General features: G+C 68.3%; 56 protein-coding genes and 1 pseudogene (1 of these 57 cut by a window edge). 31 read left to right on the plus strand and 26 right to left on the minus strand.

All coding sequences use genetic code 11. The features are described 5' to 3' along the window. Positions 1–235 precede the first annotated feature (235 nt). The 5 genes from LX13_RS01610 (at position 236) to LX13_RS01630 (ending at position 4,993) form a co-directional block, all read left to right on the plus strand. A complete protein-coding gene (locus LX13_RS01610) occupies positions 236–907 on the plus strand; it encodes a 50S ribosomal protein L25/general stress protein Ctc (protein ID WP_253659567.1) in 672 nt (223 codons plus the stop codon). Next, the gene (gene pth / locus LX13_RS01615; protein WP_253659568.1) at positions 908–1,474 is read left to right on the plus strand and encodes an aminoacyl-tRNA hydrolase; all 567 of its coding nucleotides are present in this window, start codon (positions 908–910) and stop codon (positions 1,472–1,474) included. An 18-nt stretch (positions 1,475–1,492) separates the two neighbouring features. Then, positions 1,493–2,551 (plus strand): beta-ketoacyl-ACP synthase 3, encoded by a 1,059-nt coding sequence (locus LX13_RS01620; RefSeq protein ID WP_253659569.1) that lies wholly within the window; start codon positions 1,493–1,495, stop codon positions 2,549–2,551. A gap of 110 nt (positions 2,552–2,661) precedes the next feature. Continuing rightward, positions 2,662–4,251: a peptide chain release factor 3 gene (locus LX13_RS01625; RefSeq protein ID WP_253659570.1), complete on the plus strand. Its 1,590-nt coding sequence runs from the start codon at positions 2,662–2,664 to the stop codon at positions 4,249–4,251. 37 nt (positions 4,252–4,288) lie between these two features. After that, positions 4,289–4,993 carry a hypothetical protein gene (locus LX13_RS01630; RefSeq protein ID WP_253659571.1) on the plus strand — a complete coding sequence of 235 codons (705 nt, stop codon included), beginning with the start codon at positions 4,289–4,291 and terminating at the stop codon, positions 4,991–4,993. Between the two features lie 7 nt (positions 4,994–5,000). Here LX13_RS01630 and LX13_RS01635 read toward each other — a convergent pair whose 3' ends face one another. From LX13_RS01635 to LX13_RS01665, 7 genes are all read right to left on the minus strand, one after another. Then, a complete protein-coding gene (locus LX13_RS01635; RefSeq protein WP_253659572.1) occupies positions 5,001–6,020 on the minus strand; it encodes an enoyl-CoA hydratase/isomerase family protein in 1,020 nt (339 codons plus the stop codon). A gap of 12 nt (positions 6,021–6,032) precedes the next feature. Beyond that, positions 6,033–7,841 carry an ABC-F family ATP-binding cassette domain-containing protein gene (locus tag LX13_RS01640; RefSeq protein ID WP_253659573.1) on the minus strand — a complete coding sequence of 603 codons (1,809 nt, stop codon included), beginning with the start codon at positions 7,839–7,841 and terminating at the stop codon, positions 6,033–6,035. A gap of 34 nt (positions 7,842–7,875) precedes the next feature. Next, complete coding sequence (locus LX13_RS01645; protein WP_253659574.1) at positions 7,876–8,799, minus strand: 4-(cytidine 5'-diphospho)-2-C-methyl-D-erythritol kinase; 924 nt, start codon at positions 8,797–8,799, stop codon at positions 7,876–7,878. A 28-nt stretch (positions 8,800–8,827) separates the two neighbouring features. Continuing rightward, positions 8,828–9,688: a 16S rRNA (adenine(1518)-N(6)/adenine(1519)-N(6))-dimethyltransferase RsmA gene (rsmA, locus tag LX13_RS01650; protein WP_253660523.1), complete on the minus strand. Its 861-nt coding sequence runs from the start codon at positions 9,686–9,688 to the stop codon at positions 8,828–8,830. A 25-nt stretch (positions 9,689–9,713) separates the two neighbouring features. Beyond that, a complete protein-coding gene (locus LX13_RS01655; protein ID WP_253659575.1) occupies positions 9,714–10,835 on the minus strand; it encodes a resuscitation-promoting factor in 1,122 nt (373 codons plus the stop codon). A gap of 71 nt (positions 10,836–10,906) precedes the next feature. Further along, positions 10,907–11,752: a TatD family hydrolase gene (locus tag LX13_RS01660; protein ID WP_253659576.1), complete on the minus strand. Its 846-nt coding sequence runs from the start codon at positions 11,750–11,752 to the stop codon at positions 10,907–10,909. Beyond that, the gene (locus LX13_RS01665) at positions 11,749–12,591 is read right to left on the minus strand and encodes a PhzF family phenazine biosynthesis protein (protein WP_253659577.1); all 843 of its coding nucleotides are present in this window, start codon (positions 12,589–12,591) and stop codon (positions 11,749–11,751) included. The genes LX13_RS01660 and LX13_RS01665 overlap by 4 nt, the downstream gene beginning before the upstream one ends. A 153-nt stretch (positions 12,592–12,744) precedes the next feature. Here LX13_RS01665 and LX13_RS01670 point away from each other — a divergent pair, with 153 nt between their 5' ends. The 4 genes and pseudogenes from LX13_RS01670 (at position 12,745) to LX13_RS01685 (ending at position 15,502) form a co-directional block, all read left to right on the plus strand. Beyond that, positions 12,745–13,185, plus strand: coding sequence for a GNAT family N-acetyltransferase (locus tag LX13_RS01670; protein WP_253659578.1), 441 nt, complete (start codon positions 12,745–12,747; stop codon positions 13,183–13,185). Positions 13,186–13,251: 66 nt separating this feature from the next. Beyond that, a pseudogene (locus LX13_RS01675) lies at positions 13,252–13,629 on the plus strand (glycerophosphodiester phosphodiesterase family protein); the annotation flags it as partial. A 134-nt stretch (positions 13,630–13,763) separates the two neighbouring features. Next, complete coding sequence (locus LX13_RS01680; RefSeq protein WP_343947348.1) at positions 13,764–14,390, plus strand: glycerophosphodiester phosphodiesterase family protein; 627 nt, start codon at positions 13,764–13,766, stop codon at positions 14,388–14,390. Positions 14,391–14,569: 179 nt separating this feature from the next. Beyond that, positions 14,570–15,502 (plus strand): alpha/beta fold hydrolase, encoded by a 933-nt coding sequence (locus LX13_RS01685; protein ID WP_253659580.1) that lies wholly within the window; start codon positions 14,570–14,572, stop codon positions 15,500–15,502. On the opposite strand, the gene LX13_RS01690 is transcribed toward LX13_RS01685, so the two are convergent. After that, on the minus strand, positions 15,456–15,881 hold the full coding sequence (locus tag LX13_RS01690; protein WP_253659581.1) for a TIGR03668 family PPOX class F420-dependent oxidoreductase: 426 nt from the start codon (positions 15,879–15,881) through the stop codon (positions 15,456–15,458). The two genes, LX13_RS01685 and LX13_RS01690, sit on opposite strands and share 47 nt — an antisense overlap. Positions 15,882–15,940: 59 nt before the next feature. Between LX13_RS01690 and metG the strand changes: the two genes are divergently transcribed. Both metG and LX13_RS01700 read left to right on the plus strand, forming a co-directional pair. After that, on the plus strand, positions 15,941–17,491 hold the full coding sequence (metG, locus tag LX13_RS01695; protein ID WP_253659582.1) for a methionine--tRNA ligase: 1,551 nt from the start codon (positions 15,941–15,943) through the stop codon (positions 17,489–17,491). Position 17,492: 1 nt separating this feature from the next. Next, entirely contained in the window at positions 17,493–18,692 is a 1,200-nt protein-coding gene (locus LX13_RS01700) for an aminodeoxychorismate synthase component I (protein ID WP_253659583.1), read from the plus strand. A gap of 4 nt (positions 18,693–18,696) precedes the next feature. Here LX13_RS01700 and rsmI read toward each other — a convergent pair whose 3' ends face one another. Further along, entirely contained in the window at positions 18,697–19,563 is an 867-nt protein-coding gene (gene rsmI, locus LX13_RS01705; RefSeq protein WP_253659584.1) for a 16S rRNA (cytidine(1402)-2'-O)-methyltransferase, read from the minus strand. 136 nt (positions 19,564–19,699) lie between these two features. On the opposite strand from rsmI, the gene LX13_RS01710 reads away from it, so the two are divergent. Then, the gene (locus LX13_RS01710) at positions 19,700–21,259 is read left to right on the plus strand and encodes a dolichyl-phosphate-mannose--protein mannosyltransferase (protein WP_301300598.1); all 1,560 of its coding nucleotides are present in this window, start codon (positions 19,700–19,702) and stop codon (positions 21,257–21,259) included. Positions 21,260–21,326: 67 nt separating this feature from the next. Here LX13_RS01710 and LX13_RS01715 read toward each other — a convergent pair whose 3' ends face one another. The 10 genes from LX13_RS01715 to LX13_RS01760 all read right to left on the minus strand — a co-directional run bounded on the left by LX13_RS01715 (position 21,327) and on the right by LX13_RS01760 (position 30,995). Further along, positions 21,327–21,896 (minus strand): hypothetical protein, encoded by a 570-nt coding sequence (locus tag LX13_RS01715; protein WP_253659585.1) that lies wholly within the window; start codon positions 21,894–21,896, stop codon positions 21,327–21,329. A 100-nt stretch (positions 21,897–21,996) separates the two neighbouring features. After that, positions 21,997–22,905, minus strand: a complete 909-nt coding sequence (locus tag LX13_RS01720; RefSeq protein WP_253659586.1) for an ABC transporter substrate-binding protein — start codon at positions 22,903–22,905, stop codon at positions 21,997–21,999. Between the two features lie 67 nt (positions 22,906–22,972). Then, complete coding sequence (locus tag LX13_RS01725; RefSeq protein ID WP_372499849.1) at positions 22,973–23,695, minus strand: ABC transporter permease; 723 nt, start codon at positions 23,693–23,695, stop codon at positions 22,973–22,975. Between the two features lie 2 nt (positions 23,696–23,697). Continuing rightward, a complete protein-coding gene (locus tag LX13_RS01730) occupies positions 23,698–24,354 on the minus strand; it encodes an ABC transporter permease (protein ID WP_253659588.1) in 657 nt (218 codons plus the stop codon). After that, on the minus strand, positions 24,351–25,448 hold the full coding sequence (locus tag LX13_RS01735) for an ATP-binding cassette domain-containing protein (RefSeq protein WP_253659589.1): 1,098 nt from the start codon (positions 25,446–25,448) through the stop codon (positions 24,351–24,353). The genes LX13_RS01730 and LX13_RS01735 overlap by 4 nt, the downstream gene beginning before the upstream one ends. A 98-nt stretch (positions 25,449–25,546) precedes the next feature. Beyond that, the gene (locus LX13_RS01740) at positions 25,547–26,092 is read right to left on the minus strand and encodes a hypothetical protein (RefSeq protein WP_253659590.1); all 546 of its coding nucleotides are present in this window, start codon (positions 26,090–26,092) and stop codon (positions 25,547–25,549) included. Between the two features lie 140 nt (positions 26,093–26,232). Then, on the minus strand, positions 26,233–27,975 hold the full coding sequence (locus LX13_RS01745) for a BCCT family transporter (RefSeq protein ID WP_372499778.1): 1,743 nt from the start codon (positions 27,973–27,975) through the stop codon (positions 26,233–26,235). 103 nt (positions 27,976–28,078) lie between these two features. Further along, on the minus strand, positions 28,079–28,438 hold the full coding sequence (locus tag LX13_RS01750; RefSeq protein WP_253659591.1) for a GntR family transcriptional regulator: 360 nt from the start codon (positions 28,436–28,438) through the stop codon (positions 28,079–28,081). A gap of 10 nt (positions 28,439–28,448) precedes the next feature. Next, complete coding sequence (gene arcA / locus LX13_RS01755; RefSeq protein WP_253659592.1) at positions 28,449–29,696, minus strand: arginine deiminase; 1,248 nt, start codon at positions 29,694–29,696, stop codon at positions 28,449–28,451. Between the two features lie 36 nt (positions 29,697–29,732). Then, the gene (locus tag LX13_RS01760) at positions 29,733–30,995 is read right to left on the minus strand and encodes an MFS transporter (protein WP_253659593.1); all 1,263 of its coding nucleotides are present in this window, start codon (positions 30,993–30,995) and stop codon (positions 29,733–29,735) included. A 95-nt stretch (positions 30,996–31,090) separates the two neighbouring features. Here LX13_RS01760 and LX13_RS01765 point away from each other — a divergent pair, with 95 nt between their 5' ends. The 3 genes from LX13_RS01765 to LX13_RS01775 are packed head-to-tail and all read left to right on the plus strand — an operon-like array spanning position 31,091 to position 33,578. Beyond that, entirely contained in the window at positions 31,091–31,969 is an 879-nt protein-coding gene (locus tag LX13_RS01765; RefSeq protein WP_253659594.1) for an ABC transporter substrate-binding protein, read from the plus strand. Continuing rightward, on the plus strand, positions 31,966–32,814 hold the full coding sequence (locus tag LX13_RS01770; RefSeq protein ID WP_253659595.1) for an amino acid ABC transporter permease: 849 nt from the start codon (positions 31,966–31,968) through the stop codon (positions 32,812–32,814). The genes LX13_RS01765 and LX13_RS01770 overlap by 4 nt, the downstream gene beginning before the upstream one ends. After that, positions 32,814–33,578 (plus strand): amino acid ABC transporter ATP-binding protein, encoded by a 765-nt coding sequence (locus LX13_RS01775; RefSeq protein WP_253659596.1) that lies wholly within the window; start codon positions 32,814–32,816, stop codon positions 33,576–33,578. Before LX13_RS01770 ends, LX13_RS01775 begins: the two co-directional genes overlap by 1 nt. 19 nt (positions 33,579–33,597) lie before the next feature. On the opposite strand, the gene LX13_RS01780 is transcribed toward LX13_RS01775, so the two are convergent. Together LX13_RS01780 and LX13_RS01785 are read right to left on the minus strand one after the other, a co-directional pair. Then, on the minus strand, positions 33,598–34,167 hold the full coding sequence (locus LX13_RS01780) for a GNAT family N-acetyltransferase (RefSeq protein WP_253659597.1): 570 nt from the start codon (positions 34,165–34,167) through the stop codon (positions 33,598–33,600). After that, complete coding sequence (locus tag LX13_RS01785) at positions 34,161–35,174, minus strand: patatin-like phospholipase family protein (RefSeq protein WP_253659598.1); 1,014 nt, start codon at positions 35,172–35,174, stop codon at positions 34,161–34,163. Before LX13_RS01785 ends, LX13_RS01780 begins: the two co-directional genes overlap by 7 nt. A 113-nt stretch (positions 35,175–35,287) precedes the next feature. Here LX13_RS01785 and LX13_RS01790 point away from each other — a divergent pair, with 113 nt between their 5' ends. From LX13_RS01790 to LX13_RS01825, 8 genes are all read left to right on the plus strand, one after another. Beyond that, a complete protein-coding gene (locus LX13_RS01790) occupies positions 35,288–36,736 on the plus strand; it encodes a glycosyltransferase 87 family protein (RefSeq protein ID WP_253659599.1) in 1,449 nt (482 codons plus the stop codon). A 127-nt stretch (positions 36,737–36,863) separates the two neighbouring features. Continuing rightward, positions 36,864–37,571, plus strand: a complete 708-nt coding sequence (locus LX13_RS01795; RefSeq protein ID WP_253659600.1) for an SDR family NAD(P)-dependent oxidoreductase — start codon at positions 36,864–36,866, stop codon at positions 37,569–37,571. A 48-nt stretch (positions 37,572–37,619) separates the two neighbouring features. Beyond that, a complete protein-coding gene (locus LX13_RS01800) occupies positions 37,620–38,240 on the plus strand; it encodes a LysE family translocator (RefSeq protein ID WP_253659601.1) in 621 nt (206 codons plus the stop codon). Positions 38,241–38,330: 90 nt separating this feature from the next. Next, the gene (locus LX13_RS01805; RefSeq protein ID WP_253659602.1) at positions 38,331–39,176 is read left to right on the plus strand and encodes a nitrilase-related carbon-nitrogen hydrolase; all 846 of its coding nucleotides are present in this window, start codon (positions 38,331–38,333) and stop codon (positions 39,174–39,176) included. A 32-nt stretch (positions 39,177–39,208) separates the two neighbouring features. Further along, positions 39,209–40,630: a dihydropyrimidinase gene (gene hydA, locus LX13_RS01810; protein ID WP_253659603.1), complete on the plus strand. Its 1,422-nt coding sequence runs from the start codon at positions 39,209–39,211 to the stop codon at positions 40,628–40,630. A gap of 52 nt (positions 40,631–40,682) precedes the next feature. Then, complete coding sequence (locus tag LX13_RS01815; protein ID WP_253659604.1) at positions 40,683–41,723, plus strand: TIGR03842 family LLM class F420-dependent oxidoreductase; 1,041 nt, start codon at positions 40,683–40,685, stop codon at positions 41,721–41,723. 30 nt (positions 41,724–41,753) lie between these two features. Next, entirely contained in the window at positions 41,754–43,115 is a 1,362-nt protein-coding gene (locus LX13_RS01820; RefSeq protein WP_253659605.1) for an aspartate aminotransferase family protein, read from the plus strand. A 70-nt stretch (positions 43,116–43,185) separates the two neighbouring features. Continuing rightward, positions 43,186–43,644 (plus strand): VOC family protein, encoded by a 459-nt coding sequence (locus tag LX13_RS01825; protein ID WP_253659606.1) that lies wholly within the window; start codon positions 43,186–43,188, stop codon positions 43,642–43,644. A 7-nt stretch (positions 43,645–43,651) separates the two neighbouring features. Here the strand turns inward: LX13_RS01825 and soxR are convergent, their stop codons facing one another. Further along, positions 43,652–44,107 (minus strand): redox-sensitive transcriptional activator SoxR, encoded by a 456-nt coding sequence (soxR, locus tag LX13_RS01830; protein ID WP_253659607.1) that lies wholly within the window; start codon positions 44,105–44,107, stop codon positions 43,652–43,654. Positions 44,108–44,150: 43 nt separating this feature from the next. Continuing rightward, a complete protein-coding gene (locus LX13_RS01835) occupies positions 44,151–44,486 on the minus strand; it encodes a hypothetical protein (protein WP_253659608.1) in 336 nt (111 codons plus the stop codon). Between the two features lie 405 nt (positions 44,487–44,891). On the opposite strand from LX13_RS01835, the gene LX13_RS01840 reads away from it, so the two are divergent. The 5 genes from LX13_RS01840 to LX13_RS01860 all read left to right on the plus strand — a co-directional run bounded on the left by LX13_RS01840 (position 44,892) and on the right by LX13_RS01860 (position 51,159). Then, complete coding sequence (locus LX13_RS01840) at positions 44,892–45,305, plus strand: hypothetical protein (protein WP_253659609.1); 414 nt, start codon at positions 44,892–44,894, stop codon at positions 45,303–45,305. 137 nt (positions 45,306–45,442) lie between these two features. After that, entirely contained in the window at positions 45,443–46,993 is a 1,551-nt protein-coding gene (locus LX13_RS01845; protein WP_301300456.1) for an HNH endonuclease signature motif containing protein, read from the plus strand. Positions 46,994–47,084: 91 nt separating this feature from the next. Continuing rightward, positions 47,085–48,422: an MFS transporter gene (locus LX13_RS01850; RefSeq protein ID WP_253659610.1), complete on the plus strand. Its 1,338-nt coding sequence runs from the start codon at positions 47,085–47,087 to the stop codon at positions 48,420–48,422. A 45-nt stretch (positions 48,423–48,467) separates the two neighbouring features. Next, positions 48,468–48,782, plus strand: coding sequence for a hypothetical protein (locus LX13_RS01855; protein WP_253659611.1), 315 nt, complete (start codon positions 48,468–48,470; stop codon positions 48,780–48,782). A 106-nt stretch (positions 48,783–48,888) separates the two neighbouring features. After that, positions 48,889–51,159: a DUF2254 domain-containing protein gene (locus LX13_RS01860; RefSeq protein WP_253659612.1), complete on the plus strand. Its 2,271-nt coding sequence runs from the start codon at positions 48,889–48,891 to the stop codon at positions 51,157–51,159. Here LX13_RS01860 and LX13_RS01865 read toward each other — a convergent pair. Continuing rightward, positions 51,093–52,487 carry an aminotransferase-like domain-containing protein gene (locus tag LX13_RS01865; protein WP_253659613.1) on the minus strand — a complete coding sequence of 465 codons (1,395 nt, stop codon included), beginning with the start codon at positions 52,485–52,487 and terminating at the stop codon, positions 51,093–51,095. The two genes, LX13_RS01860 and LX13_RS01865, sit on opposite strands and share 67 nt — an antisense overlap. On the opposite strand from LX13_RS01865, the gene LX13_RS01870 reads away from it, so the two are divergent. Beyond that, a complete protein-coding gene (locus LX13_RS01870; protein WP_253659614.1) occupies positions 52,486–53,484 on the plus strand; it encodes a DMT family transporter in 999 nt (332 codons plus the stop codon). The genes LX13_RS01865 and LX13_RS01870 overlap by 2 nt on opposite strands. Here the strand turns inward: LX13_RS01870 and LX13_RS01875 are convergent. After that, positions 53,429–53,662, minus strand: a complete 234-nt coding sequence (locus LX13_RS01875) for a hypothetical protein (RefSeq protein ID WP_253659615.1) — start codon at positions 53,660–53,662, stop codon at positions 53,429–53,431. The two genes, LX13_RS01870 and LX13_RS01875, sit on opposite strands and share 56 nt — an antisense overlap. A gap of 169 nt (positions 53,663–53,831) precedes the next feature. After that, positions 53,832–55,127 (minus strand): S8 family peptidase, encoded by a 1,296-nt coding sequence (locus LX13_RS01880; protein WP_253659616.1) that lies wholly within the window; start codon positions 55,125–55,127, stop codon positions 53,832–53,834. 161 nt (positions 55,128–55,288) lie between these two features. Here LX13_RS01880 and LX13_RS01885 point away from each other — a divergent pair, with 161 nt between their 5' ends. Together LX13_RS01885 and LX13_RS01890 are read left to right on the plus strand one after the other, a co-directional pair. Beyond that, positions 55,289–55,573 (plus strand): DUF1490 family protein, encoded by a 285-nt coding sequence (locus LX13_RS01885; protein ID WP_253660527.1) that lies wholly within the window; start codon positions 55,289–55,291, stop codon positions 55,571–55,573. Beyond that, positions 55,570–57,671: the 5' portion of a heavy metal translocating P-type ATPase gene (locus LX13_RS01890; protein ID WP_301300458.1), read on the plus strand. 37 nt of this gene lie beyond the right edge of the window; only the first 2,102 of its 2,139 coding nucleotides appear in the window; it begins with the start codon at positions 55,570–55,572; the stop codon falls past the right edge of the window. The genes LX13_RS01885 and LX13_RS01890 overlap by 4 nt, the downstream gene beginning before the upstream one ends.

Consider the following 57,671-nt stretch of genomic DNA (forward strand, 5'->3'; position numbering starts at 1 on the left):
CCGGTCCGCGACACGGCCACGAACTCGACATGACGCGTGGGCGAACAGTGGATGTGACACGCCTGAGAATCGTCGGTTAGGCTGTCCGACGTTGTCCCGGCGAGGGCGGATCCATCGTGGTCCCCGTTATCGGCGTGGCGGAGTTCTCCGTGTGGACCCAGGTCTGCTGTGGAGGTCGCGGCCCGTTGTCCTCTCGCCTCGACCGACATGACCACCACACGTTCAGGAGAACATCATGGCCACCACGGCAAACCCGCTCACCGTCACCACGCGCACCGAGCGCGGCAAGGGCGCCGCCCGTCGCGCGCGCCGTGCCGGCAACGTCCCGGCCGTCCTCTACGGCCACGGCACCGATCCCCAGCACCTCAGCCTCCCGGCGCTCGAGCTGGCCGCGATCCTGCGTAACAACGGCACCAACGCCGTCATCGACCTCGACATCGAGGGCACCAGCCAGCTCGCGCTGACCAAGCAGGTCGACGTCCACCCGGTGCGCAACTACATCGAGCACGTCGATCTCCTGGTGATCCGTCGCGGCGAGAAGGTCACCGTCGAGGTCACGATCATCGTCGAGGGCGATCCCGCCCCCGGCACCCTGGTCACCCAGGACGCCAACACCGTCGAGATCGAGGCCGACGTCATGTCGATCCCCGAGCAGATCGTCGTGTCGGTCGAGGACGCGCAGGTCGGCGTCACGATCAGCGCCTCGGATCTCGAGCTGCCCGAGGGCGTCACCCTCATCACCGATCCCGAGACCCTGATCGTCGCCGTCAACCAGGCGCCGACCCAGGAAGACCTCGAGGCCGAGCTGGATCAGGATCTGCTGCCCGACGAGACCGAGGGCGACGAGGACGCCGAGGGCGAGGGCGACGCGGACTCCGAGTCCAAGGACGACTCGACCGACGAGTAGGTGCGTCTGGTCGTCGGCCCGGGGAATCCCGGGCCGCGCTACGCGGCCACTCGACACAACATCGGTATGACCGTGGCCGATGCGCTGGTCGAGCGGGCCTCGGAGCGGTACAAGGTGCACAAACGCTCCGGCGCCGACATCGCGACGGTGTCGGTGGCCGGGACGTCTGTGCTCGTCGCCCGACCACGGGTGTTCATGAACGAGGCCGGTCGCCAGATCGGTCCGCTGGCCTCGTTCTTCTCCATCGCGCCGAACGACGTCATCGTCGTGCACGACGAACTCGACATCGACTTCGGTCTGGTCCGTCTCAAGCGCGGTGGCGGCGAGGGTGGTCACAACGGGCTGCGGTCGATCTCGGCGGCGCTCGGCTCACGCGACTACCTTCGTGTGCGTCTGGGTATCGGACGTCCGCCCGGACGCCAGGACCCGGCCGATTACGTGCTCAAACCGTTCGCCTCCGCACAGCGCACCGAGGTGGACCTGTTGGTGGAGAACGGCATCGACGCCGTCGATCTGCTGCTCACGACAACGTTGGAAGAAGCTCAGAACCGCGTACACGCGTGGTGAGACGAACGAGGGGGATGCATGGTCGCCATCAAGGTCAACGAAGGTAATCCGAACGTCGCGATGCTGGGGATCGGCGCGTACCGCCCGAGCCGGATCGTGAGCAACGCCGAGGTGTGCGAAACGCTGGACTCCTCCGACGAGTGGATCTACGAACGCAGTGGGATCCGCAACCGTCGCTACATCAGTGGCGACGAGACGGCCAAGTCGATGGCCATCGCCGCGGCCGAGCGTGCGATCGAGAACTCCGGCGTGCCCAAGGAGAAGATCGGTGCGATCCTCCTGGCCACGTTGAGCTGGAAGACGAAGATCCCGCACGGCGCACCGCAGATCGCCTTCGAGCTGGGCATCAACGGCATCCCCGCGTTCGACATCGCCTCGGGCTGTGGCGGGTTCGGTTACGGGCTGGGTATCGCGACCGACATGGTCCGCGCCGGTTCGGCCGAGTACGTCGTCGTGATCGGTGTGGAGACGCTGTCGGTCGTGCTCGACCCCACCGACCGCAACACCGCCTTCATCTTCGGAGACGGCGCGGGCGCGGTCGTCGTCGGACCGAGCGAGGTCAACGGCATCTCCCCCACCGTGTGGGGCAGCGACGGTGAGAACGCCGAGGCGATCGGTCAGAGCTACGACATCATCGAGTACATGGATCGCGCCGAGGAGTTCCAGTCGCGTGATCCGGAGACCGATCCGGTCGAGCGCATGGTGGTCACCATGCAGGGATCGCGCGTGTTCCGCTGGGCGGCGATCACCCTGCCGAAGGCGTTGGCGTCGACGCTGGAGCTGTCCGGGGTCACCGCCGAGGACATCGAGGTGTTCGTCCCGCACCAGGCCAACGCGCGTATCAACGAGCTGATGCGCAAGAACCTGGGTCTGCCCGACGATCTGCCGATGGCCAACGACATCGAGAACACCGGCAACACCTCGGCGGCCTCGATCCCCCTCGCGATGGAGGAGATGCTGGCCAGCGGCAAGGCCAAGGGTGGCCAGACCGCGTTGCTGCTCGGCTTCGGTGCCGGTCTCAGCTACGCCGGCCAGGTCGTCACGCTCCCCCCGGCCCCGAAGATCACCAGCTTCTGACGTTTCCGCTCGATCCGTAGCAGTTCGTGACGCTCTTCGACACGAACTGCTACGGGTTCGTACCGCCTGCGAAATTTGGGTCTGACCTGGGGGTTGAGTAGCCTCGACAGGTGAGTTCCAGTCCCGACACCGTCGCCCGCGAGGTCGCCCGTCGTCGAACCTTCGCCATCATCTCCCACCCCGACGCCGGCAAGTCCACGATGACCGAGGCGCTGGCCCTGCACGCGCGGATGATCTCCGAGGCCGGGGCCATCCACGGCAAGGCCGGCCGCAAGTCGACCGTCTCGGACTGGATGGAGATGGAGAAGGCGCGCGGTATCTCGGTGAGTTCGACTGCGCTGCAGTTCAACTACGAGGGCAACGTCATCAACCTCGTCGACACCCCCGGCCACGCCGACTTCTCCGAGGACACCTACCGGGTGCTCACCGCCGTCGACGCCGCGGTGATGCTCATCGACGCCGCGAAGGGTCTCGAGCCCCAGACGCTCAAGCTGTTCCAGGTGTGCCGCCACCGCGGCGTGCCGGTGATCACCGTCATCAACAAGTGGGACCGGCCCGGCCGCTCCCCGCTCGAGTTGATCGACGAGATCAGCGAACGCATCGGCCTCACCCCCACCCCGCTGTTCTTCCCCGTCGGCATCGCCGGCGACTTCCGCGGTGTCCTCGATCGCCGCACCGGTGAGTACGTGCGCTTCACCCGCACCGCCGGTGGCGCGACCATCGCGCCCGAGGAATTCCTCGACGCCGAGCACGCGGCGCAGCGCGAGGGCAGCGACTGGGAGGCCGCCGTCGAGGAGAGCGATCTGCTCTCGGAGATGGGTCAGGATCACGACGAGGAACTGTTCCTCGCGGGTGAGACCTCGCCAATGATCTTCGCCTCGGCCGCACTGAACTTCGGTGTGCGCCAACTCCTCGAGGCGCTCGTCGAACTGGCCCCGCCGCCCACCGGCCGCGAGGGCATCGACCACCACGAGCGCGAGGTCACCGACCCGTTCAGCGCCGTGGTGTTCAAGGTGCAGGCGGGAATGGACTCCTCGCACCGAGATCGCCTGGCGTACATGCGGATCGTCTCCGGCGAGTTCGAACGCGGCATGGTCGTCACCCACGCCCAGACCGGCAAACCGTTCACCACCAAGTACGCGCAGGCCGTGTTCGGTCGTGACCGGTCCACCGTCGACACCGCCTACCCCGGCGACGTCGTGGGCCTGGTCAACGCGATGGCGCTGGCCCCCGGGGACACGCTCTACACCGACGAACTGGTGCAGTACCCGCCGATCCCGTCGTTCGCGCCCGAGCACTTCGCCGTGCTGCGCGCCGAGAGTGCGGGCAAGTACAAACAGTTCCGCAAGGCCATGGACCAGCTCGATTCCGAGGGCGTGGTCCAGGTGTTGCGCAACGAGGTCCGTGGCGACGCCTCACCCGTGCTCGCCGCGGTCGGGCCGATGCAGTTCGAGGTCGTCACCGCTCGGATGAAGACCGAGTTCGGCGTCGAGACCTCCGTGCAGAACCTCCCCTACGGACTCGCGCGGCGCACCGATGCCGAGAGTGCCGACGAGCTGGGCCGACAGCGCGGGGTCGAGGTGTTCACCCGTACCGACGGCGCCATCCTCGCCCTGGTCAGCGACAAGTGGCGTCTGCAGTACATCGAGAAGGAACACCCGAAGCTGACTCTGGAACCCCTTGTCGCGGCAGCGGATTGATCGACTCCCGCTAGTCGCTCTCGCGCTGGTCGTCGCCGTGGCGACCGGCTGCGCGTCGGCGACAACGGGCACGTCCCGCCCACCCGCGAGAGCGAACACCTCGTCGGCACCGACATCGACGGCGCCCACCCCGACCGGCGACCGCGTCGCCGACGAGCGGTGCACCGACAAGCCCCCGACCGGTCAGCTCACCCAGTCGCCCGGCGGAATCCTGTTCCGGACCGGGCGCGTCTTCGTCGACGTGGCACGCCTCGCGCCCGCCGCCGCGCCCGGCAACGTCGCCGACCCCGACCCGGACACCGACGACACCTCGGGTGACGGATGCCATGCATTCCCCAAGTGGGGCAACGACGATCCCCTCGTACCCCCGGACAGCGCGCTGTTCGTGTTCAAGAGCGCGGGCACGAACGGCGTACAGATCGAGGCACCGATCGCCGAGTTGGTGTCGCGCCGCGACGTGACCGCGCAGATCGGTGTGGTGGCCGAGGGCCGGTACTTCCAGGCCATCTCGTGCGCGCTGACGATGAGCTCGTTCACCGAGGACACCGCCGCGGGATCCTTCACCTGTCCGAACGCCGTTCTCGTGCAGGGGAACCCGTTCAGGCCCGACGACGCCATCGACCCGACCGATCAGCTACCGGAGCCGCAGGCGCCGCTCCCGCCGATCGGGATACCGGGGACCGTGGCGCCCGACGCGGCGTCGACCGCCGTGCTGTCCGGGTGGTTCGAACTCCGCAGGTGACGACGCCTCAGATGCTGCCGACGATCCGCTCGACCTCGGCCGGGTCGACATCGTCGACCTGCGCGGGCGAGAACGCCGGGTTGCGATCCTTGTCGACGAGGACCGCTCGGACTCCCTCGGCGAAATCGGGGGTGGCGCAGATCCGTTCCGCGGCATGGAGTTCTCGCTCGAAGCACTGATCGAGCAACGACGAGTCACCGATCTCGATCAGCCGGGCCGCCACCATCAGACTGGTCGGCGAGGCCGACTCCATCAGCGACACCATCTGCTGGGCCCATTCCGCCTGCTGCTCCGACGCACTCGATGCCGCGCCGCGCAGACCACCCAGGATCGCGGGGACCGAACTGTCGGCAAAATATTCGGCGATGTTCTTCAACGGGATCTCGGTCGGGGCCGGGGCGGACGAGGTCAGGACCTCGACCAGCGGTGCGCCCGAGCGGATCGCGTCCGCCACCTCGGCGAGACCCTCGGTCGGGACATGGTGCGTGGCCAGGCCGACCGTGACTGCGTCGGCACCGGTGATGCGGGCTCCGGTGAGTCCCAACCACATCCCGACACCCGCGGGCAGGCGCGGCAGGAAGTAGGTCGCACCGATGTCGGGGAAGAACCCGATCGCCGTCTCCGGCATCGCCATCACGGCTTTGTCGGTGACGACCCGGACCTCGCCGTGCACGCTGATCCCGAGCCCGCCGCCCATCGCGGCGCCGTCGATCAGCGTGACGTAGGGCTTGGGATAGTCGGCGATCAACTGGTCGAGGGTGTACTCCGAGGCGAAGTAGTGGCTGATCGCCGCGGCGTCACCGTCGACCGCGTTGTCGCGGATCGCCCGGATGTCACCACCGGCGCAGAACGCCCGGTCCGACGCCGACGTCACGAGAACCGTGGACACCGACGGATCGTCCGCCCACCGGATCAGCACCTCGTGCATGTCGTCGATCATCGACTGGTCGAGGGCGTTGAGTGCCCGTGGCCGATCGAGGACTATCTCGCCGACTCCGTTGGCAACCGAGGACTGAATGTAGGACATGCAAGTACCGTACTATCCCCATTCTTCGGCGAGTTCCATCCATTCGACCTCGGCGGTCTCCTTCTCGGCCACGACGGCCGTCAACTCCGCGTCGAGTTCGCGCAGGCGTTGCGAATCGGTGGCGGACGCGGCCAGCAGTGCGTGCAGCTCGGTCTCGCGGGTGTCGAACTTCGCGATCTGCCGCTCGAGCCGCTTCATCGCCTTCTGCGCGTCGCGCTCTGCTCCTGCATCGCGCACCGGTGCGGCGACCGCGCCGTCGGCACGTCCCGCGACCGACGACACCGGGGTGCTGTTGTCGCCCTGCCGCGCTCGTCGCTGCAGATAGGACTCGATGCCGCCGGGCAGGTTGGTCAGTCCACCGTCGCCGAACAACGCCCAGGTGCTGTCGCAGATCCGCTCGATCAGGTAGCGGTCGTGACTGATGACCACCATCGTCCCGGCCCAGCCGTCGAGGATGTCCTCGAGTTGCTGCAGGGTGTCGATGTCGAGGTCGTTGGTGGGCTCGTCGAGCAGCAACACGTTGGGCTGTGCCATCAGTACACGGGTCAACTGCAGGCGACGCCGCTCGCCACCGGAGAGGTCACCGACCGGGGTGCGCTGCCGGGCGGGTGAGAAGCCGAGGCGTTCGGCGAGCTGGCCCGCCGAGATCTCCTTCTCCTGCTTGGTTCCCGCGCCGATGGTGATGCGTCCGGCGACGTCCTCGACCGCCTCGAGCACCCGCATGTCGGTGGGCAGGTCGTCGAGTTCCTGACGCAGCCACCCGATCGACACCGTGGTGCCCTCCTTGCGACGACCGGGGTCGACGGGCACCTCGCCGGCGAGCGCGCGCAGAAGCGTCGTCTTGCCGGAGCCGTTGATGCCGACGAGACCGATCCGCTCGCCCGGCTGCAGACGCCAGGTCAGGTCCTCGACCAACACCCGGTCGTCCGGGGTGCGGAGGGTCGCGTCCTCGAGTTCGATGACGACGCGACCGAGTCGGCGCTTGGCGAAGCTCGACAACGCGACGCTGTCGCGGACCGGGGGCACATCGGCGATGAGCTTCTCGGCAGCCTCGATCCGATACTTGGGCTTGGAGGTCCGGGCGGGCGGGCCGCGGCGCAGCCAGGCCAGTTCCTTGCGCGCGAGGTTGCGGCGACGCTCCTCGGCGGCGTCGGCCAGGCGCCCACGCTCGGCCCGGGCGTAGATCCAGTCGTTGTATCCGCCTTCGTATTCCGTCACCGAGCCGTGCGCGACCTCCCACGTGCGGGTGGCGACGGTGTCGAGGAACCAGCGATCGTGGGTGACGACCACCAGCGCACTGCGACGGTTGACGACGTGGTCGGCGAGCCACTGCACACCCTCGACGTCGAGATGGTTGGTGGGCTCGTCGAGGATCAGCAGGTCGAGATCCTGTACGAGAGCCGCGGCCAGGGCGACACGACGTCGCTGTCCGCCGGAGAGTTCCTCGACGCTGCGCTCGAGTCCCCCGTCGAGGCGGTCGATCCCGATGCCGGCCAGCACCGCGCGCACACGCACGTCCGACGCCCACTCGTGCTCGGGGATGTCGAGCGGTCCCAGGACGACGTCGCCCACGGTCGCGCCGGGAGGGAGCACACCGCGCTGGGTGACCACGGCCATCCGCAGGCCACCGACCCGCGACACCCGCCCGGAATCGGGTTCGGTGATGCCGGCGAGGATCTCGAGCATCGTGGTCTTGCCGCCGCCGTTGAGGCCGACCACACCGATGCGTTGGCCTTCTTGCACACCGAGACTCACCGACTCGAGGAGCGGCGCGATGCCGAAGCTCTTGCTGATCTTCTCGGCGTTGACGAGGTTGGTCATCGGGTCCTGTCGTTCGTGGTGCGCCGGTACGGCGTCATCGGTCGTCGTCGACGAGACGTGCGCCGGGAACCGGCCCGGAGGCGATGCGCACCGATCGGCACACCCCGGCCCCGGACAGTTCGGCGGCGACGTCGACGGCGTGGTCGGAGTCGGTGCAGAGGAACACACACGTGGGGCCGGAACCCGAGACGATGCCGGCGATCGCGCCGGCATCGGTACCGGCGCGCAGGGTCCGGCGCAGGGTCGGCATCAGCGACACCGCGGCCGGCTGCAGGTCATTGCGCAGCAGCGGCGCCAGCCGGCGCGGGTCACCCGCGGCGAGCGCCTGCATCAGTTGGTCCGGATGCGAGGCGCGGGAAAGACTTTCGTTGCGGCGCAGCGTGTCGAGCTCGCGGTACACGTCCGGCGTGCTGAGCCCCCCACCGGCGATCGCGATGACCCAGTGGAACTCACCGCGCGACAGCACGCTCATCAGGTTCTCACCGCGTCCGCTCCCGAGAGCCGTACCGCCGTGCAGCGAGAACGAGACGTCACTGCCCAGATCGGCGGCCATGGCGTACATCTCGTCGCGCGTGGGTTCGACGCGCCACAGCCGGGCCAGGCCGACCAGCGTGGCGGCCGCATCGGCGCTCCCCCCGGCCATGCCGCCGGCGACCGGGATGCCCTTGGTGATCTCGATGGCGACCTCGCCGGTGTGTCCGGTCGCGGCGGCCATGGCGTCCACCGCCGCCCACGCCAGGTTCCGGTGATCGGTCGGCACGACCGCGGCGTGGTCACCACGGACGGTGATGGTGCGCGTGTCGGCGGGGACGATCGAGATCTCGTCGGTCAGCGAGACGGCCTGGAAAACGGTCTCCAGCTCGTGGTAGCCGTCATCGCGCAGGTCACCGACACCGAGGTGCAGGTTGATCTTGGCGGGGACCCGGACAGTGACCGGGCGGGGAACGACGGAGAGCACGACTGCCAAGACTACTGGGCGCGGCGAGCTAGGACGAACCGGCGAGGCGCACGAAATCGGCCACCTCGAGGCGTTCGCCGCGCAGCGACGGGTCGATGTCGGCGGCCCGGAGTCGGCGTTCGGCCTCGGTGGCCGACCCGGCCCATCCGGCCAACGCGGCGCGCAACGTCTTGCGGCGCTGGGCGAAGGCGGCGTCGATGACCGCGTAGACCGGGCGTCGGGTCGCGTCGTCGGTGTCCCACGGCATCTCGAGGCGGTCGACGCGCACCAACCCGGATTCCACCTTCGGCTCGGGCCAGAAGACGCCGGCGCCGACCGTCCCGGCCCGTTTCACCGTGCCGAAGAACCGCGCCTTGACGCTCGGTACCCCGTAGATGCGTCCACCGGGTCCGGCCGCGAGGCGTTCGGCCACCTCGAGCTGCACCATGACGAGCACCGTCCGGATCGACGGGAACGTCGCCAGGAGATGCAGCAGCACCGGCACCGCGACGTTGTAGGGCAGGTTGGCCACGACCGCGGTGGGCGCGGCGGGCAGGTCGTGCGCCGCGATGGTCAGTGCGTCGGCCTCGACGACGGTGAGTCGGTCGGCATGGTCGGGGGCGTACTCGGCCACGGTCGTCGGCAGCGCTCCGGCCAGGACCGGGTCGATCTCGACCGCGATCACCTCGCCGACGACGCCCAGCAGTGCCAGCGTGAGCGAGCCCAATCCCGGACCGACCTCCAGCACGACGTCGTCGGAGTCGACCTCTGCCGCGGAGACGATGCGACGCACGGTGTTGCCGTCGTGGACGAAGTTCTGCCCCAACGTCTTGGTGGGACGGATCCCGAGCTCCTCGGCGAGCGTCCGGACCTGGACCGGTCCGAGCAGACGCGGTGGCGTGGGGCTCAGCGAAGGCCCCCGCCGGAGGCGGGAATCACCGAAGACCCAGTTTCGACGAGCAGGACGGCCATGCGCCCCAGCCCTGTGCGGCGAGGGTCTTCTCCGCGACGAAGATCTGCTCCTCACGGCTGGCGAGGTCGGCGCGCGGCGCGAACTCCTGGCCGCCCCAGCGGTCCCAGGTGTTCTGGTCGAACTGCACGCCACCGAAGAAGCCGTTGCCGGTGTTGATGGCCCAGTTGCCGGTCGACTCGCACTGCACGAGCTGGTCCCAGACCGATCCGACCGGGACGAACGGCGCACCCGGCTTGGTGCCGACGTTCACCTCGGCGGCGACGGCCGGGGTGACCTCGGAGGCGCCGGTCTTGATGCGCTTGGTCTCTTTGCCGTTGACGGTGGTGACCGAGTAGGTCACGTTCTGGGTGCCGGGCTTGCCCGGGGTCTTCACGACCTTCTTGCCCGTGATGACGGTCGGGTCCTTGGTCTCCTTGTCCGGCGCCTTCAGCGGCTCGGTCTCGGTGACCTCTTCGGTGCGGACCCGGGTGACGTTGATGGCCATGTTCGCGGCGATCGGGGTGTCGGCGGCCGGGGTGACGGCATCCTGGCCGGCCAGCGGGTTGCCCAGGTCGGCGAGCAGTTCGCCGACCGTCTTGGCGGCGACCTCCGGGGTGGACCGGACCTTCGCGTCGACGAGGGTGACCTTCTTGGGCAGCGTGACCGCCACGGCGGCCCCGTCCACGGGCAGTGTCTCGGTGCGCGGGGCCTCCACGTCGATCGACGGCGCGGCGAGGTTCTGCTGTGCGAGGGCCTGCTCGACGGTGACGGCGTTGGTCTTGATCTCACGCTTTTTGCCGTCGACGTCGAGGACGATCGTCTTGAGTCGGTGGAAGGTGATCGTCTGTCCGTCGGCGACACCGTCCGACGGCGCGGGGCTCACGAGATCACCCTTCGCGGGGTGGTAGCCCTGATCGGCGAGAACGTCGGAGATGGACGACCGCATGGTCGCGACCGTGACCATCTTCCCGTCCACATCGATGGTGACCGTCTTGTGCATCACGATCCCCATCACGCCTCCGGCGATGAGCGTCAACAGCAGCGCCGCGATGGCGACTCGCACCTTGGTGGAGTTGGAATCGTTGATTCGGGCTAAAAAAGACACACGTCAACTTCTTGTCGGGGACGGGGAGTATCCGTCAGGACTCGGCGGGATCACAGAAGGATAACGGCGGCCTACACCGATGGCAAAGCGATCCGGTAAACCCGCTCGGCGGTGGCCGTGAGATGTCCGGCGAGTGTCTGCGCGTCGGTGTCCCTGAGGTCGGCCAACGCCCGCACCGTGTACGGCAGGCAATACGACTGATTCGGGTGCCCGCGGTAGGGGTGCGGGGTCAGGAACGGGGCGTCGGTCTCGACGAGGAGTTGGTCGTCGGGCACGATGCGCGCGGCGGCCTGCAGTTCGGTGGCATTGGTGAAGCTGACCGTCCCGGAGAAGCTGAGCACGTACCCCCTCTCCACGCACTCGCGAGCGATGGCCTCGTCGCCGGAGAAGCAGTGCATGATCACCGTCTCCGGTGCACCCTCGGCGGCGAGGACGTCGAGCAGATCGCGGTCGGCCTCGCGGTTGTGGATCATCAACGGCTTGCCGACCTCCTTGGCGAGGTCGATGTGCCACCGAAATGCCTCGTGCTGTTGCTGTTTCGACGCGCAGTCGTCGGACTTGCCGAGCCAGTAGTAGTCGAGACCGGTCTCGCCCACCGCGACGACCCGCGGATGACGCGCCATCGCACGCAGTTCCTCGGCCGTCTCGTCGGTGAGGTCGCCGGCGTGGGTCGGGTGCAAAGCCGTCGCCGCATGGGCACGGTCGTCCCATTCGGCGGCGGCGACGGCCCACCGCGCGTCGACCATGTCGTCGGCCACCGTGACCACCGCACCGACGCCGACACCCTGCGCGTGATCGAGGATCGCGGCGACGGATTCGGGGTCGCGACCACCGCACGCGGCGAGATGGGTGTGGGCGTCGATCAGCGGCGCGAGCGGCTCCGGGTCGGGCGGTGGCAGTCGGGGCTTGCGGCTCACAGATCCACCGTCCCGGTGATGGTCGTCACACTGGTGCCGCCGACCCAGATATCCGACCCATCATCGTCGACGAAAACGCGTCCGGCGCGGCCCAGAGCCGTGCCCTGCGCGGCGACGTAGTGGGCAGGGATCTCGCCGGTGGCGCGCAGCCAGGTGGCGAAGCCGGCGTTCAGGCTCCCGGTGACCGGGTCCTCGGGCACGCCGTCGCCGGGCGCGAACGCCCGCACCTCGTAGTCGGCGCCGACGTCGTCACCGCGGTAGGCCCCGATCAGGCCGACCTCGTGTCCTCCCAGCGCGCCGAAGTCGGGCCGGACCTCGAGCACGCGCTCGCCCGAGGTGAGCATCAGCCCGATCCATCCCGGACCGTTGTCCACCCAGTTCGAGGTCACCACGTCCGACGGCGTCAGGCCCAGGGCTGCACGGATCTCGACGAGGGTGTCGTCGTCCACCGCACCCGACCGCCGCAACGGCGGCGCAGCGAATGCGAGTCGCTCGCCGTCTCGACGAATGGTGATCAACCCCGCGCCGCACTCCTGGACGACGACATCTCCCCACGGGCTGTTTCCGGCCTCGAGCCAGGCGTGCGCCGATCCGAGTGTCGGATGGCCGGCGAACGGGAGCTCGCCGCCCGGGGTGAAGATCCGCAGCCGGTAGTCGGCGGCCTGATCGGTCGGGGGCAGGACGAACGTCGTCTCCGACAGGTTCGTCCACCGCGCGAACGCCGCCATCTGCTGATCGTCGAGATCCGTCGCGTCGAGTACCACTGCGACCGGGTTTCCTGAGATCGGACCGGATGCGAAGACGTCGACCTGGGCGAACGGTCGGGTGCGGATGGCCATGGCGTCCATTCTCCCCAGGGGCCGTCCGAGAGTGTCGGTGCGGGTCACACCGGGAGCGGACGCGGAACCGTCGGGCACGACGCCCACGCGTAACGTCCTGGCTCGATGAACCCTGGCGATCTCTCCACAGCTCCGACCGAACCGTCCGGGTCGGTGACGATCAACCGTCTCGTCGATCCGACCGACCCCGACCTGGTGACGCTGCTGATCGCGACCATCGCCGACCTGAACGAGCGCTATCCCGACTACGACCCCGATCCGGTGGTCGCCGACTCCGAGTACTTCGTGGCCCGCCTCGACGGTGCGCCGGTCGGGTGTGTGGGTCTGCGCGACATCGGCGGCGGCCGCGGCGAGATCAAAAGGATGTTCGTGGCGGTCGACGGCCGCCGACGTGGCATCGCAGCGCGACTCGTCACCGCTCTGGAGGAGCGCGCCGCCGAGCGCGGGTTGTCGAGCGTGGTGCTCGAGACCGGCATCCGCCAACCCGAGGCGATCGCGCTGTACCAGGCCATCGGTTACATCCCGATCGACGCGTTCGGCGAGTTCTCCGACAGCCCGCTGAGCAGGTGTTTCGGAAAGACCATCGGCGGCTGAGCCCGTTCAGTGTCCGGTAACCCACGGTTGTCGGGTCGTTCGTGCGGGCGGCCTAGCGTCGCGGCCATGCAGTCGATCGCTCGATGTCGAGCCGTGTTCTCACGACGCAACCTCCGATCCGCGGTCGCCGTGGTACTCACGGTGGGAGCGGTGACATTCGGCCACGAGGCGGCCGGATCGGATTCGGCGTCTGCCGCCCCGCCGCGGCCGGGAGGACAACGCGTGTTCGATCTCCAGGCCCATCGCGGCGGCATCGGACTCACCACGGAATCGACCCTCGCCGGCTTCGACAAGGCGTTGAGACTCGGCGTCAGCACCCTCGAACTCGACACCCAGGTGACCCGGGACCTGCGGGTGGTCGTCTCGCACGACCGGCAGATCTCCGGCGACAAGTGCCGTGACACCGCACCGGCGTTCACCTCGGACCCGCAGTTCCCGTACGTCGGGAAATACATCAAGGACCTCACGCTGGCGCAGATCCGGACGCTCGACTGGGGTACCGACAGCTCTCCGGATTCCCTGAGCAGCAACGCATCGCCGGCGCCCGGATCATCGAGCTGCGGGAGGTCTTCGACCTCATCCGCTCACGCCGCGCGTGGGGCGTGCACCTCAACATCGAGACCAAGGTCGAGGCCGGCTCGCCGGAACAGACCATGCCGCGCGAGCTGTTCGTGGCGCGCGTCCACCAGGAGATCGCCCGGTCCGGACTGGCGCGCCAGGTGACGATCGAGAGCTTCGACTGGGGTGCCCTGCGCGTGATGCATCGTCTCGACCCGCGACTGCCGTTGATCGCGCTGACCAACAAGGACTTCCTGCAGGTGGGGCAACCCGGTCGTTCGCCGTGGCTCGGCGGTCTCGACGCGGACGACTTCGGCGGCGACCTGGTGCGCACGGCGAAGGCGATCCCGGGGGTCACGGCCATCTCGCCGGTCCAGGGCACACCCCAGGACGGCCGCATCGGCGACCCGTCGTTCACGCCCTACCCGGACGCACGGATGGTCGCCGACGCGCACCGCGCCGGGCTGAAGGTCATCCCGTGGACCGTCGACGATCCGGCGACGATGGACCACTTCGTGAAGCTCGGCGTGGACGGGCTCATCACGACTACCCCGACCGGCTGCGCGCCGTGCTCGCTGCCAACGGTCTCGCACTCCCCGCACCCGTCCCGCCGAGCGGGCCCTAACCACCCGCCGAACGTGCCCTAATCCCCCGCCGAGCGGGCCGTAATCCCCCGCCGAGCGGGCCGAACCAGCGCTCAGCCCGACGTCGGCACGGTCGACGGTTTGTTCAGGCACGGTCGACGGGTCGTAAAGGCACGCTCGACGGGTTGTTAAGGCGCGGTCGACGGGTTGTTTGGGCACGGTCGGCGGCTATCGTCGGACCGATGAGTGAGAGCCAGCTCCGCACCGGAACCGCACACGTCGGCGACCTCGACATCTACTACGAGGACATCGGCGACATCGCCGATCCGCCCGTGTTGTTGATCATGGGTCTGAGCGCGCAGCTGACGGTCTGGCCGACCGGGTTCTGCGACGTCCTGGTCGATCAGGGCTACCGCGTCATCCGCTTCGACAACCGCGACATCGGCCTGTCGACCCACCTCGACGGCGTCCGCGTCACCGGCTCGATCCTGCCTCGTCTGGTGAAGACCGAGCTGGGCATCGGCAGCACGGTGCCGTACACCGTCGTCGACATGGCCGCCGACGCGATCGGCGTCCTCGACCACCTCGGCATCGAACGCGCGCACGTGGTCGGTGCGTCGATGGGCGGGATGATCGCGCAGGTCGTCGGCGGCAAGTACCCCGAGCGGGTCTCGTCGTTGGCGATCCTCTTCTCCTCGACCCTGCAGGCATTCCTCCCGCCGCCCGACCCGCGCAAGCTGCTTGCCCTGCTGTCCGGACCGGGCAAGGGCGCGACCCGCGAGGACTACGTCGCCGGGTCCGCAAAGGCATTGCAGACCATCGGCAGCCCCGGCTACCCCCTCAGCGACGACGAGGCGTGGGAGCTGGCCGCGTCGTACCACGACCGCTCGCACGACCCGGCCGGGATCCTTCGCCAGACCAGCGCGGTGATGGGTAGCGGCAGCCTGCGTCGGTACGCACGCGCGGTGACCGCCCCGGCGGTGGTGATCCACGGCAAGGCCGACGGCCTGATGCGCCCGTCGGGCGGCAAGGCCATCGCACACGCGATCGCCGGATCGAAGTTGGTCCTGATCGACGGCATGGGCCACGACCTGCCCGAACCGCTGTGGCCGCAGATCACCGGCGAGCTCATGGCGAACTTCGCCCGAGCCACCACCTCCGCTGACGCACCGTGACCGCGATGACCGGTCCGTCGAGTGGGACCGTCTCGTACTGAGGGTATTTCGCACGCAGTGAGCCGTACGCGTGCTCGGCCACCGGCCCGTCCGGGTGGATCTGGGCGGAACCGTCGACCCGGACCCACCACAGTGCGTTCCAGTCGTCGTCGTAGTGGTCGACCAGCAGACTGACGTTCGGGTTGTCGGCGATGTTGCGCAGCCGACGCAGCGGCGCCCCGGATTTCGGCTTGCCGTCGACCGCGGTGTAGACCACGTCCCCGTCGACGGCGAACACGACCGGGACCAGGTGCGGGAGACCCTCGTCGGACACCGTGGCGAGCCGCGCCACCGGAGCCTGCGCGAACCGCTGCCGTGCTCGGGCCTCGCCGTCGGTCATGCGACCACCCTAAGGCGGCCATCAAACCGGTGGAGCAGCCCCGATAGGCTGGGCGCACCATGGCACCCGCAGCGAAGACTCCTTTCTATGTGACCACGGCGATCGCCTACCCCAACGGCGCGCCGCACATCGGGCACGCCTACGAGTACATCTCGGCCGACGCCATCGCGCGGTTCAAGCGACTCGACGGCTTCGACGTCCGATTCCTCACCGGCACCGACGAACACGGCCAGAAGATGGAACAGACCGCGGCGGCCGAGGGGATCGCGACCCGGGCGCTCGCCGACCGCAACGCCGCGGCGTTCCGCGAGTTGCAGGTCGCGTTGGGCAGCAGCTTCGATCGCTTCATCCGCACCACCGACGCCGACCACCACGTCGCGTCGCAGGCGATCTGGCAGCGGATGGCCGACAACGGCGACATCTACCTCGACAAGTTCGCCGGCTGGTACTCGGTGCGCGACGAGGCGTTCTACACCGACGGCGATCTCACCGTCCGCGACGACGGCACCCGTGTGGCCACCGAGACCCAGACGCCGGTCGAGTGGACCGAGGAGGAGTCCTACTTCTTCCGGCTCTCGGCCTACCAGGACAAGTTGCTCGCCCACTACGAGTCCCACCCCGACTTCATCGGACCGCTGACGCGGCGCAACGAGGTCGCGAGCTTCGTGCGCGGTGGCCTTCGTGACCTGTCGATCTCCCGGACCACGTTCGACTGGGGTGTCGACGTACCCGGTGACGACGCGCACGTGATGTACGTGTGGGTCGACGCACTGACCAACTACCTCACCGGCGTCGGTTTCCCGGACGACACCGAGACCCTCGACAAGTACTGGCCCGCCGACCTGCACATCATCGGCAAGGACATCGTCCGGTTCCACTGCGTCTACTGGCCCGCGTTCCTGATGAGTGCGGGGATCGCACTGCCCAAACGGGTGTTCGCACACGGATTCCTGTTCAACAAGGGCGAGAAGATGAGCAAGTCGGTCGGCAACGTCGTCGACCCCTACGCGCTCGTCGACGAGTACGGACTCGATCCCTTGCGCTACTTCCTGCTGCGGGAGGTGTCCTACGGCCAGGACGGGTCCTACAGTCACGACGCGATCGTGTCGCGGATCAACGCCGACCTCGCCAACGAGCTCGGCAACCTCGCGCAGCGGTCGCTGTCGATGATCGGCAAGAACTTCGACCACGTCGTGCCGACCCCCGGCGAGTTCACCGCCGAGGACACCGCTCTCCTCGAGCGGGCCGACGGTCTACTGGCGCGGGTGCGTGTCGAATTCGACCAGCAGGCACTGCATCTCGCGCTCGAGGCACTGTGGGAAGTGCTGGCCGAGACCAACCGGTACATCTCCGCGCAAGAGCCGTGGAAGCTGGCCAAGACCGATCTCGATCGCACCGGCACCGTGCTCTACGTCTGCGCCGAGGTCGTGCGGATCGTCAGCATCCTGGTGCAGCCGGTCATGCCGACCTCCGGCGGAACCCTGCTCGATCTGCTCGCGATCGGCGTCGAACGACGCTCGTTCGACGCGATCGGCGACCGTCTCGCCGCGGGCACCACGCTGCCGGCCCCGGCTCCTGTCTTCCCCCGGTACGACACCAAGAAGAGCTGAGATGGCCTCCCGGGTCACCGATCTCGGGCCCGGCCGATCATCGACAACACTGCTCGCCGCGCTGCACGAGCGCAGCCTCGCCGAGGGCGTGCCCGGCCCCGCCGGTTTCATCGGGGACTGGCTGGGCGGCGACGCGGTGATCATCCCGTCGGTCGACGTGCGGTCAGGGGTCCGACCGCCGAACGACCCGGCGGGATTCTGGGCGGGATACCTCGCCTATCCGGATCGTCTGGCCGAGGCGGCGTTGCCCGCCGTCGTCGGTGGCGTCTCCCCGAACATGCTCACCCACGAGAACGGTCGATGGTTCCACCATGACGTGACCGGAGCATCATGCCCGGACTGGTTGCGCGCCTTCGTGTCCGACGATCATGGCGTTCCCCCCACACGGGCGTGGTCGACGCGCTGGACCACTCCCCCACGCGCGCCCCACGACACCGCCATCCGCTCGTGCCTCGAGGCCATCGCGGCGGGAGAGGTCTACCAGGCGTGCGTCTGCACCCGCTTCTCCGGAGATCTCACGGGTCGGCCCATCGACTTCTTCGTCGCCGGCGTCGAGGCGATGCGACCCCGCAAGGCGGCGTACGTCGCCGGCGACTGGGGTGCGGTCGCGTCGTTCTCCCCGGAGACCTACCTGCACGTCCACGGCCACGCGGTCACGTCGAGCCCCATCAAGGGCACCGTGCCGTCCGGTGCCGATCCGACATCGCTGTTGTCGTCGGTCAAGGACGTCGCCGAGAACGTGATGATCGTCGACCTCGTGCGCAACGACCTCGGCCGCCTCGCCGTCCCCGGAAGCGTCACCGTGCCCGAACTGCTCGCCGTCCACCCGGCGCCGGGGGTCTGGCATCTGGTGTCGACGGTGGCCGCGACACTGCCCGACGACGTCGGCACCGATGCGCTGATCGAGGCGACGTTCCCGCCGGGATCGGTGACCGGCACCCCCAAGATCCGTGCGCGCGAACTCCTGCAGGGGTGGGAGACGTCGGCCCGCGGGGTCTACTGCGGAGCGGTCGGGGTCGCGACACCCGACGGCGACCTCGACCTCAACGTCGCGATCCGCACGGTGGAGATCGAGCCGGACGGCACGACGGCGCTCGGGGTGGGCGGCGGCATCACCATCGACTCCGACCCTGACCGCGAGTGGCAGGAATGCCTCGACAAGGCCGCCAGCATCATCTCGCTGACGGCACCGGCGCCCTGACTCCTCAGCGACTGTCGAGCACGGCCTGGTACAGCTCACGCTTGCCGGTGGTCGTCGGGGCGGCGACCTGCGCGCACGCGTCCTTGAGGCCTGCGCCGGCGTCGACGAGGACTCCGACGCGTTCGACGAGGGTGTCGAGATCCTGCTCGACGGGCACGGCCCCCTCGATCACGACGGTGATCTCGCCGCGCACCCCGTCGGCGGCCCACCGGGCCAGTTCCTCGAGTGTCCCGCGCTTGACCTCTTCATAGGTCTTGGTCAGTTCGCGGCAGACGGCGGCTCGTCGCGTCGGGCCGAGCACCGACACCGCGTCGACGAGGGTGTCGGCGAGACGGTGTGGGGATTCGAAGAAGACCACGGTGCGGGGTTGTTCGACCAGCTCGCCCAGCCAGGCGCGACGCTGCCCGGTCTTGCGCGGCGCGAACCCGTCGAAGCAGAACCGCTCCACGGGCAGCGCCGAGAGGGCCAGCGCGGTCGTCACCGCCGACGGGCCGGGCAGGCACGTGATCGCGAGACCGGCATCGGCGCAGGCCACGACCAGTCGATAGCCGGGATCGCTGACCGATGGCATCCCCGCGTCGGTGATCAGCAGGACCGTCGCGCCCCCGGTGATCTCGGCGACCAGGGCGGGCGTGCGTTGGGCCTCGACCTGGTCGTAGTAGCTGACCACGCGACCGCCGATGGTGACGCCGAGAGCGCTCGCCAGCGACTTCGCGCGGCGCGTGTCCTCCGCGGCGACCACGTCGGCGGTGGTCAGTGCGGCGCGCAGTCGCGGGGACGCATCGTCGCGCTGCCCCATCGGGGTGGCCGCGAGAACCAGCCGCCCGTTGCCCAGGAGCGCGCCCGCAGCACTGTCATCCGTGATCGTCATCATCGGACAGCCTACGATTGATCGGGTGACCGCAGCCCCGTCGATACACGACACCGCCGATCCGGCGTCCGGCGACGGACGAAACGGGGACGCCACGGCGTGGGAGTACCCGCTCGACGAGGTCGAACCCGCCCGGCTGTACGGCTCGGACGACGACCTCGGCGCGACCGAGGACCTCGGCGATGCGCCGGGCCCCCGCGTCCCCGACCCGGTGTTCGGCGCCACCGACACCCGACGCGGCTGGATCGTCGCGGCGGTCCTGACCGCCATCGCGGCCGTCACCCGGTTCTGGGGACTCAATGTCCCCACTGACGGTGGCACCCCGGTCTTCGACGAGAAGCACTACGTCCCGCAGGCGTGGCAGGTCCTCACCGGAGGCAACTGGATCGAGGACAACCCCGCCTACGGGCTCGTCGTCCACCCGCCCGTCGGCAAGTGGTTGATCGCGGTCGGTGAAGGACTGTTCGGCTACACCCCACTGGGATGGCGGTTCGCCTCGGCGGTCGTCGGAACCATCATGGTGCTGATCGTGTTCCGGCTGACGCGACGTCTGAGCCGCTCGACGCTCATCGGGGCGGTCGCCGCGGTCTTCATGATCTGCGACGGCGTCACGTTCGTGTCCTCGCGCGTGGGCATGCTCGACATCTTCCAGATCTTCTTCGTGCTCGGCGGCCTCGCCGCGCTGGTCGCCGACCGCGACCAGATGCGCTCGCGTCTGCACCGGGTGTGGAGCGAGGGCCGCATCGCGGACTCCCCGTTCGGTCCCCGCCTGGGCTTCCGCTGGTGGCGGTTCGGCGCCGCGGTGCTGCTCGGACTCGGCTGTGCCACCAAGTGGTCGGGCATCTACTTCGTGATGTTCTTCCTGCTTCTGGCCATCGGTTTCGACATCGCCAACCGCAAGGCCTATCACGTGCAGCGGCCGTGGATGGGCACACTGCGTCGCGACGTCATCCCGTCCGGTTTCAGCCTGGGTGTGGTCCCGATCCTGGTGTACCTCGGCAGTTTCGCGCCGTGGTTCGCGAGCGAGACGTCGGTCTACCGCTACGAGGTCGGCAACTCGATCGGCTACGACGGCCCGTTCGCCTGGGTGCCCGGCGCGTTCCGTTCGCTCTGGTACTACGAGGCCGGGATCCTGAAGTTCCACGAGGGCCTGACCAACTCGACGGGCAATCACCACCCGTGGGAGTCGAAGCCGTGGACGTGGCCGATGGGGCTGCGGCCGATGCTCTACGCGGTGCAGAACGGCCCCGACAAGTGTGGTGCCGGCGAGTGCATCCGCGTCCAGATGTTGATCGGCACGCCGGCCATGTGGTGGCTCGCGTTCCCGATGTTGCTGTGGGGGCTGTGGCAGTTCCTGCTCCGCCGCGACTGGCGCTACGCCGTCGTGATCGTCGCCTACGCGGCGTCGTTCCTGCCGTGGTTCCTCAACCTCGACCGGCAGATGTACTTCTTCTACGCCGCCGCGATGGCGCCGTTCCTGATCATGGGGTTGGCGCTGTGCGTCGGTGATCTGCTCGGCGCCGACGGGCGATGGCGGAAGTTCGGCCGGGAGCGACGAATGCTCGGGGTGGTCCTCGCCTCGGTGTACATCGGCCTGGTGATCACCAACTTCATCTGGCTGTGGCCGATCCTCACCGGCCAGCCGATCTCGCTGCACATGTGGAACCTGCAGATGTGGCTGCCGAGCTGGCGCTGAGACAAGAAATCGGTGGCCGTTCTTCCCGCTGAGCGGGAGGAACGGCCACCGATGTCGTCGTCGAGGACTACGGGCGGGCCGGGGCTCCGATGAACCGTCCGTAGATCGCGTCGGTCGTCGCGGTGTTGCTCGCGATGAAGATGCGGTCGATGCTCGTCTGCACCTGCATGTAGCGCAGCGGCAGGTTCTTCAGCTTGTCATCTGCTGCGCGGAACTCGACCCGGTTGGCGAGGTACTTGACGTCGACGGGCACCAACTCGTCGACGGCGGTCCCGGGCGGGTTGACCACGAGCGAGCCGTTGGCCGGGTACCCCAGCGACAGCAGCGAGAGAACCGACTGACCGAACCCGCCGGTGGCGTTGCGCGGACCGAACAGCAGAACCGAGTAGTTCGGTCCCTCACCCGGTCCCGGCGTGATCCCGCCCTGCATCACGAGCGTCACGGCCAGGCGTCCCCGCGCACGGTCGTAGTCGACCGTGGCCGAGCGGATGTCGGTGCTCTTCTTCGCCCCGGGCTTGACCGGTGACTGCACGGTGACCGGCGCCGCCGACGCGGGGGCCGCACACACCCCTGCGCCCACGGCCACGGCGACCCCGAGCGCAGCGGCGACGACCGAACGACGTGCAGTGTGAGACATACGTACTCCTGTGAGCGTTCCCCGACCGGATGTGGTTACCCGCAGTATTGCATCTCTCGTATGCCCTTCGAGCTACATCAAGCCGAAGCCACGGGCGACGTCAGACGGGATGGGCCGCCAGCCACTGCTTGGCGATGTCGGCCGCCTTGGTGCCGTCGGCCGCCTGACCGTTCAGCGCGATGAGGTCATCGGTGGTCAGCTTCGCCGAGACCGCGTTGAGCGTGGTGGTGACGGTGTCGGTCTGCTTCGACTTCTTGATGACGGGCAGCACGTTCTGCGCCGAGAACAACGACTTGTCATCGGTCAGCGCAACCAGCTTGTTCTTGGCGATACCCGGGTCGGTGGTGAAGAGATTGGCCGCCTGGACCTGACCGCTGGTGAGTGCGTTCATCGTGAGGGTGCCGCCGGCGTCGAGCGGCACGAAGCTCTTGAAGTTGACGCCGTAGACGTCCTTCAATCCGACCACACCCTGCACTCGGGTCTTGAACTCCGGCGCCGCGCCCAGCGCGAGTTCTCCGCCGACCGGCGCGAGATCGGACACCTTCGCGAGCTTGAACTTCGACGCGGTGTCCTGGGTGACACAGATCGCGTCCTTGTCCTCGGCGGGCGAGGGCGTGAGACCGACGATGCCCTCGGGCAGCTTCTGGGTGAGCTCGGCGTCCACCGCCTGCGGGGTGGAGGCCGTCGACTTCTCGTCCAGGTATTTCAGGAGCGCTCCGGTGTACTCGGGGACGAGGTCGATCGACGAGTCCTTGAGCGCGGTGAAGTAGACCTCGCGGCTACCGATGTTGAACTGGGTCTTCACCGCAACCCCCTTGGACTGCAGGGCCTGCGCGTAGATCTCACCGACGAGCTGACTCTCGGTGAAATCCGCGGAGCCGATGATGATCTGCGAACCCGACGAGCCCGACTGGTCGGTGTTGCTGTCGAGTGGGTCGCCGCCACACGCCGAGATGGTCAGGACGCTCGCGGCGGCGATGGCCGCCGCGACCAGGGTGGTCTTCTTCATTGCGGTTCTCCTCGGTGTGGTGACGCTGGGTGGTGCGTTGTCGGTGGGATGCGGGGATCGGTGGCCTTCACGTGCCCGGCACCGGGATCGCCGGTGAGGGTCGGGAGCGTATCGACGAGGTCTCGGAACGTCGCAGGCCGGGCGAGATCGTGAATCGGCCGACGAGAGCGAACAGCACCTCGAACGCTATAGCGAGAACCGCGACGAGCAGGGCGCCTGCGGTCATCTTGGTGAAGTCGGCCTCGGCGCGCCCGTCGAGGATGAACCGGCCGAGACCTTGCAACCCGACGTAGGCCGCGACGGTGGCCGTCGACACGATCTGGAGTGTCGCGCTGCGGATCCCGGACAGCATCAGCGGCAGCGCACACGGCAGCTGAACCCGGATCAGGATCTGGGCGCGGGTGTAGCCCATCGCCCGCGCCGCGCCCACCGCTCCCGAGTCGGCGTTCTGGATGCCTGCGTAGGTGCCGGCGAGAATGGGTGGCACGCCGAGCAACACGAGCACCGCGGTCGTCGGGATCAGGTAGACCGCCTGTCCGCTGACGCTCGAGGAGATCAGCAGGAACAGCAGCACCAGGGCGCCGAGGGTCGGCAGCGCGCGCAGGGCGTTGGCCGATCCCACCACGAGTGCCCCACCGCGTCCGGTGTAGCCGATGAACATCCCCAGCGGCACGGCGATCACGAGCGAGATGCCCAGTGCGAGCAGGGTGTAGACGAGGTGGTGTCCGACCTGGGCCGGCACGCCGTCCGGTCCGGTCCAGTGGGAGCTGTCGGCGAACCAGCCGGGCACGTTCACGAGGTCACGATCCGTTCACGCCAGGGGGTGGCGAGCCGGTTGGCCACCTGGATCGCCACGTCGAAGATCACCGCGAGCACCACACACATCACCACGCCGGAGACCAGGGGCCCGTACAGCTGCAGTTGAAGCCCCTGGGTGAACAGGGACCCGAGCTGTGAGATGCCCAGCAGCGCAGCCAGCGTCACGATGCTCACGTTCGACACCACCGCCACCCGCAGGCCGGCGCTGATGACCGGCACCGCCACCGGTAGTTCGACCAGGAACAGGATCTGCCAGGTCCGGTATCCCATGGCGCGTGCGGCGAGAACGGTGTCCACGGGCACCGAGGCGAGTCCGTCGGCGACCACCCGCACGAGCAACGCGACGGTGTAGATCGTCAGCGCCAGAACGACATTGATGGGGTCGAGGATCCTCGTGCCGATGATCGGCGGGAGAAAGATGAACAGCGCCAGCGACGGCACGGTGTAGAACAGGCCCGCGATCCCGACGATGGGGGTGTAGCTGCGTCGCGAGCGATACGCCCACCAGCCCAGCGGTAGAGCGATGAGCAGACCGATCACGGTGGGGACCAACGTCAGCCAGATGTGGCTGACCGTCAGCGACCACACCAGTCCGTAGTTGTCGCCGACCCAGTCGACGATCTTGCTCACGCCGCGCCCTCGCTCGCGCGGGCCCGGCGGATCGCGGCCAGGACGTCGGTGTCGGTCACCGAACCGACCAGCACGCCGTCGTCACCGACGATCACGCAGCGACCGGCCGGGCTCGACAGCGCCGAGTTGAGCAGCTCGCGCAGTGGGCTGCCTGCGCGCGCGACCGTGCCTGCGAGGTTGATGTCGTGTGACTGGACCGGTCGGGTCCCGACCGCGGTGACGTCCACCCAGCCGATGGGTCGGTGGTCGGTGTCGACCGCCAGGGCCCAGCGTCCGTCGATCTCGCCGATCGGCTCACCGACGGTCACCGACGGCTCGGTCTGCGGGACGAGGTCGGCGTCTCCGAATCGAAAACCCAATGAGCGGTATCCCCGTGTGCTGCCGACGAAGTCGGCGACGAACGCGTCGGCCGGGGCCTCGAGCAGTCCGGCGGGTGTCGCGACCTGGGCCAGCCGACCGCCCTGTCGCAGCACGGCGACGCGGTCACCGAGTTTGAGGGCCTCGTCGATGTCGTGGGTCACCAGGATGATCGTCTTCGAGATGTCGCTCTGCAGGCGCAGGAACTCGTCCTGCAGCTGCGCGCGGACGATGGGGTCGACGGCGCTGAACGGCTCGTCCATCAGCAGGAACGGCGGGTCGGTGGCCAGAGCCCTGGCAACGCCGACACGCTGCTGTTGTCCGCCGGAGAGCTGCCACGGGTACCGCTTGGCGAACGTCGCGTCGAGTCCGACACGGTCGAGCAGATCCATGGCCGCGGCGCGGGTCTGCTTCTTGCCGCCGCCGAGCAGTCGCGGCAGTGCGGCGACGTTGTCGACGACGGTGCGATGCGGGAACAGTCCGGCGTTCTGGATGACGTACCCGATACGGCGGCGCAGCGTCACCGCGTCGATGGACGCGGTGTCGGTGCCGTCGAGGGTGATGCGACCGGCCGTCGGGTCGATCAGGCGGTTGACCATGCGCATCGTTGTGGTCTTCCCGCACCCCGACGGGCCCACGAGAACGGTGATCTCACCGCTCGGTGCGGTCAGATCCAATTCGTCGACCGCGACCGTTCCGTCCGGATATGTCTTCGAGACCCGCTCGAACTCGATCATTGTCGTCCTCTGTGGGTATCGGAGTCCGCCGGCCCGTGACACGGCGTCGGATCAAACCGTATCGCGCGCGTGGAGACACCGCCTCCCGATCCCACAGGTCAGCGCAGGGCGCGACCGTAAATCCCGTCGATCCCGAAGAAGCTGCCGGGCTCCGGTGATCGGGTCTTGGTCGACTGGACGTCGAAGTATCGGACGTCGAGGCCGGCGAGACGATCATCGATCGCGGTGAACTCCACCCTGTTGCCGAGGAAGCGGACTCGCACGGGGACTGACGTGGTGATCCCGTCGTTGGCGCGACTGACCTCGAGTCGCGCATCACCGGGCACACCCACCGAGGACAACGCGATCACCGCACCGCCACCGATGTACTTCTGGGGGCCGTAGAGCACCACCGAATAGCCCGGCCCGCCGTTGGCCAGTGGCACCGGCGCCCCACGCAGGGAGATGGTCGCCGACAGTGATCCGGCGGATCGTCCGTAGTCCACTGTCGCGGAGAGGATGTCGATCGCAGGCGCACTGAGCAACGACGGCGGCGAGTACACCGTCACCGGGGCGGCCGAGGCCGGGGCGGCTCCGAGACCGATGCCCATGGCCGCGGCCAGACCGCAGGCGAACGCGAGGGCAGAGCGACGTGGTGTGAACAAGGTGAACTCCCTGAGATGTCCCGACCTCAATTGGTACTGGACAGTACCGATTGTTCGGCTGGAGAACAAGGAGGTGTGCGGGACAAAAGAAACCACTCGCGAACCGGATGGCTCGCGAGTGGCTTCTGTGGTGCGACAGCTCAGCTGGTGGTCGTGCCCGGCCGGGCCTCCCCCGACGGGTCGGCGGCGACCAACGACTCGTCGACCGGCAGATCGTCGGACGGCAACACGTCGTTGGTGTCGTCGGTGGCCGCGATGGTGTTCGCGTGGACGCGCAGCTTGCCGTCGAGATCGTCGGTGCGGTGCTTCTCCGCCAGGATCAGCGGATCACGCCGCAGATCCTTGTACAGCGAGACACACATCAGGATCATCACGATCACGAACGGCAGCGCCGCGATGATCGCCATCGTCTTGATGCCCTGGAGCGCATCGTCACCGCTCACCCACAACAACAGTGCGGCAACGGCACCGGTGAGGACACCCCAGAACACCGTCGTCTTCTTCGTGGGCTCGGGCCTACCGCGCTCGGACAGCGTCGCCATCACCAGCGAGGCCGAGTCGGCGCCGGAGACGAAGAAGATCGCGACCAGCAACATCACCAGGACCGACGCGATGCCCGCCCACGGGAGATTGCCGAGCATGTCGAACAGCTGCGATTCCTCGTTCGGGCTGTTGGACAGGCCTTTTCCGTTCATCTCCTGATTGATCGCGGTACCGCCGAACACTGCGAACCAAACCAGCGAGACCGACGACGGCACGATCATCACGCCGAGCACGAACTGCCGGATGGTACGGCCGCGACTGATCTTGGCCAGGAACATACCGACGAACGGGGTCCAGGAGACCCACCAGGCCCAGTAGAAGATGGTCCAGCCGGCGAGCCATTCCTGACCGGCGGCATCGGTGCTCGCGCCCGATCGTGCGGCGTCGGAGGTGATCTCGTTGAAGTACGAACCCAGCGAGGTGGGGACCACATTCAGGATGAACACCGTCGGTCCGACGACGAAGATGAACACGGCCAGCACGATGGCCAGCACCATGTTGATGTTGGACAACCACTGGATGCCCTTGGCGACACCGGAGACGGCCGACGCCACGAACGCCGCGGTGAGGACTGCGATGACCGCGACGAGCAACAGCTTGCCCGATTCCCCGACGATGTTCAGTTCCTCGAAGCCCGAACCGATCTGTGCGGCACCGAGCCCCAGCGAGGCCACCGTTCCGAACAGGGTCGCGAAGATCGCGAGGATGTCGATGACCTTGCCGCCCCACCCGTTGGCGCGGTCACCGAGCAGCGGGGCGAACACCGCGCTCATCAGCTGACCGCGTCCGCACCGGTAGGTGCTGTAGGCGATGGCGAGTCCGACGACGGCGTACATCGCCCACGGGTGCAGGCCCCAGTGGAACATCGTGGTGGCCATGGCCACTCCGACGTTCTGGCCCTCCTTGCCGGGAGGGGCGTTGACGTAGTGGGTGAGCGGTTCGTTGGCGCCGTAGAACATCAGGCCGATGCCCATGCCGGCGCTGAACATCATCGCGATCCAGCTGATCGTCTTGAACTCGGGCTTCTCGCCGTCGCGACCGAGCGGGATCTTGCCGTACTTGCTGACCGCCAGGAAGATCGCGAACAGGACGAACCCGGTGGCCGACAGGATGAACATCCATCCGAGGTTGTCGGTGATCCACCCGAGGATGTTCGCCGTCACGTCCTTGAGGCCGGCCTTGTCGACCAGACCCCAGATCAGGAACCCGACGATCAGCGCGGCGGTGACGCCGAAGACGACGAAGTCGACACGAAGCGCGTTGGGCTCCGATGACCGTGGATCACGGGTTCCGGTGTCACCACCGTCCCCTGACAACCGTGTTTCTGTAGTCGTAACCATCCCTTTACTGTCGCAGGCTTTGGTTCAGACATTCAAACGAGTCGACAAATGGACATCGACTCGTAACAGTTGCCCGCCCCGCGTCGTCTTGTGTCGACGCAGCTCAGGACCCCGACAGCGCCGTCGCGAGCATGGTGGCGATCGAGGCGTCGTCGAGGCCCATCGCGCGCAGTTCGGCGACGTGCGCCACCGTCATGCGCTGCGCTTTCGCGTCCGCGGAGTCCGATCGCGCCTTCACGAACGACCCGTTGCGGCCTCTCGTCTCGATGACGTCGGCGGCCTCGAGTTCGCGGTAGGCCCGCGCCGCGGTGTTGGGCGCGATCGACAGCTCCGCGGCGAGTGCGCGGACGGTCGGGAGCTTGGTCCCCACGAGCAGATCGCCGGCGGCGACGAGCTCGATGACCCGGCGACGCACCTGCTCGAACGGCGGTTCGGCGGAGTCGGGGTCGATGGTGATGTTCATCTGCAGGCCGTCACAGCAGATCGCGCGCGACCGGGCACGACATGCAGCGCGGACCACCGCGGCCGGAGCCGAGTTCGCTGCCGGCGATGGTGAGGACCTCGATGCCCGAATCCCGCAGGCGCCGGTTGGTCTCGACGTTGCGGTCGTAGGCCACGACGACGCCGGGCGAGATCGCCAGGGTGTTGTTCCCGTCGTCCCACTGCTCGCGTTCGGCGGTGACCGCGTCGAGTCCGGTGTCGATGACCCGGAGCTTGCCGATGCCCATCGCGTCGGCGGCCGCCTCGACGAACGGCGCCGGTCCCACGACGGTCGGGGTGCCCCCGTCCATCCGGATCGTGAACGCCGACAACGAGTCCTGGATCACCGGATACATCACGACCGCGTCGGTGTCGACCATGGTGCAGACGGTGTCGAGATGCATCGACGCGCGCCGCTGCTCGATCGGGACCGCGAGCACGGTGTGCGCGAGTCCGTCGTCGAACAGGCTGCGCGCCAGCGCCTCCGCGCCCGCGGGCGTTGTCCGCTCACCGACACCGACCGCGACGACCCCCGGCGCCATCAGCAGGATGTCGCCGCCCTCGATGGGGGCACTGTGCGACTCATATGCGCGACGGGCACCCCGGAACCGCGGGTGATGGGCGTAGATCAGGTCCGTCAGCGACGTCTCGCGCATCCGCGCGGGCAGCGCGAGGGTGGTGATCGCGAACCGTGTGCCGATCCAGAACGAACTGTCCCGGGTGAACAGAAGATTGGGCAGCGGGTCGATCGCGAACTCGACGCCGTGGTGCATCCGACGGACCAGCGATGCCCGCGCGGCGGCCGGGCTCTCGGGCATCTCGTCGAACGTCATGCCCGCCATCAGGATGGTGGCCAGGTCGGCGGGCGGGAGGGTGCGCAGATGACCTGCGAGTTCCTGCGCGAGATGGTGCCCGAGACGCCGCGCGCTGACCGCGGCGGCAATACCCTGCATGCGTGCCGCGCCACTGAGTTCGATGGTCTGGCGCAGCAGGTCGCCGAGCAGCAACACCTCCACGTCGTGATCGCGCAGCACCTGCGCGAACGTGTCGTGTTCCTCCTGCGCACGGTCCACCCAGGGCAGACCGTCGAACAGGAGCTGGTCGCTGTTGCGCGGGGTCAGTCGTCGGAGCTCGTCGCCCGGCCGATGCAGCATGACGCTGCGGAGCCGGCCCACCTCGGAGTTGGCACCGAGGGGTGGCGCCGATCCGGGATCGACGGCAGATCCGCTCTGATCACTCATGCGGACACGGTAATGCGAGCGCGGCGTGATCGCCGCTCACCGACGAGGCGGCTCGATGGTCGCGTCGCCGTCGGCCGCGGGTGGGACCGAGGTGATGACGGGCTTGTCGACGGCCTCCCCGGTACGCACCGGGGCGGTCTCGCGGGCGACCGACCACAGCGCCAGGGCCACGAGCGGAACCGCGCCGGTGAGCAGGAACGCCGGACCGTAGCCGCCGGCGTGGTCGACCATCAACCCCGCGAGGATCGGTCCGCTGACCGCACCGACGTCGGAGATCATCTGGAAGGCGGCGAGCGCGGTACCGCCCTGACCGCGCTTGGCGAGCAGGTCGGCCAGGGCCGCCTGATGGGTGGGTGCGAACAGACCCGACCCGGTGCCGGCCACGAAGCTCAGGACGCCGGCCACCCACAGGGACCCGCTGTATCCGAGGACCAGCGTCGCGCCCGACATCAGGGCGAGGCCGGGCAGCATGATCGGTTTGCGGCCGTAGCGGTCGGACAGTCGGCCCGCGACGACGATGGACGCGACGTTGCCCGCGGCGTAGATCGCCAACACCACACCCGACCATGCGCTGGACTCGTCGAGCCCGTAGACGATGTAGAGCGGCACGAGGGCCACGCGCACGCCCTGGCTCGCGAAGCCCTGGGTGAAGCTCGAGGCCAGGATCGCCCGATAGGTCCTGTCGCGCAGCGCCTCCCGGAACCCGATGGGGTCGATCACCGGACCCGAACCGGCGACGGGACGCCCGCCGACGCCCCGCAGCTGGGTGGCCACGACCGCCGACGCGATCAGCAGGGCGACGGCGTAGACCACGAACGGCAGGCGCAGGCCGTAGCTGACCAGCGCCGCACCGATCAGCGGACCGGTGATGTTGCCGAGCAGGAACCCGCCGCTGAAGAAGCCGGAGACGCGGCCGCGCAGATCCGCGGGTGAGAGCCGGATGAGCAGCGCCAGCGCGGAGACGCTGAACATCGTCGACCCGATGCCGCCGAGACCGCGGAAGATCAACAGCTGCCAGTAGTTCTGGGCGAAGGCGCACGCCAGTGTCGAGGCCGCGACGATGAGCAGTCCGGTGAGGTAGATCCGTCGCTCACCGAGCAGCGACACCAACTTCCCGCTGACGGGGGCGAACAGCAGGCGCATCATCGCGAAGGCCGAGACGATCACCGTCGCCGCGGCGACCGACACGTCGAAGCTGCGGGCGAAGTTCGGGAGCGCGGGGGCGATCAGGCCGTAGCCGAGGGCGATGACGAAGTTGGCCGCGAGCAGAACCCAGATCCCGCGAGGGATCTGTCTCATCGTGGACCCGGATTCGACGTCATCGGCATGTGTCCGATAGTCGTCCATCTCCCGGCATTGCACCAAACCGCCGACCATTCCCTACGATCTGGCAGATGACGATCTCGACCTCCCGCGGCCTGACCGCCATCGCCGTGCTGGCCCTCGCCCTGACGGCCGCCTGCGCACCCACTTCCGACTCCGACGGCGGGTCCGCCTCCGGATCGGCATCCGCGTCGTTGTCCCAGTGCGAGCCCGCCACCCTGCCGGTCGTGACGAAGGGGACGCTGACCGTCGCCACCGACGACCCGGCCTACGAGCCGTGGTTCAGCGACAACGACCCGACCAACGGCAAGGGCTACGAGTCGGCGGTGGCCTACGCCGTGGCCGACAAGCTCGGTTTCACGAAGAACCAGGTCAAGTGGACCAAGGCGGGGTTCAACCAGGTGATCCAGCCCGGCAAGAAGGACTTCGACTTCGACATCAACCAGTTCTCGATCTCCGCGCAGCGGGCCAAGGCCGTGGACTTCTCCAGCCCGTACTACTCGGCGTCACAGGCGATCATCACGCTGAAGGACTCGCGCTACGCGGGCGCGACGTCGCTGGCGGATCTGAAGGGCGCGAAGCTCGGCGCGCAGATCGCCACCACCTCGCTGACCGCGATCGACCAGATCGCACCGACCACCGCGCCGCTGGTCTACGACGACACCTCCAAGGCCGGCCAGGCCCTGCAGAACAAGCAGGTCGACGCGATCGTCGCCGACCTGCCGACCGCCTACTACCTGACGTCCGCCGAGATCACCGGCGGAAAGATCGTCGGCGAGTTCCAGCCGACGAAGGGTGAGCAGGAGAAGTTCGGACTGCTGCTGTCGAAGGGCAGCAAGCTGACGCCCTGCGTCACCGCCGCGGTCGACTCGTTGGACTCCGACGGGACGCTGACCAAGCTCCAGGATCAGTGGCTGACGCAGGCGACCAGCGTTCCCGAACTGAAGTGACATCCGGCGCGACACCGCTGAGCGAACGCCAACTCGAGCGGCAGCGATACCGACGTCGTCGGACGCGGACGCGAGCCGCCATCGCCGCGGTCTCGACGGTCGTCGTGCTCGGCATCGTCATCGCGGTCGTGATCTCCTCCCCGGGCTGGGACCGGGTGCACGCCACGTTCTTCGACTGGGACGACGCGAAGGGATCGTTCCCCGACGTCGCGAAATCGTTCTGGCTCAACATCCGTCTGTTCCTGGTCGTCGAGGTCTTCGTCCTCGTGCTCGGTCTCGTCGTCGCGATCATCCGGGTCATCCCCAGCCCCGCCCTCGCGCCGATCAAACTGGTGGCGGTTCTCTACACCGACATCTTCCGCGGCACGCCAACGCTTCTCATCGTCCTGCTGGTCGGTTTCGGTGTCCCGGCGCTCGAGTTGAGCGGACTGCCGACGAGCCTGTTCTGGCTCGGCGTCATCGCACTGACGCTGAGTTACGGCGCGTATGTCGCCGAGGTCATCCGGGCCGGCATCCTGTCGGTACACCCGTCGCAGTGGGCCAGTGGTCGCGCGATCGGCCTGTCCTACGGCAAGACCCTGCGGCACGTGATCCTGCCGCAGGCGCTACGACGGGTCGCTCCCCCGCTGCTCAACGACTTCGTGTCGCTGCAGAAGGACACCGCGCTGCTCTCGACCATCGGTCTGGTGGAGTCGTTGCGCGCCGCCCAGGTGATCTCCGGTCGTGACTTCGTGTTCACCCCGTACGTCGTCGCGGCGTGCTTCTTCATCGTCGCCACGATTCCCCTCGCGCGTCTCACCGACTACCTGACGGTGCGCTCGATGCGCCGCGAGGGCGGGTTCTGATGACCGGTACCGAGAAGGACACGACACCGACGGGTGAGCTGCTGCGTGCGGTGGCGATCCGGAAGTCGTTCGGCGGCAACGAGGTCCTGCGCGGTATCGATCTCACGGTGCGACAGGGCGAGGTCGTCTGTCTGATCGGGGCGTCGGGATCGGGCAAGTCGACGCTGCTGCGCTGCCTCGACCTGCTGGAGGTCCTCGACGACGGCGACATCTGGCTCGACGGGCGTGAGATCACCGATCCACGCGTCGACGTCGACGAGGTGCGGCGCTCGATCGGGATCGTCTTCCAGGCCTACAACCTGTTCCCGCACCTGTCGGTCCTGCGCAACATCACACTGGGTCCGATCAAGGCACGCGGGACCTCGGGCGCCGACGCCCGCGCCCGGGCACACGCCCTGCTCGAGCGGGTCGGGCTGTCGGAGAAGTCCGGCGCCTACCCCGATTCGCTGTCGGGTGGTCAGCAGCAGCGTGTGGCGCTCGCCCGCGCGATCGCGATGGACCCGCAGGTGTTGCTGCTCGACGAGATCACGTCTGCGCTCGACCCGATGCTCGTCGGCGAGGTCCTCGACGTCATCCGGGGTCTGCGTGCCGACGGGATGACGATCGTGATGGCCACCCACGAGATGACGTTCGCCCGCGAGGTGGCCGATCGCATCGTGTTCATGGCCGACGGTCAGATCGAGGAGTCCGGCCCGCCGGAGCAGATCTTCACTGCGCCGAACAGTCCGCGTACTGCGGAGTTCCTCGCCCGACACCTCGGCTGAACCGGAACGACCCACCGGATCACCGCGTGGCCGCCACCGGCCGGTCGAGTCGCAGGATGTGGTGGGCGGGATCGTCGATCGGATTGTCGGGCGTGAGGTCTCCACTCGCGACGATGCGGAAGCCCGCCTTCTCCAGCGCCCGCCACGACCGCCGGTTGGCGGCCACGACCGGCACCAGCAGCGTCTGTGCGTCGTCGCGGCGCTCGAAGGTGTCGGCGCTGACCGCCGCGATGACCGCGGGCCCGAGGCCGCGCCCGATCAGCTCCGGGACCCCGATGAGGTAATCGATCGTGTACGCGGTCGTGGGCACCGCCCCGATGATGGGCTCGAACTCGTGCAGGTATTCGGGGTAGTCGGCGATCCGGCACCGCTGCACGAGGCCGATCGGTGCACCGTCGAGCAGCACGACCAGGTTGTCACCGGGTTCGGCGCCGTCGATTCCCGACCCGAAATCGCGTTCGAGGGCGGCGGAGTCGAACTCCTGATGCCACCACCGCGCGACGTCCGGAGCCGCCAGCCACCGGGCGAGCGCACCGAAATCGTCACGCCTCAGGGGCCGGAACCCGATGTCGGGGTGAGCAGTCACCACCGACGGGATTGTTGCTCGTCGAGCGCGTGCTCGGTGAGCGATCGACCGAGTTCGATCATCTCCGTCGCCCGGTGGAAGTCCAGGCTGCGGATGGCGGTGCGCGGGACCTCGATGAGCACGTCCGGCGGGAACGCGGCCAGCTGGTAGCGGGCCAGTGCCTCTTGCATGATGTCGAGCGAGCGGTCCATGATCGTGAAGCGACTGAGCTTGCGCAGGGCCGAGTCGTCGGACGGCGAGGCGATCACGCGGGACTCCTGATCGGAGGTCTCCGCGACCGCGGCCACGCCGTCGGGATCCACCTCGGAGGCGTCTTCGGCGCCCGGGTCGCCTGCGAACCGGTCGACGATGGACTTGACGAAGTTCTGTTCCAGCAGCGGCGACGCGGTCCGCCGGATCATGTCCATCGCGCCGGGCACCGAGTGGTGCGGCTCGTGGCTCTCGGCGTCGATGCCGCCGGTGTCCGCTCCGAGGTCGACGCCGATGATGAGATCGGCGCCCGCCGCGGCCAGCGGTGCGATCGGAACCGGGTCGAGGATGCCGCCGTCGACCAGGACGCGACCGTCGAGGACGAACGGGGTGATGACACCGGGGATGGCGATCGACGCGCGGATCGCGGTGTCCACCGGACCTCGTTGGAACCACTTCGCGCGGCCGGCGGTGAGGTCGGTGGCGACCGCGGTGAACGGGATCGGGAGGTCCTCGATCTGCACCTCACCGAGGATCTCGCGCACCTTGTCGAGGATCTTGGCCGCGTGGATGACACCGGGTGCCGACAGGGAGACGTCCATCAGTCGCACCACGTCGAACTGGTTGAGCCCGGTGACCCAGGTCGTGTACTCCTCGAGTCGCCCCGCGGCGTGCAGGCCGGCGATGAGCGCACCCATCGAGGACCCGGCGATGGCGACGATCTCGTAGCCGCGTTCCTCCAGCACCTGCAGAACGCCGATGTGCGCGTACCCCCTGGCCCCGCCACTGCCGAGCGCCACCGCAACGGTTGTTGTGTTCACGCCGACCAGCCTACGAGCCGTCACCTCCCAGCAGTTCCGTGGGCACACCACACCGACTTCCCAGGCGAGTCGGACACGCTGGCTGCACCGACCACGTGTGAAAGAGGAATTCGATGGCCACCCCCGCCACCATCTCGACCGAGCCGCCGCAGCGCGACGCCCCCGACCCGACGGCGGCGTCGGCGGGCGGATCGCCCGCGCGCTCCCGCCTCATCCGAATCGGCGTGCTCGTCGTGATCGCCGCCGCGGCCCTCGGGTTGCGACTGATGTTCCTGGACAACCGGAGTCTGGACTTCACGGCGTTCCTCGACCGCTGGTACGACCACATCCGCGACAACGGCGGGTTCTCGGCGTTCAAGGAGTCCTTCGCCGACTACAACTACCCCTACCTGTATCTGATCGCGATCCTCACCTATCTGCACATTCCGGCGTTGATCGGGATCAAGGGCATCTCGATCGCGTTCGATTTCGTGTTGGCCGCCTTCGCCTACCGCATCGTCGGGATCCGCTATCCGGCGTTCTGGGTGCGCGCGCTGGCGTTCGGGATGATCCTGTTCCTGCCGACGGTTGTCGCGAACAGTTCGTACTGGGGCCAGGCCGACGGGGTCTACTCGGCGTTCGCGGTCGGCGGTGTGTACTTCCTGCTCCGGCGTCGGCCCTGGTTGGCGTGCATCTTCATCGGTCTGGCGCTCTCGTTCAAACTGCAGGCGATCTTCCTGATCCCCGTCGTGGCGTTCCTCGTGCTGCGTCGACACATCCCGTGGCGGTCGCTGCTCGCCATCCCGGCGGTGATGTTGGTCCTCGACATCCCGCCGTTGCTGGTGGGCGCTCCGATCAGCGAGGTGCTGTCGGTGTACGTGAGCCAGACCGGGTCGTACAAGCAGCTCACCCTCGGCGCACCGAATCTCTATCAGTGGATCTCGCTGGGCGGCAACGTCTCCTGGATCGCCTACGCCGGAATCGGGGTGGTCTGTGTGCTGACCGTCGCCGCGCTGCTCTACGCGCTGCGACGCAAGCCGGTGCTCGACGACACCATGATCCTGCTGGCGGTGACCACGAGCGCGCTCGTCGTCCCGTTCTTCCTGCCCGCCATGCACGAGCGCTACTTCTACATGGCCGAGGTGTTGACCGTGATCGTCGCGTTCTATCTGCCGATGCGGTACTGGATCATCCCGCTGCTCGTCCAGATCGCGTCGTTCGGAGGCTATTACGATTCGTTGACCGGTGACCAGGCCGGCGGTGGCGGGGGCCGCGGGTTCGGCGGGGCGCCGGGTCAGGGCGGTGGTCGTCCGACCGGTGGTCAGGGCGGACCCGGCATGCCCGGTGGCGGTCAGGGCGCGGTCGGTCAGCAGCCGGGCGGGCAGGGTGCCGGTCAGGGACCGGGCGGTCAGGGTGGCGGCGGGATGGGCGGATCACGTGGCGGCAGCAGTGGTTACAGCTCCGGACAGGGCGACACGTCGCTGCAGATCTACGCCGGCATCATGGGACTCGCGGTGCTGTCCCTGGTGTCGACGACGGTGCTGTGGTTCCGACGCGCGCACGAGGTCATCCGGCATCGGTAGCGGATCCTCCCGCCCAGCGGGATGAACGGCCACCGCTCCGGCGGATCCCGACCCGGTGTACCCGGACCACCGATCCCCGGATGAGCGCGTCCTGGCGGGTTCGGTGGATCGGGGCCACCATCGGGTCATGACGACAACACAGATTGCCCTCGTGACCGGAGCGAACAAGGGAATCGGCAAGCAGACCGCGACCGAACTGGCGGACCTCGGGTGGACGGTGTGGCTGGGATGTCGCGACGTCGCCCGCGGGGAGGCGGCCGTCGCCGAGATCGCCGATCACGGTGACGTGCGGTTCGTGCAGATCGACGTCACCGACGACGCGTCGGTGGCCGCGGCCATGACGACGATCGGTGATCGTCTCGACGTCCTCGTCAACAACGCCGGGATCTCCGGCGGACGGACGGCCCCGACCGACACCTCCCCCGATGATTTCCTACCGGTGTTCGGCGTCAACGTGCTCGGGCCGGTTCGCGTGACCGGCCACGCTCTGCCCCTGCTGCGTCGATCCGATCAGCCGCGGATCGTCAACGTGTCCAGTGGCCTCGGCTCGCTGCGTGCGACCACCGATCGCGACCGCATCGAGTTCACCATCGACGCCCTGGTGTACCCGTCGTCGAAGGCGGCGCTGAACATGATCACCGCCCAGTACGCGAAGGCGCTGCCCGACATCCAGGTGAACGCCGTCGACCCGGGCTACACCGCGACCGACCTGAACGGCAACAGTGGTCACCAGACCGTCGCCGAGGGGGCCGCACCGGTCATCGCGGCCGCGACCATCGGCGCCGACGGCCCCACCGGGGCATTCTTCGACGGGACCGGCGTCGTCGACTGGTGACCCACGGCGGTTGGGCGCGGCAGCGGCGGCGGCCTTATCGTGGCTCGCATGAACTGGGCCTCGTACGGTGCATTCCTCGCTCTGGCGGCGTTGCTGACGCTGCTGCCCGGACCCGACACCGCGGTCGCGATCAAGAACACCCTGCAGGGCGGACGACGTCGCGGTGGCTGGTGCCTGTTCGGGATCAGCACCGCCAACGTCGTGCAGAGCACCGCGGCCGCGGCCGGCCTCGGGGTGTTGATCGTGACGATCGAGCCGCTGTTCCTCACCGTGAAATATGTCGGTGCGGCCTACCTGCTGTTCCTCGCGTTCGGAGCACTGCGCAGCGCCCGCCGCGGAGAATACGACGACGACACCGCGGTGCGCGTCGGCTCGTCGTCGGCCATCGCGGGATGGCGCCAGGGGTTCGTGTCGAACATCTGTAACCCCAAGGTCATCGCGTTCTACCTGGCCGTGCTGCCACAGTTCCTCGGCAGCGACCCCAGCCTCGCCGCTATCGCCATCTACGCGGTGAGCTTCCCGATCATCGGTACCGCCTACCTCGGGTTGGTGATCTTCGGCGTCGACCGGGCACGAGAGATGTTCACCCGCAGGCGGATCCGTCGCACCATGGACGCCGTCACCGGCGCGGCCCTGGTGGCGTTCGGGCTGAGGCTCGCCACCGAGTGACCCGCTGATCCGGACGTGCCGCCGCGAGGTCGGTCATCGTTTTACCCGAATGCAATGCCGCAGAAACGCGATGGGGCGCAGAATCTGGGGATGAACGAGCAGACCGTTCGGGCCGCGATCGTCCAGACGTCGTGGACCGGTGACCGGGAGACGATGATCTCCGCGCACATCGACTACGCACGAGAGGCCGCGTTGCAGGGCGCGCAGATCATCGGCTTCCAGGAGGTGTTCAACGCGCCGTACTTCTGCCAGGTCCAGGAGGAGAAGTACTACGCGTTCGCCGAGGAGATCCCCGGCCCCACCACCGACACCTTCTGCGAGCTGGCGCGCGAGCTGTCGATGGTGATGGTCGTGCCGATCTACGAACGCGAACAGGGCGGGTTCCTCTACAACACCGCCGTGGTCATCGACGCCGACGGCACCCTGCTCGGCAAGTACCGCAAGCACCACATCCCGCAACTGCCCGGGTTCTGGGAGAAGTTCTACTTCCGCCCCGGCAACCTCGGCTGGCCGGTGTTCGACACCGCCGTCGGCAAGGTGGGCGTCTACATCTGTTACGACCGCCATTTCCCCGAGGGCTGGCGCGCACTCGGTCTCGCCGGCGCGCAGATCGTCTACAACCCCTCGGCCACCAGCCGCGGCCTGTCGAGCTACCTGTGGAAGCTCGAACAACCCGCATCGGCTGTCGCCAACGAGTACTTCGTCGCCGCGATCAACCGCGTCGGCGTGGAGGCGGAGTACGGCGACAACGACTTCTACGGAACCAGCTATTTCGTCGACCCCGAGGGGAAGTTCGTGGGCGAGGTCGGTTCCGACACCGACCCCGAGCTCATCGTGCGCGACCTCGACCTGGGCCTCATCGAGTCGGTGCGCAACCGGTGGGCCTTCTACCGCGACCGTCGCCCGGACGCCTACGGCCCGCTCACCGCCCCCTGACCTCCGCTCTCCTCGATCGAAGGGACACCCCAGTGCCGACGACGTTCATCCACGGCGGGACGGTGGTGTCGACCACCGGCGCGCAACCCCTCGACGTCCTGATCTCCGACGAGACCATCGTCGCGGTCATCGCGCCCGGATCCACCGTTCTCGGTGCCGATCTCGCGGCGAGCGCCGACCACTCCATCGACGCGACCGGGCGCTACGTGATCCCCGGCGGCATCGACGCGCACACCCACATGGAGATGCCGTTCGGCGGCACGTTCGCCTCGGACACCTTCGAGACGGGCACCCGCGCCGCGGCGTGGGGCGGCACCACGACCATCGTCGACTTCGCCGTGCAGAACCCGGGGATGCGGTTGCAGGACACCGTCGCCGCGTGGCACGAGAAGGCCGCGGGCAACTGCGCCGTCGACTACGGCTTCCATCAGATCATCGGCGGCGTCGACGACGACTCACTGAAGGCGATGTCCGAGCTCGTCAGCGAGGGCATCACGAGCTTCAAGTTGTTCATGGCCTACCCCGGTGTCTTCTACTCCACCGACGGCCAGATCCTGCGGGCGATGCAGTCCGCGGCCGAACTCGGCGCGCTGATGATGATGCACGCGGAGAACGGGATCGCGATCGATGTGCTGGTCGAGCAGGCCCTCGCCCGCGGTGACACCGACCCGATCTTCCACGGCACGTCGCGCGCCTGGCAGATGGAGGAGGAGGCCACCCACCGGGCGATCATGTTGGCCCACCTGACCAAGACGCCGCTCTACGTCGTGCACGTCTCGGCCAAGCAGGCCCTGGAACAGATCGCGACGGCACGGGGCAACGGGCAGAACGTCTTCGCCGAGACGTGCCCGCAGTATCTGTACCTGTCCCTCGAGGAGCAGCTCGGCGCACCGGGTTTCGAGGGCGCGAAATGGGTCTGCTCGACTCCGCTGCGTCCGCGGGCGGAGGGACACCAGGACGAACTGTGGCGCTACATCCGCACCGGCGACGTGACGACCGTGGCCACCGACCACTGCCCGTTCTGCATGAAGGACCAGAAGGACATGGGCGTCGGGAACTTCGCCAAGATCCCCAACGGCATCGGGTCGGTGGAACACCGGATCGATCTGATGTTCCAGGGCGTCAAGGACGGCAAGATCTCGCTGGAGCGCTGGGTGGACATCTGCTGCACGACACCCGCGCGGATGTTCGGCATGTACCCGCGTAAGGGCATCATCTCCCCCGGCGCCGACGCCGACGTCGTCATCTACGACCCGAACGGACACACCAGCATCGGCGTCGAGAAGACCCACCACATGAACATGGACTACTCCGCCTACGAGGGCTTCGAGATCGACGGCCACGTCGACACCGTCATCTCGCGCGGGCGTGTCATCATCGACGACGGCGCGTACCACGGCGCCAGGACCCACGGCTCGTTCGTCAGACGCGGCCTGTCACAGAACCTGATCTGACGGACACGAAACGCAGCGGAACTGGACCAGACGGCAGGTAGGGACCCAAGACATGGATTTCGGTGTTGTGCTGCAGTGCAATCCGCCTGCGTCGCGTGTGGTCGAGCTCGCGGTGCGGGCGGAGAACCTCGGATTCTCGCACGTGTGGACCTTCGACTCGCACCTGCTGTGGCAGGAGCCCTACGTCATCCACTCGGCGATCCTGGCGGCCACCCGCAAGGTGATCGTGGGTCCGATGGTGACCAATCCGGCCACCCGGGACCCGACGGTCACCGCGTCGACCTTCGCGACGCTCAACGAGATGTACGGCAACCGCACGATCTGCGGGATCGGTCGGGGCGACTCGGCGGTGCGGGCTCTGGGCGGTTCGCCGACGACGTTGGCGACGCTTCGCCAGTCGATCGAGGTCATCCGCGAGCTGGCCAACTCCCGCGCGGTCGACCACACCGGCAGCCGGGTCCGGTTGCCGTGGAGCACCGGGTCGTCGCTGGAGGTCTGGGTCGCCGCCTACGGCCCGAAGGCGTTGGCGCTCACCGGCGAGGTCGCCGACGGGTTCATCCTGCAGCTCGGCGATCCCGACATCGCCGCCTGGATGATCGAGAAGGTGCGGGCCGCGGCCGAGGCGGCCGGACGGGATCCGTCGACGGTCACGTTCTGCGTCGCCGCCCCCGCCTACGTCACCGCAGACGACTCCCCCGAGGCCCTCGCCCACGCGCGCGATCAGTGCCGCTGGTTCGGCGGCATGGTCGGCAACCACGTCGCCGACATCGTCACCCGCTACGGCACCGACTCCGACGTCCCCGCCGCGCTCACCGACTACATCGCCGGGCGCACCGGCTACGACTACAACCGGCACGGCCGGGTGGGCAACAGCCACGCCGACTTCGTCCCCGACGAGATCGTGGACCGCTTCTGCCTGATCGGGTCGGCGCAGACCCACGTCCGGCGGCTGGCCGAACTCCGCGACCTCGGCGTCGACCAGTTCTCGATCTACCTGCAGCACGACGCGAAGTCGTCGACGCTCGAGGCCTACGGCGAACGCGTCATGCCCGCGCTGGCCGATCAGGTGACCGCGATCGACACCGCGACATGAGCATCGCCGGCGACGGAGGACACTGGGACCATGGCTGACAATCACATCGACCCCGCGGCCGGAGCGCAGGTCCGCGCCGACGACCGCGCACACGTCTTCCACTCGTGGTCGGCCCAGGCCCACATCGATCCGGTGCCGATCGCCGGTGCGCAGGGATCGTGGTTCTGGGATTACGACGGCAACCGGTACTTCGACCTCGGCTCGCAGATGGTCAACGTCAACGCCGGACACGGACACCCGGCCATCGTCGAGGCGATCTGCGAACAGGCCAGGATCCTGCCCACCATCTCCCCGGCGTTCGGCAACGACGTGCGCGGCGAGCTGGCGCGGCTCATCGCCGAGCGGGCACCGGGTGACCTCGACAAGGTGTTCTTCACCAACGCCGGCGCCGAGGCCAACGAGCACGCGGTGCGGATGGCGCGGGTGGTCACCGGCCGCTCGACCGTGCTGTCGATGTACCGCTCGTACCACGGGGCGTCCGGGACCACGATCGGTCTGACCGGCGACCCACGACGCTGGCGCGCCGAACCGACGGGCGGCGACGTCGTCCGGTTCTTCGGTCCATACCCGTATCGCTCACCGTGGGCGACCGACTCGGTCGAGGCCGAGGCGGCCGCGGCGCTGGCGCATCTGCGGATGGTCGTCGAGCTGCAGGGACCGAACAGCATCGCCGCGATCATCATCGAGACGGTGATCGGCACCAACGGTGTACTGGTCCCGCCGCCGGGATACCTCGCGGGCGTCCGCGAACTGTGCGACGAGTACGGCATCATCTACATCGCCGACGAGGTCATGGTCGGGTTCGGACGTCTCGGGGAGTGGTTCGGCGTCAACGCCTTCGGGGTCACCCCGGACCTGATCACCTTCGCCAAGGGAGTCAACTCCGGCTACGTCCCGCTCGGCGGGGTGGTCATCGGATCGCGCGTGGCGCAGCACTTCGACGACGTGCCCTACCCGGGTGGTCTGACCTACAGCGGCCACCCGTTGGCGTGCGCCGCCGGCGTCGCGTCGATCAAGGCGTTCGAGGCCGACGGTGTCATCGACCGGGTCCGCGCCACCGGCGAGGACCTGATCCGGCCGACGCTGTCGAAGATCGCGGCGAACCACCCGTCGGTCGGCGAGATCCGCGGGATGGGGTTCTTCTGGGCCATCGAGCTCGTCCGCAACCCGGAGACCCGGGAGGGGCTGGTCCCGTTCAACGCCTCCGGCCCCGACGCGGCACCGATGGCCGAGCTGATCGCGGCGTGCAAGGCCAAGGGCGTGTGGCCGTTCACGCACTTCAACCGGATCCACGTCGCGCCACCGCTGACCACGTCCGACGACGAACTGACCGATGCTCTGGCGGTCATCGACGAGGTGCTCGACCTCGCGGATGCGCACGTGGTGTCGTAGCCGAAGCGATGAGTTCGGCCGCCGGGGCAGGTCTGTACCGTGAGCACCCACCCGCGTCCGAGGAGAAGTCATGGCATCGATCACCCCGTCCCTGTGGTTCAACGAGGATCTCGAGGAGGCGCTCGAGCTGTACACGTCGGTCTTCGGCGACGCTACGGTGCACGGGGTGAACCGGTCGTCGCCGGACGGCCCGCTGCTCTCGGCCGAGTTCGAGCTCGTCGGGCAACGGTTCATGGCACTGAACTATCCGTCGGACTTCCGGTTCACCGAGGCGGCCTCGCTGCTGATCTCCTGCACCGACCAGGCCGAGGTGGACCACTACTGGGATCAGCTCGTCGTCGGCGGCGAGGAATCGCAATGTGGCTGGCTCAAGGACCGATTCGGGCTGAGCTGGCAGATCGTCCCGAAGCGGCTGTACGAGTTGCTGTCCGACCCTGACCCCGCCCGCGCGAACGGCGCGATGCAGGCCATGTTGCAGATGCAGAAGATAATCGTCGCCGACCTCGAGGCCGGTGCCGACAACGCCTGAGGCCTCGTCAGATCTCGCGCGGCACCCGCAGGCGTGAGGCGCCGGGCCCGGTCGCGGCGGCGACGTCGTCGGGATTGAGCAGCTTGCAACTGCTCAACGACAGGCATCCGCAGCCCACGCACGAGCCCATCAGGTCACGCATGTGCTCGAGCAGTTCGATGCGCTCGTTGATGTCGTCGATCCACTGCTTCGACGCCTTCTCCCACATCCGCGGGGTCGGGGACTCGGTGGTGCCCAGAACCGCGAGCACCTCGCCGATCTTCGTCAGCGGGATACCCGCTGCCGCCGACGCCCGGATGAACGCCACCCGGCGCAACATCGCGCGGTGGTAGCGGCGTTGGTTGCCCGAGGTACGACGGCTGAAGATGAGTCCCTTGTCCTCATAGAACCGCACCGCCGACGGTGCGACGCCGGCTCGCTGGGCCAACTCCCCGACGGTCAGTTCGACATTCTTCGGTGCCATGCGGAGCATGCTACGCCGACCTCAAGTTACATTGAAGTACCGATCAGCTCCGCATGGCGGTGACCAGGATGGCCGGGAAGATGTACGTCGCGATCAGTACGAGGATCCCCACGAGTGGGATGACGACCGACACCCGATCGCAGTAGTACGCCCTGCACGCCACACCGACGGTCACGGCGATGATGATCGGTCCGCCGATCGCGACCGCGCCGCTGCCGACGAGCATCGCGCCGAGAGACGTCGGATCGCGCGCCCAGTCGGAACTCGGGATCATCAGCCGAACAAAGAGCGCGCACTGCATCATGACCAGCACCGCGGTGGCCACCCGGTCAGCGATGTTCCAACCACTCGAATTCGACGTTGCGTTCTCCACCATCATGATGCCGCCTCTGGTTCGTCAACTCGCCGCGGTGTGCGGTGTCGAACTCTTGGATGCACAGACAACCCGCGAATGTTCCCGGTCGCTCTCAGATACGTGCTGACTGTGTGGAAAGCGCCATCGAGTGTGCTGACAGCGTCACGCGAGAAGCGCTGCAAAACAACGCACACTCGATGCGCGCTTTCCGCACCGTCAGCGGCTTGTCACCACCAGAGCCCATGTCCAGGGCGCCCGAACCTTGTAGCCTGGCCCCAGCGCTGATCGCACAGCCACCCGAGCCGAAGCAGGCACCCGCGTTGTCTGCCCGGCGTTGATGGGCAAGGTCCGTAGGATCTGCGAGCTGGTCCATCGCCGTCGAGCTCAGTGCGACATCAAGCGCGGGTAGTCGCACGGAGTGGAAAACCAATGACCGAATGTTTCGCCGAGAAGCGGGCCGCACGAACCTATGCGCTCGAAAACGGGGTCTCATACCGAACCGGACTTGCCGCCGTTCGCAGCCGGCGCGCCGCCGCCGAGGGAGCGCCGTACGCTCGACGGCTCCTCATCGAAGCGGTGGAGGGGTGCGGAATCCGACACTGGGCGCGCGTCGATGAGTGGGATGGCGGCGACCAGGCGACCATCACCGATGGCGGCGGAGAGTCCTATCGCCTGACCGTCGCCGATCTGGCGCCGGCCGTGGCGGACTACCGAGACGCCGGCGCGATAGACCACCCGCTCGATGTCGACAGCTACCTCGCCGACGAGATCATCCAGGTCATGCTCTTCGGCTGTGTCATCTACCGGAGCGAAGTCCGAAAGCGGCCGGCGATGGTTGCGTGACCGCATCGCACTCTCGCCGGACCTCCGATGACAGTATTCGAACACGTGTTCGAATTATGTGGTAGCGTGGTGGTGTAGCCGCGCCTGGGGAGGAGTGCTTCGTGACCGATACCGATACGACCGATACCGTGTCTGTGTTGGAGGCGAATTATGCTGCGCTCGAACAGCTCCTGGACGAGATCGCGGCGGGGTCGTCGGATGCGTGTGGTGATGCGGTGGTCGCGGAGTTGGCCGAGCGGCATGAGCGGGTGGTGCGGCGGATGGAATCGATCGGTAACCGTCGGATCCTGGATGTGTCGGATCGGGACGCGTTCCGGGTGTCGGGGTCGAAGAACCTGACCGATTACTGCTCGACCCGGTTACGGATCACCCGTCCCCGCAGACGGTTACGCGCCGTGCAGCATTTGGAGTCGATGCATTCGATGACCGGCGGGCTCCTCCCGCCCCGGGCCCCGAACACCGCCGCAGGCCTGGCCGACGGGCACCTCGGTGCCGAGCATGCCGATGCGATCCTCGACGTACTCGCGAAAGTCCCCGCCGCGGTCGACCCCGCCGAGACAGCGAAAGCCGAAACCGCCCTCGCCACCGAAGCCCGCCGGCTGACCCCACGGGAGATCACCCAGCTCGGGGTCCGGATCCTGGCCTACCTCGACCCCGACGGCACCCTGACCGACGACCGTGACCGCGCCCGCCACCGCAAACTGTCGCTCGGATCCCAGGACGCGCAGTTGATGTCGACACTGGCGGGGACCCTCGATCCGACGACGCGGGCACTGTTCGAGGTGGTGCTCGCGGCGTGGGCGGCACCCGGGATGAACAACCCCGACGACGAGTCCTCTCCGCGCGGAGACCACGCCGACATCGACGCCAACCAGCTACGTGAGGCCGCTGATCGGGATTCGCGGTCGGTGGCGCAACGCAACCACGACGCGTTGACGGCGATACTGCAATGCGCAGCCGACGGCGGCCTCCTCGGCGCGTCGCACCGAGGGCTGCCACCGCACATCATCATCTCCATCACCGAACAACAGCTCCGCGAACGGGCCGGGGTCGCAAACACCGCGACCGGCACCGATCTGCCCATCAGCGACGTCCTCACCCTCGCCGCGAAAGCGCAGATGCATCTCGCGGTGTTCGACGACCACACCGGCGAACCACTGTTCCTCGGACGCGCCCACCGCCTGGCATCCCAAGCCCAACGATTCATCCTCTTCGCCCAATACGGGGGATGCGGGGCAGCCGACTGCCCCACCCCGTTCGCACACAGCGAAATCCACCACGCCGACAAAGACTGGGCCGACGGCGGCACCACCGACGCCGACAAACTCGCCCCCGCGTGCGGACCCCACAACCGGGCCGTCGGACCCAAACCCGACCAATGGACCACCGAGAAAATCACCACCGGCCCCGACCGCGGCCGCTACGGCTGGCGCCGCAACACCGACCCACCCGACCAACTCCACGCCAACCACCGACACCGCATCCGCGACCTCCTCGACCAACACCGCACCCACACCGGTGACGATGCCCCGCGGGATGAAGACGCCGGCACCACGTCAACCGAAGTGCCGCCGCCAACGGTCACCATCAGCGAGATCGAGCACCGACAGGCACTACGCCTCGTCGAGCGAATTCCTCGGCGCGCCGTCGATGTGACCTTCTCGCGGCACACGGTCATCTACGCGTGATGGGATGCGGGGTCATACGCCCGGCTCACCCTGCACCCACCTGGACCAGAGTCATTAGTCTGTCGAAGTGACTGATCTTCATGCTCCCGCGGTGAGCGTCGCAGCGCGCCTCGACCGCTTGCCGATCGTGCGTGCGCACTGGGTGGCGACCGGCGTCATCGGGCTCGGCCTGTTCTTCGACCTCTACGAGAACTTTCTGGCCGCGACCATCTCGTCAGTGCTCAAGACCGACCTCGACCTGAGCCGGACCGAGCTGAACCTGCTCCTCGGATCGGCGTTCGTGGGCCAGTTCCTGGGTGCCGCCGTGATGGGTCGCTACGCCGATCGGGTGGGTCGACGCCGGGCGTTCATGATCAACCTGGCCGTGTACTCGCTGTTCTCGCTGCTCGGTGCGTTCAGCCCCAACGCGACGTTCCTGGTCATCACGCGCTTCATCGCCGGCATCGGGATCGGCGCCGAGTTCGCACTGGCCGACTCGTACCTGTCCGACCTGCTGCCGAAGAACATGCGAGGCAAGTTCATCTCCTGGGCCTACACGGTCGCGTTCCTCGGCGTCCCCACCGTCGGTCTGCTGGCGCGGTGGCTGGTGCCGCTCCAACCATTCGGCGTCGACGGCTGGCGGTGGCTGTTCGTGTTCGGCGGCATCGGGTCGTTTGCGGTGTGGCTGGTCCGGCGGGGCCTGCCGGAGTCGCCGCGCTGGCTGGAGACGCAGGGCCGTCACGACGAAGCCGACGAGATCTGCCGACGGTTCGAGCAGCAGGCCATCGACGCCGGCCACGTCCTGGCCGATCCTGATCCGCACCTGCAGATCACGCCGATGAAGAAGGTCTCGCCGACCGCCCTGTTCCGCGCGCCGCTGACCCGTCGCACCACCATGCTCTGGATCCTGTCGGTCCTCGAGGTCTTCGGGTACTACGGGTTCGGCACACTCGCGCCCATCATCCTGCTGGACAAGGGGTTCGACCTCGTCACGTCGCTGGGTTTCGTCGCGGCGACCTACATCGGCTATCCGCTCGGATCCGTTCTCGCCATACCGATCGTCGAACGCGTCGAACGCAAGTGGCTGGTGATCTCCTCGGCCGGACTGATGGCCGCGTTCGGACTCTGGTTCGGGTTCGCCGACGCCGCGTGGGCGATCGTCGTGTCCGGCGTGCTGTACACGATGGCATCGAACCTGTTCTCCAACGCGTATCACGTCTACCTCGCCGACTCCTACCCCACCGCGATCCGGGGAACCGCTGCGGGCGCGGCGTATTCGCTGTCGAAACTGGCCACCGGCATCCTGCCGTTCATCCTGCTGCCGTTCCTCGACGCCAACGGATCGGGCGCGGTGTTCGCGCTCGTCGCCGTCGCGATGGTCGCCCTGATGGTCAACGTCGCCGTCCTGGGCCATCGCAGCACCGGGTTGTCCGCCGACGCGACGGTGTAGTCCTCGGGAGCGCAGCGCAGCCGTTTGACGAGGCCCGTGACCCCGATGGATGCTGGAGACATCAGCACTCAGGAGCCCGATCCCACGTTTCGTCAGGCGGCGACCTACGCAGTCACCGTCATCGTTGTCGCTGCGTTGTTCCTCGGCATCGGTGCCGCTCTCTACGACCCGGTACCGCTCGTGATCATCATCGTGTTCCCGCTCCTGGTTCTCGCCGGTGCGGTCGGTGCCCTGTGGTGGACCTTCCGCACCTGGCAGGCCAAGGGCCGTTGGCAGATCTGGCAGGGTGCGAGCTGGTTTCTGCTCGCCCTGTTCCTGATCTCGCTCGGCGGGACCGGCAGCGCTCTGCTCGACCGCTGAGCCTTCACCCCCGGATCTCTCGGCCCCCGCGCCACCGACCGCCGATTCCCGTCACGGACATCGGCGCTGCGATATACCGTTCTCCCACGTACACAGGAGACTCGCGATGTCGCACTGGTTCACCGAGAGATTCATCGACACGGGCCGACTGCCCATATTCTTTCTCCTCGTCGCCTTCGTCCTGACCTTCCTCTTCATCCGCTTCAGCGTCCGGATGATCCGGGCCCAGGTGTCCTGGTGGCCGGGCAACGTCACCCCGGGCGGGATGCACATCCACCACGTGATCTTCGGCCTGGTGTTCATGCTGCTCTCGGGGTTCGGACTGGTCGTGCTCTCCGACGAACAGACCCCGGTGGCCAATTGCGTCCTCGCCGCGGTCTTCGGCATCGGGACGGCGCTCGTGCTCGACGAGTTCGCGCTCGTCCTGCACCTGCGCGACGTCTACTGGGCCGAGGAGGGACGCTCGTCGATCGACGCGGTGTTCGTGGCGGTCGCCATCGTCTCGCTGTTCCTGTTCGGCATCCGCCCCATCGGTTTCGACGGCGACGTCGGCGAGCTCCGCGAGGACCATTCGATCGCGGCAATCGTCGCGACGTCGATCTGGTTGGCCGTCGAACTCGGCCTGGCGGTGATCACCGTACTCAAGGGCAAGCTGTGGACCGGACTCGTCGGCCTGTTCATCGTTCCGCTGCTGATCGTCGGCGCGATCCGGCTGAGCCGTCCCGCCGCTCCGTGGGCGCGCTGGCGGTACGCGCGCAACCCGGGTAAACGCAGTCGGTCGCTGGCGCGCGAGGAACGCTTCCGCGAACCCATGGTGCGGGCCAAGATCGTTGTGCAGGAGTCGATCTCCGGAAGTTTCGGGCTGCCGGAGGTGACCACCCCGGCGAGTGTCGGCACCCCACCGCCGATCCCCGCCCTCGACGACTCCACCCCGCGGCCACCGCACCGACTCGCGACGGCGATCGCGTGGCAACGCACCCGACGGCGGCTCCGGCCGGTACCGATCTGGCGCCTGCCCCTGACCCTGGTCGCGCTCGCGGTGATCGCGTCGGTGGCGCTCGACACCGCCGACGACCAGTTCACCGTCGACGGCATCGACGGCGGCGCCCTGGCCACCCTGCTCAGCGTCATCGCAGGCGCGATGATCACCCTGACCGCGCTGGTGTTCACCGCCATCACACTGGCGATGCAGTTCGGGGCCACCCAGATCTCGGTGCGGGTCATCCCGATGTTGCAGCAGGACCGCACCATGCGCGCATCGATCGGCGTATTCCTGGCCACCTTCGTCTTCGCTCTGGGCATCGCCCTGGAGATCGCGATCGGCGGCCAACCCGGCACCGACAAGGTCGAGGCGCCACTGGTGTCCACGGCGATCGCGATGATCCTGACGCTGATCAGCGCGGTGATGTTCGTGATGCTGGTCGCCAAGGTGGGCAACGTCCTCAACTCCGAGCGCCTGTTGCGGTGGATCGCCGCCGAGGGCCACCGCGCGATCCTGCGGCGCTATCCCGAAGCGCCCGCCGACACCGAGCCGCACGAGCCGCCGGCTGACACAGCAGCGCCGCCGGAGTCGTCGGTCGATGTCGACGCGGCGGGGGTGATCGTGGTGCGGCTGCGACAGGTCCCCGCGCACGGCCGAGTCCTGCTGGCTATCGACCTCGCCCGGATCCAGCGACTGGCCACCCGCTGGGAGGTGTCGGTGGCGATCGTGCCCGCCATCGGTGACTTCGTCCCGCACGACAGCCCGGTCTTCGAGGTCCGCGGCACACCGAGCGGACTGGCCCCGCACCAACATCCGGCGCATCAGCTGCAGGGCACGTTGATCTTCGGCGACACCCACCAACCGTCGGTGAGCCCGGTCGCTGCCCTGCAGTCGATCGTCGACGTCGCCTCCAAGGCGTTGTCGACGTCGGTGAACAACCCCGGGCTCGCGGTGCAGGCGCTCAACCACCTCGAGGATCTCCTGCTCGTGCTGGCGCCACGACTGCGCGCCGACACCGCCGCCACGGCGTTCTCGCGGATCACCGGCTACCAACGGTCCTGGACCGACTACGTGTCGATCGCGACCGACGAGATCCGGCAGTTCTGCGGCGGATCGATCCAGGTGCAACGACGCCTGCGAGGGTTGCTGACGACCCTGATCGACAACTGCCCCGAGTCGCAGCACCCGCCGCTGACCGAACGGCTTGCTGCGCTCGACATCCGCAGCACGACCGAGTGGGACTCACCGCTCGACCGGCGCCTGGCGAGCGCCTCGGACTCCCAGGGCCTCGGGTCGGAGTCGGGCAACCGTCGCGGACCGGCGGTGGCTCACCCCAGCAGTGACTGCATCACACCTGCGGCCTCGGCGAACCTGCTCGGATCCGAACTGCCGTAGTTGAGTCGGATGTGTGGCCCGGACACGTCGGCCGGGAACCACTCCGCGCCCGGTGAGATCGACACCCCGCGGGTCAGCGCGCGGGCCGCGTAGGTCTCGGCGTCGGCGTCCTCGGGCAGTCGCAGCCACAGGTTCAACCCGCCGCGCGGAACGTGGGTGAGCTCGAGGTCGGGTGCATGTTCGGCGACACTGCGCACCAACAGATCCCGACGTTCGGTGAGCTCGCGGCGTAGTCGGGTGCAGTGGGTGCGCCACGACGGCCGGGTCACCACGTCCAGCGCCGCCTGCTGCAGCAGCGGCGAGACGTAGAGGTCGTTGACGGCCAGCGCATTGGCGATCCGGTTGCGGGCCGGCCCACGCGCCACCACCGCGGCCACCCGGAGCGTCAACGACGCGCTCTTGGTCAGCGACCGGATGTAGACGACGTGACCGTCGCCGTCGGCCGTCGCCAGCGGGACCGGGGTCTCGTCGATGGCGAAGTCGTGTGCCCAGTCGTCCTCGACGAGAAACGCCCGCCGCGACCGGATCACGTCGAGGATCTCACGACGATCGGCCGGATTCCATAGCGCCCCGGTGGGATTGGCGAAGTTGGGTTGGGCGTAGAACAGCCGCGCACCCGAGGACCGCAGGGCGTCGTCGAGATCCTCCGGGCGTGGCGCCCCGGTGGTCCGCGCCACCGGCACGATGACCAGTCCGGCCTGGCGGGCGGCGGTGATCGCACCCCAGTAGGTCGGCGACTCCATGACGATCGGCTCGCCCGGGCCGGCCAGCGCACGGAAGACCGTGGACAGCGCGCTCTGACCGCCGGAGGTGATCACCGCGTCGGAGTCGCGCCACGCGTCGTCGACGACACCGGTGAGCTCACGGACGAACCACGCCCGCAGCTCGCTGACCCCGGCGATCGGCGGCCGTTCGAAACTGCGGTCCTCCCGGATGGCCTTGGCCAGCGCCGAGCGCACCTCCCGCATCGGCATCAACGACATGTGCGGGTAGCCGCCGTGCAGGGCGATGGTCTCGCGGTCGACGCCGCGCAGCGACGAGCCCACCGGCGATGCACCACTGCGCTCCGGACCGAGACTGGTGGTCTGCCAGTCGACGTCGGCGGTACGACGGGTGCGCGGACGGTGCACGACGAAGTTGCCTGCGCCGGGGCGGGTCTCGACCAGTCCGTCGGCCACCAGGGTGGCGATCGCGCGCTGCACCGTCACCGGCCCGGCGGTGAAGCGTTCGGCCAGGATGCGCGTGGACGGCAACCGGCTCCCCGGTGACGAGTCGGCCACCAGGGAACGGAGGTGACCCGCGATCCGACTACTGCTATCGTTCGACATGAGTAGCAACGATAGCGCTTTCGTCAGGTCTGGGACACCGCTTTCCCCGCGGTCCGGTGTCTGGTTCGGGTTCCTCGGCGTGCTGGCCTTCTCCTTCACCGTGCCGTTCACCCGTGTGGCGGTCGGCGCACTCGACCCGCTCTTCGTCGGCACCGCTCGCGCGGTGGTCGCAGGCGTGCTCGCGATGATCGCTCTCGCCGTCTGCCGGGTGCGGTTCCCGAGCCGGTCCCAGGTCGGCCGTCTCGTCGTCGTGGCGATCGGCATCGTGGCCGGGTTCCCCGTGCTCACCTCGTTGGCCCTGACCACCACCACCGCCGCCCACTCCGCGGTCATCATCGGACTGTTGCCTGCCATCACCGCGGCCACCGTCGTGATGCGCACCGGGGAGCGGCCCGGACGCCGGTTCTGGATGTTCAGCATCGCCGGTGCCTGCGCGGTCGTCGGTTACTCGCTCGTCGCGCACGGTTCGCTGGGCAGCCCGACCGTCGGTGACCTCTACCTCGTCGGGGCGGTGGTGCTCGGTGCGCTCGGGTACTCCGAGGGCGGGCTGCTGGCCCGCGAACTCGGCGCCTGGCAGACGGTGAGCTGGGCGCTGGTCGTCGCGTTCCCGGTCATGGCGACCGCCACCGTCGTCGTCGCGGTCATCTCGCCGCCGCACGCGAGCCCGGCGCAGTGGTCGGCCTTCGCCTACCTGGGCGTGGTCAGCATGTTCTTCGGCTTCTTCGCCTGGTACCGGGGACTGGCGGTCGGTCCGATGACGACGGTCAGTCAGACCCAGCTGATCCAACCGGTGCTGACCCTCATCTGGTCGGCCCTGCTCATCGGCGAGGCGATCACGGCGCCGTTGATCATCGGCGGCGTGGTGATCGTCGGATGCGCATGGGGCGCGGTGCGGAGCCGGATGGCCACGGCGACGACGGGATCCGTCGCCACCCCGGTGGTCACTGGATCGGCGAGTCCGGAGGCGCGGCGCGGAACACCGGTGCCTCTTCGATAGCGCCGACGCCCTGGATCTGCGACAACGCGGTGCGCCGATCGGCGGGCACGGTCCCGGAGATGATCCCGATCGCGGCGTGCACCCCGGTCACCTCGACCCCGCTCGCACGGACCGCGGCCACGACCTCGTCGATGGCCGCGAGGTGCGCGTCGTCGACGGTGATGGTGATCTCGGGCATGAGCCGCACTCTACGCCCGGTCGCGACCTCCGCCGAGCGTGCCGAAACAACCCCTCGACCGTGCCGAAATCACCTCCCGCCGGTGCCCGATCACAGGCCTGAGTGCACCGAGATCCCACAACGGCACGGTCGGCGCGTCGTTTCGGCACGGTCGGCGGCGGGGTCGCGGTCAGCGCGGAGCCTGCACCAGCCCTGCACCGACATCGGCGGCGGGGATGTCGAGGCGACGGGCCTCCTGGGTGAGCGTGGTCCACAGGTCTCGGCCACGCCGGCCGGTGGTCTGACACCACAGCGCGGCGATGCCCGCCACATGCGGTGTCGCCATCGAGGTCCCGCTGATCGTGTTGTACCGCGACGGGCTCGAGGCGAAGACCGGCCACGACGAGTAGACGTCGACACCCGGTGCCGCGATGTCGACGTTGCCGCCGTCGACGGGCGTGCTGCGCGCGGAGAACGAGGCGATCGCCGACGCGCCGTCGATCGCACCCACCGCGGCGATCGACGGGCTGTTCGCGGGGACACCGACAAAACCGGGATCCGACGGCCGGTTGGCGTTGTTGCCCGCCGCCGCGATGATGAGGGTGCCCGCGTCGAGGGCGCGGCGGCCGACGGTCTCGTACGCCTGCGACACCTCGCGGACGTCGGCGCCCAGCGACATCGACACGATGTGCACGCCGTTGGCCAGCGCCCAGTTCAGCCCGGCGAGGATGCCCGCGTCCGGCCCGCCCCCGTCGTTCCCGAGCACCTTGCCGACGTAGATCTCCGCACCGTGGGCGATGCCGTACCGCCGCCCGGTCGGCGGCGCGAGCGGACCACACGACGTCCCGACGCAGTGCGTTCCGTGGCCGTGGCCGTCCTGCGGCTGCTCGCCCGAGACGAAACTCTGCGCCGTGATCGACCGGCCGACGAAGTCGGGATGGGTGAGGTCCATACCGGTGTCGAGGACGGCGACCTTGACACCGGCGCCGGTCGCCGCGGACGTGGACACCCCGGTCGCGATGAGTCCCCAGGTGAACTGATCGGTGTCGACGATCGGACCGGCGTCGGTGGCCGAAGCGACTGCCCCACCGAGGCGTTCGGACAGATCGGTGACCCCGTCGCGGTATCCCCGCAGATAGTCCGGCGACGCACCGGTGGACCCGGCGGTGCGGATGCGTTGCACGCGTTCGGGTTCGATCGAACGGATCGCGCCGTCGACCGAGCACATGGCGTCGAGGGCGACGATCTGGTCGGCGTCGGCGTCGACCACCGCGACCCCGAGCTCGGCGAAGATGGTCGCCTGGGCCGAGCGGGTCTGTTCGATGTCGAGGGCCTGCCCCGCGAAGTCGGTCGTCGAGGCCACGCTCGTCATTCCGGCCACCTGACGCAGAGTGCTTGCATAGGTGGCACTTCCGTCGTTCGGGGCGAACACGACGATGCGCCGTCCGGTCCCGGTGTCGCCAGAGCGCTGGGTGTCGCCGATCATCGAATCTTCCTCCCGAGTGTCACATTCGCCGTCTGCGCATCACGCTACTTCGCGTGACTCATCAATCTATGCGCATACCGTAACCTCGCGCTCCGACATGTACCGGCCGTCGCCGGTCGAGTAGGTTGGTGACGATTCGACGACGTGAGGACAGCAAGAAGATGCTCGTACACGGCTTGATCGCCAAGGCGACAACGACAGTGGTGACCGGCGCGGTGGGCGCCGTCGCCTATGACCTCGCGCGCAAGGCGGTCGCCAAGGCGCCCGTCCGTGACGCCGCCGTGGTCGTCACGTCCTGGGGACTGCGGGGCACCCGCAAGGCCGAGGAGTCCGCGGAGTCGGCGCGCCTGGCCGTGGCCGACGTGGTCGCCGAGGCCCGCGAGCGTGTCGGCGAGGAGACCACCCCTCCGGGCACCGCCGACGCCGGACACACCCACGACCATTGATCGACATCACCCCCGTCTCCGACGCGGCCGGCCGCCTGCGGCTGCGCGTGGAGTGGCTGCGCGGATCGTCGATCCGCGCGGTCGCCGTCGAGGAGGCCGTCATCAGCGTGCCGGGCGTGCGTGTCGTGCACGCCTATCCACGCACCGGTTCGGTCGTGGTCTGGTACCGCACCGGGTCCCTGGACCGCGACGCGGTGATCTCCGCGATCGACGCGTCGTCGACCGTCTCGGCTGACCTGCTGCCCGTTCGCCCGCCGTACTCGGCGGAGATCTCCAACACCGACATCGTCCGCATGGGCGTCGGCGCCCTCGCGCTCGGTCTGCTCGGAATCCGCCGGTACGGGTTGCGACGTGCGCCGATGCTAGGCCCGACCAGTCGACTCTTCGCCACCGGCGTCACCATCTTCACCGGCTACCCGTTCCTGCGCGGCGCGTTCCGCTCCCTGCTCGGCGGCAAGTCGGCGGGTACGGACGCGCTGGTCTCGGCCGCGACGGTCGCCAGCCTGCTGCTGCGCGAGAACGTCGTCGCGCTGACCGTCCTGTGGCTGCTCAACATCGGCGAGTTCCTCCAGGACCTCACGCTGCGTCGCACCCGGCGGGCGATCTCCGACCTGTTGCGCGGCAACCAGGACACCGCGTGGGTCCGCCTGGGCGACGGCACCGAGATCCAGGTCGGCATCGAGACCCTCGCCGTCGGCAACGAGGTCATCGTCCACGACCGTGTCGCGGTGCCCATCGACGGAACCGTCGTCGAGGGCGAGGCGCTCGTCGACCAGTCCGCCATCACCGGCGAGAGCCTGCCGGTGACCGCAGGGGTCGGCGCCACCATCTACGCCGGGTCGGTCGTGATGAACGGCCGGTTGGTCCTGCGCGCGGACGCGGTCGGCGACAACACCACCATCGGACGCATCATCACCCGGGTCGAGGAGGCGCAGCACGACCGCGCCCCGATCCAGACCGTCGGCGAGAACTTCTCCCGACGGTTCGTGCCCGCATCGTTCGCGGTCTCCGCCATCACCCTGTTGCTGACCCGCGACGTCCGGCGCGCGATGACGATGCTGCTCATCGCCTGCCCGTGCGCGGTGGGTCTGGCGACCCCGACCGCGATCAGCGCGGCGATCGGCAACGGCGCGCGACGCGGCATCCTGATCAAGGGCGGCTCGCACCTCGAGCGCGCCGGCCGTTTCGACGCCGTCGTCTTCGACAAGACCGGAACCCTGACCCAGGGCCGTCCCATCGTCACCAACGTCGTGTCGTTCCACGACGACTGGCAGCCCGAGCAGGTCCTGGCCTACGCGGCCAGCTCCGAGATCCACTCCCGACATCCGTTGGCCGAGGCCGTCATCCGGTCCACCGAGGAACGCCACATCGCCATCCCCCCGCACGAGGAGTGCGAGGTGCTCGTCGGGCTGGGTATGCGCACCCGGGCCGACGGACGCACGCTGCTGCTCGGCAGCCCGTCCCTGCTCACCGGCGAGGACGTCGCGGTCAGCGCGGACGCCGAGGCGTGGGTCGACAAGCTGCGCTCGCGTGCGGAGACACCATTGCTGCTGGCGGTCGACGGCGAGCTGGTCGGACTGATCAGCCTGCGCGACGAGGTGCGGGCCGAGGCAGCCGAGGTGATCGCAGAACTGCGGTCGGTGGGCATCACCCGCATCGTCATGCTGACCGGAGACCATCCCACCACCGCCGCCGCGGTCGCCGCCGAACTCGGCATCGACGAGTGGCGCGCGGAGGCGCTCCCCGAGGACAAGTTGGCGGCGGTTCGCGACCTGCAGGATGCCGGACACGTCGTGGCCGTGGTGGGTGACGGCATCAACGACGCTCCCGCGCTCGCGGCCGCCGACATCGGCATCGCGATGGGCCTGGGTGGTACCGACGTGGCCGTGGAGGCCGCCGACATCGCGCTGGCCGGTGACGACCTACGACGACTCGTCGACGTCCGCGAGCTCGGGGCCCGCACGGTCGATCTCATCGGACAGAACTACGGGATGTCGATCGCGGTGAACGCCATCGGGCTCGCTGTCGGTGCGGGCGGCGCACTCTCGCCGGTGCTGGCCGCGGTGCTGCACAACGCCTCGTCGGTCGCGGTGGTCGC

Origin of the sequence: Williamsia maris, assembly GCF_024171815.1 — a bacterium.
Classification (GTDB): Bacteria; Actinomycetota; Actinomycetes; order Mycobacteriales; family Mycobacteriaceae; genus Williamsia_A; species Williamsia_A maris.

Excerpts from the sequence above, each read along its gene's own strand:
- LX13_RS01620 (WP_253659569.1), top strand. The coding sequence starts at position 1,493 with ATGGTCGCCATCAAGGTCAACGAAGGTAATCCGAACGTCGCGATGCTG.
- LX13_RS01795 (WP_253659600.1), top strand. The coding sequence starts at position 36,864 with ATGACGACAACACAGATTGCCCTCGTGACCGGAGCGAACAAGGGAATC.
- LX13_RS01870 (WP_253659614.1), top strand. The coding sequence starts at position 52,486 with ATGAGTAGCAACGATAGCGCTTTCGTCAGGTCTGGGACACCGCTTTCC.
- LX13_RS01855 (WP_253659611.1), top strand. The coding sequence starts at position 48,468 with ATGGATGCTGGAGACATCAGCACTCAGGAGCCCGATCCCACGTTTCGT.
- LX13_RS01765 (WP_253659594.1), top strand. The coding sequence starts at position 31,091 with ATGACGATCTCGACCTCCCGCGGCCTGACCGCCATCGCCGTGCTGGCC.
- LX13_RS01815 (WP_253659604.1), top strand. The coding sequence starts at position 40,683 with ATGGATTTCGGTGTTGTGCTGCAGTGCAATCCGCCTGCGTCGCGTGTG.
- LX13_RS01865 (WP_253659613.1), bottom strand. The coding sequence starts at position 52,487 with ATGTCGAACGATAGCAGTAGTCGGATCGCGGGTCACCTCCGTTCCCTG.
- LX13_RS01860 (WP_253659612.1), top strand. The coding sequence starts at position 48,889 with ATGTCGCACTGGTTCACCGAGAGATTCATCGACACGGGCCGACTGCCC.
- LX13_RS01635 (WP_253659572.1), bottom strand. The coding sequence starts at position 6,020 with ATGTCCTACATTCAGTCCTCGGTTGCCAACGGAGTCGGCGAGATAGTC.
- LX13_RS01640 (WP_253659573.1), bottom strand. The coding sequence starts at position 7,841 with ATGACCAACCTCGTCAACGCCGAGAAGATCAGCAAGAGCTTCGGCATC.
- LX13_RS01715 (WP_253659585.1), bottom strand. The coding sequence starts at position 21,896 with ATGTCTCACACTGCACGTCGTTCGGTCGTCGCCGCTGCGCTCGGGGTC.
- LX13_RS01790 (WP_253659599.1), top strand. The coding sequence starts at position 35,288 with ATGGCCACCCCCGCCACCATCTCGACCGAGCCGCCGCAGCGCGACGCC.
- LX13_RS01820 (WP_253659605.1), top strand. The coding sequence starts at position 41,754 with ATGGCTGACAATCACATCGACCCCGCGGCCGGAGCGCAGGTCCGCGCC.
- LX13_RS01700 (WP_253659583.1), top strand. The coding sequence starts at position 17,493 with ATGGCCTCCCGGGTCACCGATCTCGGGCCCGGCCGATCATCGACAACA.
- arcA (WP_253659592.1), bottom strand. The coding sequence starts at position 29,696 with ATGAGTGATCAGAGCGGATCTGCCGTCGATCCCGGATCGGCGCCACCC.
- LX13_RS01885 (WP_253660527.1), top strand. The coding sequence starts at position 55,289 with ATGCTCGTACACGGCTTGATCGCCAAGGCGACAACGACAGTGGTGACC.
- LX13_RS01610 (WP_253659567.1), top strand. The coding sequence starts at position 236 with ATGGCCACCACGGCAAACCCGCTCACCGTCACCACGCGCACCGAGCGC.
- rsmI (WP_253659584.1), bottom strand. The coding sequence starts at position 19,563 with ATGACGATCACGGATGACAGTGCTGCGGGCGCGCTCCTGGGCAACGGG.
- LX13_RS01745 (WP_372499778.1), bottom strand. The coding sequence starts at position 27,975 with ATGGTTACGACTACAGAAACACGGTTGTCAGGGGACGGTGGTGACACC.
- LX13_RS01735 (WP_253659589.1), bottom strand. The coding sequence starts at position 25,448 with ATGATCGAGTTCGAGCGGGTCTCGAAGACATATCCGGACGGAACGGTC.
- LX13_RS01775 (WP_253659596.1), top strand. The coding sequence starts at position 32,814 with ATGACCGGTACCGAGAAGGACACGACACCGACGGGTGAGCTGCTGCGT.
- LX13_RS01825 (WP_253659606.1), top strand. The coding sequence starts at position 43,186 with ATGGCATCGATCACCCCGTCCCTGTGGTTCAACGAGGATCTCGAGGAG.
- LX13_RS01835 (WP_253659608.1), bottom strand. The coding sequence starts at position 44,486 with ATGATGGTGGAGAACGCAACGTCGAATTCGAGTGGTTGGAACATCGCT.
- LX13_RS01800 (WP_253659601.1), top strand. The coding sequence starts at position 37,620 with ATGAACTGGGCCTCGTACGGTGCATTCCTCGCTCTGGCGGCGTTGCTG.
- LX13_RS01760 (WP_253659593.1), bottom strand. The coding sequence starts at position 30,995 with ATGAGACAGATCCCTCGCGGGATCTGGGTTCTGCTCGCGGCCAACTTC.
- soxR (WP_253659607.1), bottom strand. The coding sequence starts at position 44,107 with ATGGCACCGAAGAATGTCGAACTGACCGTCGGGGAGTTGGCCCAGCGA.
- LX13_RS01720 (WP_253659586.1), bottom strand. The coding sequence starts at position 22,905 with ATGAAGAAGACCACCCTGGTCGCGGCGGCCATCGCCGCCGCGAGCGTC.
- LX13_RS01880 (WP_253659616.1), bottom strand. The coding sequence starts at position 55,127 with ATGATCGGCGACACCCAGCGCTCTGGCGACACCGGGACCGGACGGCGC.
- LX13_RS01685 (WP_253659580.1), top strand. The coding sequence starts at position 14,570 with ATGAGTGAGAGCCAGCTCCGCACCGGAACCGCACACGTCGGCGACCTC.
- LX13_RS01690 (WP_253659581.1), bottom strand. The coding sequence starts at position 15,881 with ATGACCGACGGCGAGGCCCGAGCACGGCAGCGGTTCGCGCAGGCTCCG.
- metG (WP_253659582.1), top strand. The coding sequence starts at position 15,941 with ATGGCACCCGCAGCGAAGACTCCTTTCTATGTGACCACGGCGATCGCC.
- LX13_RS01750 (WP_253659591.1), bottom strand. The coding sequence starts at position 28,438 with ATGAACATCACCATCGACCCCGACTCCGCCGAACCGCCGTTCGAGCAG.
- LX13_RS01665 (WP_253659577.1), bottom strand. The coding sequence starts at position 12,591 with ATGGCCATCCGCACCCGACCGTTCGCCCAGGTCGACGTCTTCGCATCC.
- LX13_RS01805 (WP_253659602.1), top strand. The coding sequence starts at position 38,331 with ATGAACGAGCAGACCGTTCGGGCCGCGATCGTCCAGACGTCGTGGACC.
- LX13_RS01840 (WP_253659609.1), top strand. The coding sequence starts at position 44,892 with ATGACCGAATGTTTCGCCGAGAAGCGGGCCGCACGAACCTATGCGCTC.
- LX13_RS01875 (WP_253659615.1), bottom strand. The coding sequence starts at position 53,662 with ATGCCCGAGATCACCATCACCGTCGACGACGCGCACCTCGCGGCCATC.